Origin of the sequence: Nocardia arizonensis, from assembly GCF_001310275.1 — a bacterium.
Lineage (GTDB): Bacteria > Actinomycetota > Actinomycetes > Mycobacteriales > Mycobacteriaceae > Nocardia > Nocardia arizonensis.
Map to the genome: position 1 here is coordinate 1 of NZ_LGYZ01000090.1, position 46,976 is coordinate 46,976.

Consider the following 46,976-nt stretch of genomic DNA (forward strand, 5'->3'; position numbering starts at 1 on the left):
TCGTTCAAGGTGTTGTTGAAAGAACTCCAGTCGCTGTGCCTCAACGTCGAAGTCCTCGCCGCGGGTTCGGCCATCGAACTCCAACACGGCGACGACGAAATCGATCGAACCGCGGCCAACCTCGGCATAACCCTCTCCCGCGACGAGGCCCCGTCGGTCAACGACCTGCCCGGCTGACCCGTATCGGAAGGAGTAGGGCGAGGGCGACGGCGCCACAATCGAGCTAGCATCGCCACGTCCGACCACATCGATAGCCAGTCCGATCCGAAAGGCCGCAGTTCTGTGACCGCGCGTCGTCCCCTCGTCGTCGGTGTCGACGGTTCGCCCGCGTCGCTTGCCGCCATTCGCTGGGCCGCGGCGATCGCCGCGCGCCGTACGGCGCCGCTACACCTTGTGCACGCCATCGGCGTTCCGGTCCACGCGGTGCCCTTGATCGGCTCCTTGTTGTTCGACATCAGTGCGTTCCGCAAGATCGGAGAGTCCGCGCTAGAGGAGGGGCGACGCATCGTGGGCGGCTTCCCGACGAACGTCGAGGTCGAGACGTTTCTCGATATGCCGTCACCGGTCGCGGCGTTGTCCGCCCGGTCGTCGGCAGCCCAGTTGCTCGTCATCGGTGCTCGAGGTCTTGACCCGTTGGAGCGTGTGCTGTTCGGATCGGTCGGCGTCGGCCTGATGAAGCACGCCGATTGCCCGGTGGCCGTCATTCCGGCTGCCGTCGAAACGACGCCGCCTTCGGCTCATGTTCCGGTACTGGTGGGCGTGGACGGGTCGCGCTGTAGCGCTCGGGCGGTGGGTGTCGCCTTCGACGAGGCGGCGAGCCGGAACGTGGGACTTGTGGCGGCGACGGCGTGGTCTGACCGCAACGGCGCACCTCGCGCGACGCCGGAGCGGGCCGAGACGATGCTCGAGGAAAGCCTGGCGGACTTCGCCGGCAAGTATCCGCACGTCCGCGTGGATCGAATCGTCATCGAAGGCCGCCCGGCGCAGCGGCTGCTCGAGGCGTCCCGGCACGCGCAGCTTGTCGTGCTCGGCAGCCGTGGGCGTGGCGGAGTCACGGGCGCGACGCTCGGTTCCGTCAGTCACGCGGTGCTGCAAGGCAGCCGCGTCCCGGTTCTCATCGCCCCGTGTCGACAATGACGGGGTCGAGGACAGGCTGACCGAGGAAGGGTCGTTGGCCTCTCGTGCTCGGCGCCGGAGCCTGTGAAGCTCGCCGAAATGGAGAACGTCTTGTCGTCGCAACCGCGAGCGATGTCGATGTCGAGCCCGCTCGGCATATCCACCGCGGCCGCGCTGCCGGCCGGAGCGGTGCTCGACGCACTCGAGACAGGTTCCGCCGGATTGACCGGTGCGCAGGCCACGCGCAGGTCGCGGCGATACGGCCCGAACGCCGTGCGATCCCATCGCGCGCGCCTGTCCGGGGTGCTGGTGCGGCAGCTGCGGTCTCCGTTGTTGCTGCTACTGGTGGTGACGGCGGTCGCGTCGTTCTTCCTGGGGCAGCGCAGCGATGCCGTGGTGATAGGGGTGATCGTCGCGGTGTCGGTGGGGTTGGGGGCGTTCAACGAGTTTCGCGCCGAACGCGCCGCCGAGGCGTTGCACGAACGAATCCACCGCCGGGCGGTAGTGGTGCGCGACGGCGCGGCGCGGCCGGTCGATCTGGTCGACCTGGTGCCCGGCGACATCGTCGAGTTGCGGGCCGGTGAGCTGGTGCCCGCTGACGTGCGGCTGCTGTCGGTGACCGGGCTCCAGTGCGATGAATCCGTGCTGACCGGTGAATCGGTCCCGGTGGTGAAATCGACCGAGCCGGTGCCCGCTGGTAGCCCGGCGGCCGAAATCACGTGCTGCGCGTTGATGGGGACGGTGGTCAGCGCGGGACGGGCTCGCGGTGTCGTCGTGGCCATCGGCGGGGCGACCGAATTCGGCCGGATCGCCCTCGGGCTGGGACAACGGCACCCCGACACCGAGTTTCAGATCGGGTTGCGCCGGTTCTCGCTGCTGCTGGTGCGCGTGGCCGCGGTGTTGACCGCCGGGATCTTCGTCGTGAACCTCGCGCTGGATCGCCCGATCCTGGATGCGCTGATGTTCTGCCTCGCTATCGCAGTGGGGATCTCGCCGCAACTGCTGCCCGCGGTCGTGTCGACCAGCCTGGCCGCGGGCTCGCGGCTACTCGCACAGCAGAAGGTGCTGGTCAAGCGGCTGGTATGCATCGAGGACCTGGGGGATATCGAGGTGCTGTTCACCGACAAGACCGGTACGTTGACCGAGGGCCGCATCGAATTCATGCGGTCCGTCGGCGCGGACGGATCCGCCGGCGACACCACGGCTTTGCTGGGACTGGTGTGCACGGACGCGGTCGTGCAGGGTGATCGGGTCGTCGGCGCGGACGCGCTCGACACCGCGCTGTGGGAGTCGCCCGCGGCACCCACGGACAGCGCAGGCCGGTACGAACGGCTCGCCGTACTGCCGTTCGACCATCGCCGTCGTCTGGTGTCGGTGCTTGCCACCGGCCCCGACGGCGCGCCGATCATCATTACCAAGGGTGCGCCCGAGGCCGTACTGGCGCGCTGCACCGAGGTTCCGGCGCGAGCCCGGACGGTGGTCGAGGAGGAATTCGCCGCGGGCCATCGTGTGATCGCGGTCGCCACCCGCCCGGCCGCCAAGCAGCATTCGCTGGGGCCAGGCGACGAGCAGCACCTGCGTCTGCTCGGTTTCCTGGTGTTTCTCGACCCGCCCAAGGCCACCGCGCGCGCGGCGCTGGACCGCCTGGCCGGTCTCGGTGTGACGGTCAAGGTCATCACCGGTGACAATCCGGTCGTGGCCGCCACGGTGTGCGCCGAACTCGGATTGCCGCCGGGCGCCGCGATGACCGGAACCGACATCGACCGTCTCGATGACGAGCAGCTCACCGAAAAGCTCGCCACCACAACGGTGTTCGCGCGAGTGAGCCCGGAGCAGAAGGCGCGCATCGTCCGCGCGCAGCGACGGCTCGGTGTCGATGTCGCCTACCTCGGCGACGGCGTCAATGACGCGCTCGCCCTACACGCCGCCGATGTCGGCATCTCGGTCGACACCGCCACCGATGTCGCCAAGAACGCCGCCGACGTCATACTGCTGGCGAAGGATCTGCGGGTGCTGGCCGAGGGCGTCGGACAAGGACGGCGAATCTTCGCCAACACCATGAAATACGTGTTGATGGGCACCTCGAGCAATTTCGGCAACATGATCAGCGCCGCGGGCGCTTCCGCGTTCCTGCCGTTCCTGCCGATGCTCCCGTCGCAGATCCTACTCAACAACCTGCTCTACGACTCGAGCCAGCTCGCCATCCCCACCGACACCGTCGACCCCGAACAACTCGCCCGCCCGTCGCGCTGGGACATCGGGATGATCCAGCGGTACATGCTCGTCTTCGGACCGATCAGTTCGCTGTTCGACTTCGCCACCTTCGGGGTGATGCTCTGGGTTTTCGATGCCGGGGAAGCCCTGTTCCACACCGGGTGGTTCATCGAATCCCTCTCCACCCAGATCCTGGTGCTGTTCGTGATCCGCACCCGTCGCATCCCGTTCCTGCGCAGCCGCCCCAGCGTGCCGCTCTTGAGCGCGGCGCTGGCCGCCATCGCGACCGGGGCACTGCTGCCGGTGACACCCCTCGCGCCCAGCCTCGGACTGACTCCCCTGCCAGGCACCTTCTTCCTCGCCCTCACCGCCATGATCGCCACATACCTCGTACTGGTCGAAGCCGGCAAATACGTGTTCTTCCGCACTCCGCCCACCGTCACCGCGTACCGCCCCCGAACGACCGGGCACCGAACACAACGCCGTGCCGCCCGGTTCACCACCATCCGCGCCCTCGCCCAGCACCGAAGCCCCGGACCCGGAAATGCGTTACGAACCCCGACCAGGACCGCACGATCGTCAGCGTGAGATCCCATTCGACCTCGAGAGGCTGTGCGGCCACGTGCTGGGTAATCGCTTGACCGCCGGCGACACCGACGCCGCGTTCCGAGCGTTCGCCGCCATGCAGATCGTCCAAGACTTCGCAGCGCGACCGGCCGCCGCGACATTCTGCGCGTTCGGCACGGCGCTACGACCTGAACGTCGAGTATTCGGGCAGTCGCCATCGCGCGAACTTGTCGGCGAGGTACCCGTGCGGTCAGGCGTCCGATCACCCTCGGCAAGATGCCCGTGACGGCGTGCAACCGGTCCACCGGGTAGATCCACTGGCCGCTGGGGTGACGTCCTGGTGCGGTCGAGTCGATCGTTGAGACAGATCGTTGAGACGAATGGTGCCGATGCCACCGGAAAGACGCGGCACACTATCGGGGTGTTGCGACTGCAGATGCTGGCTCCGAGCGAGATGACCGATGACGTGATCCGAATCCTCGAACAGGACGATGCCGTCAGTGGCCTGGCGGTGATGCGCGGCGCCGCGCTGCGGCCCAAGGGGGACATGCTGGTGGCGGAGGTGGCGCGCGAGGCGGCCAACGACGTGATCCAGCGTTTGCGTGCGATCGGGCTGCACCGGGTGGGCACCATCGAGATCGAGCCGGTGCGTACCTGGCTGTCGCGCAGCGGATTCGATTGCGAGGTGCGTACCCCTGGCAGCAGCGCAGACGCGGTGGTATGGGCTGATGTGGCCCAGCGCTCGTATGAGGAAACCGAGCTGAACTGGACCTATCTCAGTTTCATGACCTTAGCCACCGTGATCGCCGCGATCGCGATCGTGTTGGATAGTCAGATCCTGGTAATCGGGGCGATGGTCCTCGGGCCGGAGTTCGGAGCCATCGCCGCACTCGGAGTCGCTCTGGTACGTCGCCGGTTCGCCCTGTTCGGGCTCGCTGTCCGCACGCTGCTGCTGGGTTTCGCCACCGCGATCGCCGTCACCTTCACCCTGGCGTTGCTCGGGCGCGGGCTGGGTTGGATCACCGTGGAAGACGTCACCGGCCCCCGCCCCGGGACAGCCTTCATCTACACCCCCGACAAGTGGTCGTTCATCGTCGCCGTCGTCGCTGCCGCCGCCGGAGTGCTGGCGCTGACCTCCGCCAAGGCCGGAGGGCTGGCCGGCGTTTTCATCTCTGTCACCACCGTGCCTGCCGCGGGCAATATCGCACTCGGCGCTGTTTTCGGCGTCGGGTCGGCGGTCTGGGGCAGCGCCCTGCAACTAGTGGTGAACCTGTCAGGAATGGCACTCGCGGGTTGGGCGACTGTCGCGGTGCAGCAGGCGGTGTGGTCGCGAGTATCGGTGCGGCGTGCCAAAGCGATGAGCACGCCGCGTCGGATGCTGTAGACAGCCATGTGGTCGGTCCCGTAGAGATCGCGCAGGATCTTCGTCCTTGACGGAATACGCAAGAATCGCCCGCACCAACAGCGAGCGGCGCCATCGTTCCAGTGACAGTCGGCCCCGAACCGTCGGTACTTAGATGAGTAGAGGTTCTGCGCCGAGGGATAGGTCCGTGGACGATGCCTCGAACAAGGAGGCCACTACATAGCAAAACTTATTAGTGGTTCCCCAAGGCTTGCACTCGACCACTACTCAGCGTTACAGTCTAGCGGTACTCGGCGCTACTTAATAGTGGTCAAGATCGAAGGAGGCCGCCACGGACAACTTGACGGAGATGCTGAAAGGCACGCTCGAAGGCTGTGTCCTCGAGATCATCGGCACCGAGGAGACATACGGGTACGCCATCACGCGTCGACTGAACGAACTCGGTTTCTCCGACGTCGTCGAAGGAACGGTTTACGCCATCCTGGTGCGATTGGAGAAGAACAGGCTGGTCGACGTTTCGAGACGACCGTCCGAAGTCGGCCCGCCTCGCAAGTTCTTCGCACTCAACGACGCCGGGCGTGAAGAGCTCGCGACGTTCTGGTCGAAATGGGAGTACATCTCCTCGCGCATCAATCAACTCAAGGGAACTGAACGATGAAATTCTGGGAGACGATCACGGGAAGCGATCTGACCAAGGAATACAAGGCTTTCGAAGCTCGAGCCGAGACTCTTCCGGCCGAGTATCGAGCGGCGTGGGCGCAGATCAATACCCACCTCTCGTTCTACTCCGACATCACAGGGCGCAATTTGATGCCGATCCTCGATGGCGTCCTGGGCTTTCTCGAGGTAGCAGCAGCGGAGGGACAGAGTGTTCACGAAGCGTTGGGTGACGATATCGAAGGATTCTGCGCGGCGATCGCCGGCGAAGAAGGGGCAAAGAGCTTTCGCGACAAATGGCGCGAACAGTTGAACAAGAACGTGGCACGAAAACTGGGCCGGCTAGGAGCATGACGTGGGCATTCGCGACATCATCGAAGGCAAGCGGGAATGGCGGGCGCACATGGCGCGGGTCAGGGCGCTTCCTCCCGACTACAAGATCGTCTACGAGGAGAGCCAGAAGTACTTTTTCAAGATCGGGCCGGTCGAACTGGTCGATGGGAGCCTGCTCTCGAGCATGCTCGATTTCTTCGAGGAAGGGATCGCGGCCGGCAAAGGAGTTCTGGAACTCATCGGCGACGATGTCGCAGCTTTCTGCGATGAGCTGGTGAAGGACTCGCGAACCCACGCCGATATCTATCGGGAATCCATCAGCACAGACCTCGGCAAGAAAAGGAAATGACCGCCGGGGACGACTGGACATCGACCGGTTATCACGCGAGTTGAATACGGAGGTGGCAGACAACGGTATCGCTCCTGCGGCGTAATTGCCGTTCGAGTTCGTCGCTGCGGTGGCTCGGCAGGACCCGAGCCCAGCCCGCCGGCGGGTCGATCTCCGCGATCACCACAATCTTCCTGCGGTCGGCGAAAGAATTGTCGAGGTAGCGTGCGACGGGCCCGCCGACGGTCGCGTCGCGCGCTTCCAACAGCACCAATCGAACGTCGGGATGCCACACCTCCCACGCTTTGGTGAAAGCTGTCACCGACTCACCAGGTAGGCACACGTGGACGGCGACGATGTCGGTCCCGATGGACATCGCCGCGGAGAGTGCCTCGCTACTCAGCTCGGAGACTTCCGACACCGGTACGACGACCACGGCGTCGCGGGGTCGCGGTGGTGGTGGCACCGCATCCGCGCGGCGGCGGTCATCGATGCGAGTGTAGGTAGAGCGGATGCGCTGCATGCCCAGCACCAGGGCAGGCAGCACCAGTACGATCAGCCAGGCGCCTGCGGTGAACTTCATGGCGGCGGTGACAACAGCGGCAGCCGCGGTGAGTAGGGTGCCGAACCCATTGAGTGCCAATCGTTTACGCCACCCATGATCGCGATTGAGCCACCAGTGCCGGACCATCCCGGCCTGAGCGATGGTGAAGCCGACGAACACGCCGATCGCAAACAGGGGCACCAGCGCGTTCATGTTCCCGTTCGCGCCGATCAGCAGCACGCCCGCGCTCAACCCCAGTGCCGAGACGCCGTATCGGTAGACCAATCGCGGGGAGTGCACGGCGAAGCGGTGTGGGAGGCAGTTGTCGTCGGCCAGGAGCCTGGTCAGGGGCGGCAGACCGCCGTATGAGGTGTTCGCGGCCAGCGCCAGCAGGATGACTGTAGCGAATTGCACAGCGTAGTAGCCGATTCCGTGACCCAGTACGGCCGCGGTGAGCTGGGACAGCACAGTGGTGCCCTCGATCGGGCGGATCTGGAATTTCTCGATCAGCACCGCGAGGCCGATGAGCATCGTGCCCAGTAGCCCGCCCAGTGCCACTTCCGCGCGCCGGGCCCGCTGAACACGTGGCGCGGCGAAACTCGGCACCGCGTTCGCGATCGCTTCCACGCCCGTCAGCGCCGCGCAGCCACTGGAGAACGCCTTGAGCAGCAGCAGTACCCCGACCGTCTGCATGTTTCCGACCATCTCAGAACCGGAGTCGAGTACGGCAGGCTCGGAGCGAAGCAGCCCGCCGAGGATCACAGCGAAGATGCCGGCCACGAACACGATGGTCGGTGCCATGAACGCTCGTGCGCTGTGCACGATCCCGAACAGATTCAACACCGTGATGCCGACGAGTACGGCCAGGCAGATCCATAGCGTCGACCCGTGCAGAACTGGAAACGCCGAGGTGAGTGCCGCGACCCCGGCGGCGATCGATACCGCGACGTTGAGCACGTAGTCCACGATCAGCGACGCCGCGGCGACCAGGCTTGCGCGTCGGCCGAGGTGACGTTTCGCCACCGCGTACGCGCCACCACCGTTCGGGAACGCCGTGATGACTTGCCGATAAGATGCGACGAGCACCGCCAGCAGCGCGGCGATGGCCAGCGTCACCGGCAGAGCCATGCCAAGTCCCGCGGCTCCGGCGGTGGCCAACACCAGCACGATCGCCTCGGGTCCATAGGAGACCGAAGCCATCGCATCCAGCGAAAGACCGGCCAGTCCGGTGGACACGGTCAGGCCGACGGACGGCGAAACGTTTTTCGATTTTCCGCGCGGCGGGGGAACCGTGCGCGTTACGACGGTACTCACAGCAACGAGTCTCGAACGGCAGACGTGGGAATGGAATGACTGTTTATGCAACCTTGACGGCAGCAGTGACAATACCCACTCGCAGAGCCTACATCAGCAGCCCGAGATACGGTTTCAGCGCGCGAGCATGCTTTTATGACCTGCTTACGCTCTTCTGGTCGATTTTATCATTTCCCTTAGTCATTGATCGATATCACCACACTGCGGCTACGACCGAGAAGACTATCCACAAATGGCCGGTATCGGCGTGTTAGCGACTGCCTCATGGCAGGTCAATGGAGCGCGAAGTAGCGCAGCCAGAGATATGGTGCGGCGACCGCGATAGTGACAGCGGTGACGACGATGCCTTTGCGGGTGAATTCCCAGAAGCTGATCGGATTGCCGGCGCTGCGGGCGATGCCGAGCATCACGACGTTGGCGCTGGCGCCGACGGCAGTGAGGTTCCCGCCGAAGTCCGCGCCCAGAACCAACGCCCACCACAACGCACCGGCTCGAGGATCGTCCATGCTCGCGACGAGGTCGGCGACCAGGGGGCTCATGGTCGCGACATAGGGGATGTTGTCGATGAGGCCGGATAGCAACGCCGAGACAACGAGGATGAGCATCGTCGCCAGCAGCACGTTACCGCCGGTGACGTCGGTGGCCAGTTCGGCGAGTCGCTCGATCACCCCGGTTTTCACCAGAGCGCCGATAATCACGAACAAGCCCGCGAAGAACAGCAAGGTCTCCCATTCCACCGCGGACAGGTAATCGCGCTGCGGGACGCCGGAGATCAGGACCAACACACCGGCGCCGAGCATGGCCACCACCGATGGCGCGATGTGGAACAGCGAGTGTCCGACGAACCCGGCCAGTACGGCGGCGAGCACGATCGTGCATTTGACCAGCAACCTGGGATCGCTGATGGCTTCGCGTTCGTTGAGGGTCATGGCGTCGGCCGCGCGGGCGGGGTCCACGTCGAAACTACCGCGGAAAAGGCGCGGAAGCAGCAGCGTGAATACCGCGAGCGCGATGAGCACGATCGGTGCCATGTGGATCAGGAAGGTGTTGAACGACAGCCCGGCCCGGCTGCCGACGATGATGTTCGGCGGGTCGCCGATGAGGGTGGCGGCGCCGCCGATGTTGGATGCGAGAACCTCGGCGATGAGAAAGGGAACCGGGTTGATCGCGAGCCGGTCGCACACCAGCAGCGTCACCGGCGCGATGAGCAACACGGTGGTGACATTGTCGAGCATGGCCGACGCGAGGGCCGTCATGAGGACCATCAGAACCATTACTCGTACCGGGGATCCTCTGGCGCGTTTGGTCGCCCAGATCGCGGTGTATTCGAACACACCGGTCTGGCGCAGAACACCGACGATGATCATCATCCCCAGCAGCAAGAAGATGACATCCCAGTCGATGCCGACCTCATGGGAGTAGAAAGCGTCTTCGGATCCGATGACTCCGAAGGCGAGCAGGATCGCGGCGCCGCCGAGGGCGGCCTTGGTCTTGTGGATGCGTTCGGTGGCGATGAGGGCGTAGGCGACGAGGAAGACCGAGACCGCGACGACCGTCACGATGTCCACCACACACGAGCGGTCGACGTGGCGCTCATGATCCCGTCGCGGGTCAGCCGTCTTGCAGGGCGGCGGCCAATAGCCGGGATGCGGTGATCACTCCGACGAGTTCGTCGCCCTTCAGCACGGCGATGAGCGGGCAGCGGAACCGGGCCATGACCGCGGCGACCTCGACGATCGTGTCGTCGGACCGGGCCGCGGGCACCTTGCTGAGCCGTTCGGGGATGACGTCGCGGACCTTCTTGCCACGCAGCTTGTCCGCGATCCGATCGCACATCGATTCCGTGAGCACGCCGGCCAAGGACGGATCGTCCTGCACGTATTTCGGGACGATGAAGCGCACCACCTGGGAGGCGGGCAAGACGGCTTGCGGGGCCCCTTGGCCGTCGGTCACCACGATCCCGGGCAACCGATGCTCGGCCAGCAGCCGAGCAGCGTCCAGCGCGTCGGTGTCCAGACTGACCACCGGGTATTCCTCGGCCATTTGAGCAGCACGCACACCTGCAGGATACGACCCGGGACGGTGTGATCGCCCGCGCGAAGTTCGTCAAGCTCGAGTACTTGCCCGTCACCACAAACTCCCAGGTTGGTGGGTGTGACCCGAGTCCCGGACCACATGCCGACCAGACTTCCCGGCGCTCCAGAGTAAAGATGCCGTAAGTAACGCCCGCGGGGCAACTCTGGACCGGTCCGGCCCATAGCGCCTGAGTTGCTTCGTCCTGCTCCGTAGCACAGAGCAGGGTCGATCACAGTTGATCGCCGCAGCGTTTGATCTATGTTCGTACCAGGTTCGCAGGCGTCTATCAGGCGTGCAGCCACACGACAGTGTGTTCTACCGGCCAGCGGAAGGTTGCCCGGGGGCAGTGCCGTCGTGGAGTCGACGCGTCGGCTGAGCCCAGGCCGGATTCGCACCGCCGCGGATCACAGCGGTTTTACCCCGCCAAGGGGTCAGCTGTCCGGGTCCAGTGCCGATTGCTCGTAGAGTGCCGTCCAGACAGTCAGGCTGGACAGGGCATCGACGGTTCGGCGGCCACGCTCGGTCAGGATCAACCGCCCGGCCTGCGACAAAGCATCGTCCCAACTGCCTGGCAACTCGGCGACGACGAGTCCGCGTGCGGCTACTACACGGACCGCGTGCGGCAGCGTCCACCGGCCACCGATAGCGCTGCGCAACTCCGCGAGGGTGTGCGTACGGTGGGACAAAACGTCGAGGATCTCCACCACGTGGCGGTGCTCGACCAGCTCGCGTAGGGTCTCGAGATCATCGTATCGGCTCATGCCAACCACCCCTGGGGTCTGCCACTCAACCATGGCCGGACGCTATACGGCCCCCAGCCGAGCGCGGGCTATTCCTGACGACAATCCACGCCGCCTACCGATGGTTTTGACGAAATCAATGCATCGCCTGGGCCTGAATACTGCCTCCACGCCCGGCACTGCCACAGTTGCCGGGACACAGGCGCGGTAGTCGCACGGCCGGCTGGTGAAGAGCGGTCGCTTTCGGTACGTGTAGCTAGCCGCGCCGATTCCCGCAGAACATATGCGAACTCGAGACCACGACGACGATCCGGACCGCAGCAGGCGCAAATGATTCGTCAATCCGCTGTGCGAAATCTTGCCCACGCCACCGCAAGGGTTTCTCATCGGACTATGACCGAAATCCCGGACGTCGCGCCGCTTCCGCGCACGCCGTCTGGCCCCGCTCGGGTTCGCGGCGAGTACGAATTGCCGTCGTCGCTGGAGCTTTTCGGTTTCGGAATCGAGGACGAGCCGCCCAGTCCGGCTTGAGACCCTCCGCCTTTCCGCCCTGTTCGGCGTTGCCACTGGGACCTTCGTGTGCACAAAAGCCATTGCTGTCGTGCGTATCCCGATGCCCCGCCCACTCCCCCTGATCGGGGATCACTGCTGCGGATCGATCCGCTTGCCGTCAGTCGACGGCGGCCCCACGCTCACTCGATAGGAGAGCTATGTCCGAATTTCTGTCCGCGTCCCGGGTAACCATGGTGACCGGCGCCGATACCCGTCTCGGCCATGCGACCGCGCGACGGCTCGGCGCCGACGGTGCCGCCGTGATCCTGCACGCACAGGACAAAGACGGTGCCGAGGAAGCATTCGAAGCGCTGGTTTACGCGGGCATTCCGCCCCAGAGGCTGCACTTCGTGCACGCGGACTTCACGAAGCTCTCCGAGGTGGACGAACTCGCGGTCACGCTGGCCGCGACAGTGCCGTGCCTGCACGCGCTGATCAATGCCGCCTCGATTCCGGCCAGCCAGCGCCGCTCACAAACCGAGGACGGCTACGAGACGACCCTGCAGGTCAACTATCTCGCACCGCAGCGCTTGATCATGGCGCTGGTGCCCGCGGTCGCGGCGGCGCGAGGCAGAGTGGTGACCGTGTCGTCTCCACTGCATCGGGGAGGCACCGTGGACTACTCCGATCTGGATCGCAAACGCGGCATCTACACGCCACTGGCGGTCTACGCGCAATCCAAACTGGCGCTGACCATGTTCACCCGGACACTCGCCGAGACCGGTCCCGAATGCCTGACCGCGGTGAGCGTCCACCCCGGCGACTTCGAAATCGACATTCCCCAGCTCCGCGGTCACGCGGGCACACCAGTGGACAACGCCGCCGATCTGCTGGCGATATACAGCGCCCCCGGCGCCCCTGTCGTCAACGGTGGGTACCACGAAGGCACCCAACCAGCGCAAACAGCTGCGCTGGTGAGCAATTCACGTGCCCGAGCCCGGCTGGCCGCCTGGACCAACCAGCAGAACCCCACCGCTTGACCATCGAAAAGCAGCCGACTCGAGTGGAATTAGCGATGACCGTGTCATCCCCAAAACCGTCACTACATTCGTCTGGATTCCAACGACTACTCGGTGCACCCGGCGGTGATCGGGCGCCGGATCGAGATCGTCGCCGATCTGGATCGGGTCCGGACCAGAGTTGACAGCCGCGTCGAGGGAACCAACTGCGCGGCCTTGGTACTAACGCCCCGCACAACACCACCGCAGCGGCCCCGACCAAAGCTGAGCGGTCACCAGCGCGCGGTCACCGCAACACCACACCCGACAGACGAAGGCACGACGATCACCAACCATCTGTCAAGGCACGATTCGGTTACCGAAGGGAGTAGGAGGACCAAGCTACAGAAGCATTTCGCGCCGAGATGGCAGTTTACATGCGCATGACATGCGCATGTAAACTGCCCACATGGCCGTTGCGATCCAGATCAAGGACGTCCCCGAGGAAGTGCGAGATGCTATCGCCGCACGCGCTGCGGCCCGGGGCCAGTCCACCCAGGTATACCTGCGCGCTCTGCTGGAACGAGAGTTGCGTGCCGAACGAAACAAGCATCTACTCGAGAGCCTGGTCGGGCACCGCGGACTCGACATGGACGCGCAGGATGTCGTCGAGGAGATACGTGGCGGACGCAAGGACGACGAGTGATCGTCGTCGACGCGAACGTCATGGTCATGGCTTTGTCCAGCCCCACGGCGCAGGGCGACACCGCAAGAGCAGCGATGCTCGCCGACGACAACTGGATCGCTCCCGCGCACATGCCTTTGGAGGTACTGCGCACCCTCCGCAAAGCCGTACTGGTTGACCACTTGACCGCCGACGCCAGCGATTCCGCGTTCCGAGCGCTCGCGGCGATGCAGGTCGTCTACGTGGGAACCGATGCTGCGCTGCTGCATGCGGTCTGGGCGATGCGCCACAACGTCTCCATGTACGACGCAGCCTACTTGTCGGTCGCTGCCCTGTACGATGCTCCGCTCATCACTTTCGATGCCCGGCTCGCCAAAGCGGCCGAACAGGCCAATCCGGGCATCCGCGTCACCCTGCTCTGACTGCGGGTGTGTACCGATGGAACAAGTCCCTCGTGTGTCTTGCGATCCAGCCAATATCACCGAATCATCGGCGATCCCAACAGTTCGAAGGTGGACTTCCAGTTCGAGCACAGGCATCCAGATGTCCGGGCCGAGCGAGAACGCAAACCCGCCGCACCGACCCCACGAATGCGTCACCGTCACGAAGGTGGAAGCGTGCCAGCCCGGCGAGCCACCGCACATAGACCCAACTCTCCATGGCGAGTCGGTCGGTCAACGGCCCGTCCGGGCGAAGTCATATGAAGTCAGCGATTCGATTCGAGCGGTATAACCGGGTCGCGCTGCTGCCCGTGTAATTGACCAATTCCAGAAGAAAACAGGACCACGAAAACGCTTCGAACCGGCTCGATCGCTGCCACGCTGACTGTCCATGGCGCGAGCAGAACCGATCAACCAGATTCAGTTCGACCTGCTGGAGTGGGTGAGCGACGGCTGCCCGGACGGCGTGATGACCGGGCACACATACAAGACCACAGCGAAGGCGCTGGAATGGCGCCGCCTGCTCACCATTTCGACAAAGGACGGCACATGGCAGACATCTCTCACCGACGCCGGACGCTACTACCGACAGCACGGCTCCTACCCCGCCGGTCACTGGGACATGTCCACGGCCCGGCGTTTGGCCGCTGGGCTCAGAATTTTCCCAGCATGGTCGCCACCACCGTGCCACGCGACGGTGACTACGACAACCTCGACATCCCGCGCTCCATTTGTTCTTCGACGTACTGACCGCGCTGGTCTGCGGCGGCGTCAGCACGGTCGCCGAAGCCGCGTTCCAGGACAAGCTCTGGCGCCCGAACCTGCTACACCTGGCCGAGTTCACCGAAATCCGCGGAGAGCAGGGAAGCCAGGCTGTGTGGCTGATCTCAGAGGGATCTGGCCTGACATCCCCGCAACTACGGGGCAGAGAACCTTCACAACTTTTCTTTCAACGAAACTACAAAGAAGTACCGCTGTGGTTATTATCGATCCTCAAAATGTCCGCTTCTTCTCAGATGTCTACGGACGGAAAACCGCCTCATACTGGAGTTATAGCGAGAATGAATGGGTGGGCCTAGGAGGACTTGAACCTCCGACCTCTTCGTTATCAGCGAAGCGCTCTAACCGCCTGAGCTATAGGCCCGTATTCTGCGGGAAACATGTCAACCAATCCAAGATTCCGACTCGAACCCGCCGAGGGGAAAGATTACCCGACCTCCATGGGATCGACCAAAACGGCTGGTAGAGGCGCTGTATGACCGGAATCCCCGTGCTTCGGCGTCGGCAATCCGGCCGGATGCCCTTCCGCAAGAACCGGTCAGTCGCGCAACCATCGTAGGGTGCGGGCCGGACGTACAACGACGAAGGCCGGCGCCCACAGCGGGACGCCGGCCTTCGTGCGGGGATCGTGACCTAGTCGGGGTCGGCCAGGGTGACCTGGATACCGCCGACGAGGTCGCAGCACTGGTTGTAGATGAAGGTGCCCACGGTGCCGAGGGCGGTGAACAGTACGACGTTGATGAGGCCGACGACGCCCGCGTAGCCGAAGACCGTGCCCGCGTCTATGAGGCCCGCCGAACCGCTGTCCTGGGACACCATGTCGGTGAAGGTGTTGTTCAGGCGCTCCCACACGCCCATGCCTTCGAGGACGATGTAGAGCAGGCCGACGGCCAGCATCCATACGAAGAACAGGGCCACGCTGATCACCAGCGAGATCTTCAGCGTCGACCAGGGGTCGATGCGGCGGATCTGCACGGTGGCGCGCAGTGGCTCACCCGCGACGGCCGCGGCGACCGCGACCGGCACCGCGGGCGAGATCGGCGGCGGTGCGCTGTGACCGGTGTTGTCCATCGGCGGGAGCGGATGCCGGATCTCGGACAGATCGGGCATGTCCTTGATGAGTTCGGGGCGCGCGATGCTGCGGGTGGGCCCGTCGATTCCGACGGACTTCACCATCGCGGCCTCCTTGCGGGCGGCCTTGGCGGCGAGGTCGGCGGTCGTGCGGGCATTGGTGACGCCGCCGTTGAGACCGGCGTTGCCCGTCGGACGTCCGGTGACCGGCGCCTGACCTGGCCGGTACAGGTTCGACTGCGGCTCCCGCTGCGGCAGCTGCGCCCAGCCGCCGTCCTGGTATGGCGAACCGCCCTGCTGCTGGGGCATGTCACCGCCCTCGGGCGGCTTGGGCGGCTCACCCTGGTTGTTGCCCATGCGCACGGTGGCCTGGTCGAAACCTTCCGGCGCGCCCGCGGATTGCTGCTCCGGCGGCCTCGGGGCGCCCTGGTTGCCGGAGTTCTCGTGCGGCTGGCCACTCTGGGGCGCCGCCCCCTGCGGCGCCTGGCCGGGTTGTCCCGAACCCGGCTGCCCATTCTCGGCCGAGGAGACCGGCCGTGGGATCGGCCGCGGCGGAATCGGGGACGGTGCGATCCGCTCGGTCACACCGTTCGTGTGCTGCCGCTCGTCATTCGGCTGATTCGGAGTGGTCAATGGGAATCCTCAGATCCATTCTTTGCCGCCGCTGGTGGTTAAAGGTCCGGGGAACCGGAGTCGTCGCCGCCGACGAGTTCGGGCTCGTCGGCGTTGCGCGCGATCGCAAGCAAGGTATCGCCCTCGCCCAGGTTCATCAACCGGACCCCCTTGGTCTGGCGACCGGCCTTGCGGACCTGATTGGCAGCGGTACGGATGACGCCGCCCCCGGAAGTTATAGCGTAGAGCTCGTCATCGTTGTCGACGATGAGCGCGCCTACCAGACTGCCACGCTTGGGATCGTATTGAATCGTCAATACACCTTTACCACCGCGGCCTTGGGCGGTGTACTCCGCGATATCGGTGCGTTTCGCGTAGCCGCCCGCCGTCGCGACCAGCAGATACGTGCCCTCACGCACCACGTTCAGCGACAGCAGTTCGTCATCGGTGTTGAAGCGCATGCCCTGGACACCGGAGGTGGCCCGACCCATCGGACGCAGCACCTCGTCGTTGGCCGCGAACCGGATCGACTGACCGTGCGCCGAGACCAGCAGCAGATCATCGTCGGAGGAACACAGTGCGGCGCCGACCAATTCGTCATCGTCGCGCAGATTCACCGCCACGATGCCGCCGGACCGATTGGAATCGAAATCGGTCAGTCTGGACTTCTTGACGAGTCCGGTGCGCGTGGCCAGCACCAGATAGGGCGCGTCCTCGTACGACTGGATACGGATGACCTGCGCGATCTTCTCCTCCGGCTGGAAGGCGAGCAGATTCGCGACGTGCTGACCGCGTGCCGTGCGAGCCGCCTCCGGCAGTTCGTACGCCTTCACCCGGTAGACGCGGCCGAGATTGGTGAAGAACAGCAGCCAGTCGTGGGTTGAGGTGATGAAGAAGTGCTTCACCAGGTCGTCTTGCTTGAGACCGGCGCCTTGCACGCCCTTGCCGCCGCGCTTCTGGCTGCGATAGAGATCGGTCTTGGTGCGTTTGGCGTAGCCCGTCGCGGTGATGGTGACGACGACATCCTCGCGAGCGATCAGATCCTCGTCGGCGACGTCGCCGTCCGCGGCGATGATCTTGGTCCTGCGGTCGTCGCCGTACTTCTCGACGATCTCGGCCAACTCGTCGCGGACGATCGCGCGCTGCCGCTCCGGCTTGTCCAGGATGTCCTTGTAGTCGGCGATCTCGAGTTCGATCTTGGCCAGATCATCGATGATCTTCTGCCGTTCCAACGCCGAAAGGCGACGCAACTGCATGTCGAGGATGGCGGTCGCCTGGACCTCGTCGATGTCGAGCAGTTCCATCAGGCCGGTCCGCGCGGTGTCGGTGGTGGCGGAGCGCCGGATCAACGCGATGACCTCGTCGAGCGCGTCCAGTGCCTTGACCAGGCCGCGCAGGATATGCGCCCGTTCCTCGGCCTTCTGCAGCCGATAGCGGGTACGGCGAACGATGACGTCGATTTGATGCGTCACGTAGTAGCGGATCATCTGGTCCAGCCGCAACGTGCGCGGCACCCCATCGACGATCGACAGCATGTTCGCGCCGAAACTGGTTTGCAGCTGGCTGTGTTTGTAGAGGTTGTTCAGCACGACCTTCGCGACCGCGTCACGCTTGATCGTGACGACGATCCGCATGCCGACACGGTCGGAACTCTCGTCGTGGATGTCCGAGATGCCCGCGATCTTGCCGTCTTTCACCTGCTCCGCGATGGAGTTGATGAAGTTGTCGGTATTGACCTGATACGGCAGTTCGGTGATGACGATCGTGGTGCGCCCCTTGGCGTCTTCCTCGATCTCGACGACGCCGCGCATGCGGACAGAACCGCGCCCGGTCATGTAGGCATCGCGTATGCCTTGGGTTCCGACGATCAGACCCGCCGTAGGGAAGTCGGGGCCCTTGATCCGCTCCATGCACGCGGCGAGGGTTGTCTCCTCGTCGGCGTCGTGATTCTCGAGCGACCAGTAGATCGCGTCGGCCACTTCGCCGAGGTTGTGCGGCGGGATGTTCGTGGCCATTCCGACCGCGATCCCGCTCGAACCGTTCATCAGGAGGTTCGGTACCCGCGACGGCAGCACGGCGGGTTCCCGTGCCTTGCCGTCGTAGTTGGGCACCATGTCGACGGTGTCCTCGTTGATGTCGCGCAGCATCTCCAAGGCGAGCGGCGTGAGCCGCGCCTCGGTGTAGCGCATCGCGGCGGGCCCGTCGTTCCCGCGCGAACCGAAATTGCCCTGTCCGTCCACCAGCGGATACCGCAGCGACCACGGCTGCGCCATCCGCACCAAGGCGTCGTAGATCGCGGCGTCGTTGTGGGGATGGTAGTTGCCCATCGTATCCGCGACGGGCTTGGCGGACTTCACATGTGCCCGGTCCGGGCGGTATCCGTTGTCGAGCATCGCGTACAGGATTCGACGATGAACGGGCTTCAGCCCATCGCGGACGTCCGGCAGCGCACGGCCAACGATGACGCTCATCGAGTAATCGATGTAGCTTCTCCGCATCTCCATCTCGAGAGAAACTGATTCAACGTGGTCGGGCGGAGAAGTCAAGTCAACCTCATTCACAGTCCGGAGCGAACATGCGCGGGCGCCGATCCAGGCCGAGTTACTCCCGCAGCCCGCTAGTGTACCTACTCACCAGGTACAACAAGCGCAGGCCCACTCCGCGCGCGCCGATCCGACCACCCGGCTACGAATCGGCGCGCGATGGACGGCGCTCCTAGCGCACCTTCTCGTACCTGCGAACGTGATCGTAGGTACCGAGGTACCGGAACCCGCCCGCGCCGACTCTCACCGACGCGGTGCCGCGCGGGCGGACGTTGACGGCCCCGAGCACCTCCTCGGTCTCACCGAGTTGTTTGTGGATCAACTCGTAGTCCGCGACGGTGATCGGCGTGCGCCGTTCGAGATTCTCGATGGTCTTGGAGCGGTCTATGCCCGGCGAGTCGATGTCGACCACGCGGCCGGAGGTGAACTCGGCCACGCACCCGGAGCCGTAGCTGAACAGACCCACCCGATCGCCGTCTCGCAGCGTTCCTTGTTCCAGCACGTTCGCGAGAGCGAAATACACCGACGCGGTGTAGCTGTTGCCGATTCGCCGGTTGTAATCGAGGGTGTCGTTCAGACGCCGGAACGTGTCGTCGCCGTCGCCCGCCTCGGCGACGAGCGCCGTATACGCCTTCCGCGCCATTTTCGTGAACGGCTGGTGGAAGCAGATCCGCTCGATCTCACCGAGCGGGAAGCCACCGCGCTGGGTGTAGTCCCGCCAGCACTGCCGCACCGCGTCCAGGTACGCGTCGACGGAGAGCTTGCCGTCGACGACGGCGGTCGATCGATAGTTCGGACGCCAGAAGTCATCGACATCACTGGTGTGCAGCCCCGAGACCGGATCCAGTTCCAGAACACGAGGATTCGACGTGACGAGCATCGCGACGGCGCCCGCGCCCTGCGTCGGCTCCCCACCGGAGAGCAGTTCGTACCGTGCGTTGTCCGAGGCGACCACGAGCACGCTCTCGGTGGGATTGGCCCGACACAACGCGGCCGCCAGGATCAGCGCGCCGGTGGCCCCGTAGCATGCCTGCTTCACCTCGAGCGCCCGCACCCTCGGATCGAGCCCGAGAAGCCGGTGCAGGAAGACCGCACCCGCCTTGGACTGGTCGACTCCAGATTCCGTGGCGAAGATGAGCGTGCGGAGCGGATAGCGCAGCCCGGCCTCCAGTACCGACCGGCATGCCTCGGCCGCCATGGTGATCACGTCCTCGTGCGGAGCGAGCACACTCATCTCGTCCTGTCCGAGCCCGCTCGAGAACTTCGCCCGAGGTATGTCACGCGCGTCGGCGAGATCGTCCAACGACAGAACACACGACCCGGTCGCGTTTCTGATGCTGTCGATTCCTACCGGGATATATCCTCCGTCACCCATGCTGCCTTCCCCTTTCGATCTTCACGTGAGATTCCATCAATTCCCCGATATTCGTTTGAGCCGCCAACAAGGACAGCTCTCCGCACAGCACCGTGGCGGCGCATATCGCGGCCAATTTGCGTGACGCGGCCTCGTCGCCGGTGGCGTCGATGCCCATGCCACGCATATTTTCCGCGACAGTCGGCAGATTCTTCCCGGTGCCGACACTTCCGATGATCAAATTGGGCAGTTGACAGGAGAAATACAGGTCGCCGTTTCGGTCTTCGCAGTACGTGACCCCTTGCGAACCCTCGACGATATTCGCGACATCCTGTCCTGTTGCCAGGTAGAACGCGGCGATCATGTTGGCATAGTGCGCGTTGGCGGTACGAACGCCGCCCGCCAGTATCGAGCCGACGAGATTTTTCCGCACATTCAAGGAGACAAATTCCGCCGCAGTGGTCCGCAGCTGCGATCGCACGATATCCCGGGGGATCAATATGTCGGCGACGCAGGAGCGTCCACGGCCGAGTATTCCATTGATCGACGAATTCTTCTTATCCGTGCACATATTACCCGAAATCGAGCCGTAGTCCGCGTAGGGAAACTCGTCCAGGAGGAAACGGAGAAGCCTCTCCGCCGCGAGGGTGGCCATATTGTGGCCCGCCGCGGAGCCGGTCGTGAAGGAGAACCGGACGAAGACGAGATTGCCGGCGACCTCGGTGTACGCCTCCTCCAGGCGCAAATATCGACTTGTCGAACTCGCCACGATCCGCAATTTGTCCAGCTCGGCGTGGATCCACTCGGAGATCCGGTGACCTTCGGCCGCGGTATCGGTGGCCAGGGCGACAGATCGGGTCATGCTCTCACGCACCACCGTTACCGCGACACCCTCATCGACCAGGCGCGTCACTCGAGCACCCCGACCGACCGACGGCCACAGCGGCGACTCGTAGGTCGCCAGCGGCACCTTGGTCTCGGCACAGTAGTCACTTCCCGAGATCCGTATGGGCCCGACCCAGCTCGTGGGGAGGGGGGTGATCAGATCGGTCATCGTGTCTCCAGTCCGTCGATTTTCCGGCCAACCTCAGTCGTGATCCGGTGTGTGCCCTGCTGGGGGATCGGAATGCCCCTGGCCAGCAGCCGCTCACGCAGTCCGCCGGTCACGCAGATCTCGGTCTCGCGCAGGTCGTCGACCGTCGAGCAGTTGAGTAGCGCGAACAACGCCGTGATTTCGTACTTCCATTCGGCGATGACTTCCGACAGCCGGTCCGCGCCTTCATGCAGCAGCAGCGACAGAAATGCGCCCGAGACGCCGACCGCGCGGGCTCCGAGCCGCAGGCACCGGACGACATCCAGACTGCTGCGGACACCGCCGGAGCCGAGCAGCACGACGCCCGCCGTCTCGCAGAGATCCCGAATCTCGATGAGCGCTTCGGGCGTGGACTGCCCCCAGTCATCGAGGAAGCCGCGTCCCGCCATCCCGCCGCGCCGATAGCGCTCGATCCTGGCGAAGTTGGTGCCGCCCCTGCCGGAGACATCGATCGCCGACACACCGAGATCGATCAGCACCCGCGCCGAGTTCCAGGAGATTCCGAAGCCGACTTCCTTCACGATCACCGGGATCTCGAGCCGACGGCAGATGCTCTCGATATTGGGCCGCCATTCGCCGAAGCTCCGGTCACCCTCGTCCATCCCGAGTTCCTGAGCGGCGTTGACGTGCACCTGAAGTGCGTCGGCCGCCAGCAGGTCGACCGCGTACAGCGCCTGGTCCGCCGTGCAGTTGGCGTTGATATTGGCGAACACGATTCCGCGTGGGTTGACCTTGCGGAGGATTTCGAAGCTTCCGGCGGCGTCCGCGTCTCGGAAGATCGTGGCCATCGAACCGCTCGCGATCGGCAGGTCCGCGTCGCGGGCAACCGCCGCGAGGTCCGCGTTCACCTTCCGGGAGCGTTCCGTTCCGCCGGTCATCGCGTTGACGTACAGCGGATGCGCCAGCGGTCTGGCGAACATCACCTGGCCGAGGCGAACGTCATCGACACCGATCGACGGCAGCGCGCCATGAACGAACGAGACGTCATCGAAGGTCGTGGGTTCATCCTCGGGCGGCCGCGTGGCCATCGCCGCGTCCAAGTGTTCGTCCTTGCGCCGGCTGCGTGCACTGACGACCGGGACTTCGGCAGTCATGACATCACCGTCCTCTCGTGTCCGACCGCGACGGGCAGATACCGAATGCCGCGGTCGGCCCAAGCCGAGCGCAGCCGCGCCCGCTGATCGCCGCCGCGGGGGAACGCGATGATGCAGTCGCCGCCACCTGCCCCGGAGATCTTGGCGGGAATGCCCGAGCTGTCGCATGCCGCCAGGCCACGGGCGATGTCGGCGGTCACGATCCGGCCGTGGGCCTGCCGGTCGAGTTCCGCGTAGGCCAGGCGAGCGAGTTCGGTGGCTCGCCCGATGCTGGTGATCGCACCTGTCCGCAGCCCGTCCGCCATACGGACGACGGACTCGCGAACAAGGTCCGCTGTCGACGGCGGCATGTCGAGGCCGGAGGGAGCCAGCACGGCCGAGTCCGCGGGCATCCCGGTCCAGCCGACCGCGACGTCGATGTCGCGGCTGGCGGGGAGCGGATCGATGCGAAGGCCTGGCCACTCGGCGGACACGATGTCGTGCAACGCCGATCCTGACATGAGCCGATCGCGCAGCCACCGTCGGTCGAACGAGGTGTAGCGAATCCAGCCGCCGTAACAGGAGGCCACAATATCGGCACCCGAGCCGGATCGTGCGACCAACAGGTTGGCTATCAGCGCGATCTTGCATACCGCTGCCTGGTCCGCGGCCACACCGGCGGCCGTCAACAGGTAACGCACCACCGCGACCGTGACCGCGGCCGAACTGCCGAGCCCGTACTTCCGTTCGGTCTCCACATCGTAGAGTTCGCTGTCTATCTCGGCGAATACGCCCTCGTCGAAGCCGTGCCCGCCCTCGGCGGCATACGCGGCCACAACCGATACGCTCGCCTCGAGTCGGTCGGCGGGTGCGCTCAGACTCGACCACCGCGCTCTCTCGACGAGGGCGCGCGTATCCGCGACGGCGAACGACGAATTCCCCCCGCAGGCATCGATTCGCAACCGCCCGGGCGATTCGTCGGGCGGCTTCGCGGCGACCCGGACCCCCCAATCGGTGCCCGCGACGATCGACTCCTCGCCGGGTGAGACCACGAGGTACTCGCCCGCGATCATCAGCTTGCCCGCGGCCCGGCTCGTCTCAGTAGACATCGCCGTCCTCCTGCACCGCGATGGCGGGACCGGCGAAGCAGGTCTGAACGTCGATTCCGGCGACAGCGCCCTTGAGTGCTCTCGCGACATCCTCCACGTCGCCCGCGCAGGTCAGCACCTTGACATTCGGTCCGGCGTCCATGGTGGCGTAGGCGGCGAGACCGGCGGCCCGCGCCTTGCGGACCGCGGATATCACCGCGAAGGTGTCGTCGGTCAGATACCGGATCGGCGGCTGCGCCGACAACATCACGGCGTGCATACGAAACGCGTTCGCCTCGGCCACCGCGCCCAAGGCGTGGATATCGCCCGCCTCCAGCGCGTCGAGCGAGGTCGCGAAGTCCCGAACCGAGGACGCCACCCAGGCGTCGTAGAACGGCGACGTCTCCGTGGTGAGCCGCATTCCTTCGCTGCTGCCGATCTCCTTCGCCTTCGCCGATACCGTGACGACAACCATCGCGACATCGTCGGTCAACGGACTCGACACCGGTTCACCCGCGGAATTCGACGCGGTGCCGACCCGCCACGTCGAGAAGCCACCGTAGATCGATCGGCACGCGGAGCCCGACCCGCGTCGCGCCAGCAATGACAACGAGCGTGGGTCAGTGGCGAGGCCGTATGCCATGCTCGACGCGCCCGCCAGTGCGGCGAAACCGCTTGCGGAGGAGGCCAATCCCGCTCCGATCGGCCCGCCGTTGACGGTGTCGACCTCGCATCGCTCGGATCGGCCGCCGCGCGCTCTGACGATGTCGAGGAAATCGCGAACGCGACTGGCGAACGCGTCCGGCGCGCGCTCGCCATTGACCCGAACGACATCGGCGTCGGATCCATCCGACAGAATCCGCACCCTGGTCACCGCGGGGTGAATGCCGACGGTGAGCGACAGGCTGTCAGTCGTGGCCAGTCCGTTCGCGGGATCGCGTTTCCCCCAATACTTCACCAGCGCGATATTGGGATAGGCGGTGGCCTGACTCCAGGTCGACGGCGATGTCACGCGGCGACCTCCGATGCCGTTACGGTCCACACGTGCTCGGCTCCACATCCTCGGAGCGCTTGCTCCACCGCGGAGGTCCGATCCGTGCGGGCGAGCGCGATGACACACCCACCCAGACCGGCGCCGGACAATTTCGCCCCGGCCGCGCCGCTCGCGGCCGCCGATTCGACCATCCGATCCAACGCGGGCGTGCTGATGTCGAACCGCGCCAGCCGCTGGTGACATTCGAGCATCGCCGAGCCGACCGCGGCCATGCTCGGACTCGATGACTCGAGATCGGCCACGGCATCGTCCGCGGCCGCCCGGATCCTCCGCATCTCGCGACGATGGGATTCGCTGTGACGCATCAGATCCGCGACCTTCGCGATGGCCGCCCGGGTCGAGCCGAAGGTACCGGAGTCTCCGATCACGAAAACCCAGTCCTCGGGATGGCCGATGCGCCGCCGAACCTTTCCGGTGCCGCCGTACATGCCGTCGCCGCGCGCGACGCATTCCACATCGAACCCGCTAGAGGTGCCGTGCGCGATTCGCTCGCCCACTTGCGCCAGCCGTATGCGCTCGGCCGTACCACGCGCGACGCCGCAATGGTCCAGCACGGCGTCGACGACTGCCACGAACACCGACGCGCTGCTGCCCAGTCCCCGTCCCATCGGGACGGTGGAACGCACTTCGATGTGCGATCCCGCGGACATTTCGCCGCGACCGATGGCGTCCAGGGTGCTTCGCGCCACCACCGCGATCGGCTCGTCGGATGCGTCGACCCCGATTCGCACGGTCTCGTCGGACGGCGGACCGAGTTCGGACTCGGTACCGACGGTCGCCAGAGTGCCCACCGCGCCGATATGGACTCCAGCTATCGCGGCCCCGTACAGCACGGCATGTTCACCGATGACGATCGCCTTCGCGCCGACGGGCCGACGCGTAGCCGATCGCGGGGCGGCACCGTGCCGGTCGGTGGCGCCCCACGTGCTGATGCTCATCGCCGGATGCCCTATCGATCGGTTCGTCGCCGGTAGGCGATCGCGCCCGAGGGACACGACTCCACCGCATCCCTGATCAGCTCGATCGAATCCGCGTCGTCGGCGGCTTCGATCGTCGCGAAATCCGCGACCACGTACCCCGCGTCGTCGACGCTGAAGAAGTCCGCCGCCCTGATCAGACACAGGCCCGAACCGATACAGCGCTCGCGGGTGACCTCGATTTGTTGTGCGTTGGTTTCCATCGGTCCTACCGCCTGGTGAACACGAACTCGAGGTTTCTGGGGGACAGCGTGATGTTCCCGTTCATCGCGGGCGCCGACCCACGGGCCAGGGATACGTTCCATTCGGACAACAGCATGGCGATGCAGTACATCGATTCGATGGTCGCCACGGTCTCCCCGAGGCACCGGTACGCGCCGAAACCGAAGGGCATGTATGCCTTCGGCGTCACCTCGGATGTGTTCTCCTCCGACCAGCGCTGCGGATCGAACTCGTCGGCGTGGCTGAACCAGTCCTCGTTTCGCTGCTGGCCGTAGTGCGAGTAGAGGATCGTCGCTCCCGCGGGGATACGGAATCCTCCGAGGACGAGATCGCGCTTCGCCTGCCGGGACAACAGGTACGACGACGGATAGAGTCGCAACGACTCCATCAGACACCGTTTGATGGTGGGCAGATCGTTGCGCCCGATCTGAAGGTCGTATATGCCGCCGTCGGCGCCACCGAATTCGGCTATCTCCGAACGGCACACCTCCGCCCATCGGGGATGGCGTGCGAGCTCGTAGACACACCAGGTGATCGTGTTCGCGGTCGTCTCGGTGGAGGCGAAGAGGATCGTCACCGCCTGATCGCGAATTTCTTGCCGCGACATCGCCTCACCGGTCTCCGGATCGCGCGCGGTCACCAGTGTGTCCAGCAGATCATGCGCTCGGCCGGTGGGTCCGTGGGCCATCCGCTTGTCGATGACGTCGAAGACATAGTCGTCGAATGCGCCGAGAAGCCGCTTGAAATCTCGGTTCGACTTCGTCGGGAGGTATTTGTACATTCCCGTCACGTCGAGAGCGTGAATCGCGGCATTCCGCACGAACACTGGGATACCCTGGCGGATCAGCTCGAGTTTGTCCGCCGGCACGTCCTCGCCGAAAAGCGAAGAGGCGCTGATATCGCAACCAACCGCGAGCAGCGGCTCCATGATGTCGTGCGGGGTCCCCTCGGGCAAGGTCGAAACGAAGTCGGCCATGATCCGCCGCATGATCGGCATCTGAATCTCCAACCGCCGCTGGGTGAACGACGGGAGGAGCACGCGACGCTGTTTACGGTGCAAATCGCCGGACGTGGTGACGACGCCATTTCCGACGATATTCCGCATCTTCTCGAAGTGCACACCGCGCACGAAATCCGAGGCGTCGGATACCAGCACCTCCGCCAGGAGTGCGTAGTCATTGACGAAGTACGCCGTATGCGGGCCGAGGAGTACTTTGCACACTGGTCCCTGTGTGCTCGCCCGGTCGATGAGGTCGAACCGGGATCGCGCGATCATCGGGATATGTCCGACCAGCGGCAGCGCGCCGGGCATGGTCGGCGCCTCGCGGCCGACCACGGCATCGTCGCTGGTATCCGTGCGGGGCTTATCGGTTAATGTGGTCATGACACTTCTGTCCTCTCGTCCACGGTCATCAATTCACGGCTACGTTTCGGGGTCATCGGTCACACGTCGTATCGCGATGTCTGCTCGGGCCACCGCGCCGCCGCCGCGAGAAGCGGTTTGTGCACGTCGAATTGCGCGAGGATTTCCGCGCCCCGCGTTCGGGGCGACACATCGTTCTCGATGGCGTTTTCGATGCTCGTGAAATCAGCGATCGCCTGTTCGCTGAGTTGCGCGACCCGTGTGAGTGCGTCGGATTCACTCAGCGCTTCCGTGTGCATCAGCAGTCCGACGGCATTCGAGGCGTCGACATGCTGCTTCTCCCGGTGCCACGAGTAATAGTCGTTGGCCAAAGCACCGAAGCGGCATACTATCTCGTCGATGCATCCGATAATCGGATCGTCGTCCTCGATGACCATCTGCGGCGATCCGTTGAAACACCTGTCGAGCAGCACCTGCACGTTCATTGTCGAGTAGAGCCGCCGCACCGCGAGATAGGAATGCAGTGAGAATCCCAGGTCCTTGGGATTCAACTTGCGCTCCCAATGCATGCCGAGAAAAGAATTCTTGATTTCCCGGACGATACGGGCCGTCGCGGGGGCGCCCGCGACGCGATGGATGGCCTGGATCGTCGCGCCGAGCAACCCGGCGAACGGATCGTCATCCTCGCGCTGCAACGCTCGAGCGTCGTGTGCTCCGCGTTCGATGAGATGCAGCGCTCGCTCGACCTGACCCGGTGTGTACGCCGCCGTTCCGACGTTGTCCCACCGATCGTCGTTCACGATCAGCGTCGCTATCCACAGAGCGCCCGCGAGCAATGTGTCCTCGTCGACGGCGGGATAGACCATCGCCGCCGCACCGACGATATTGACCGCGGACCCCAGCACGTGCGCGCCGTCATGCCCGTTCAGCCCCAAGCGGCCGATTATGTCCTGGTACAGCTCGGCGGTGCGCGCGCTGTTGGGATTCGGATCGAAGTGGTAGGGACACGCTCGAGCGGGGGTCAAGGCGTCATTGTCGACAACGGTCATGCGGATCTCGCCTCCATTCGCGCGTATCTGTCGGCGACGGCGATGCCCGCGAGGATGGCGGCGCGGATCACACGCCGCGGCGCGTACAGGTCCTTTCCCATCCAGAGCGCGGGGAAGTCGCTCGACGGTTCGGCGACCAAGTGCTCGGTCGACCGCTGGATCGCGGAACGGACCTTCGTCACGTAGACGCTGTCGGACGAGAGGCTCCGCAGAAAGACGTCGAGTGCGAGCACCGCGTACGCCGTCTCCTCCGCGGTACCCTCCTGCCCCATCCCCCAACTGCCGTCGGGTTTTTGGGTGGACAACATCCATTCGATCGCGGTGAGCAGTGCGATATCCGATTCGGGATCCGAGCCGAACGTCATGGCGGCGACGATGGCGCGAACACATTCTCCCGTCGCGTAATACGGCGAGATGCACCACTTGTCGAACCAGTAGCCGTCGGTGTGTTGTTTTTCGACCAGCCATCGACGGGCGCTTCTTCCGATATCGCCGATCCGATCGTCGGACATGGTGGCCGACATCAGCGAAAGGCATTCGAGGGCATGCGCGTTGGTGGTCTCCGAGTAGGTGCGCTCATAGCTGTAGGTACGGAAGTGGGTTCCGGTCCAAAATCGCAGCAGCGGTTCGAGGGGTAGCGCGCGGTGGGTTCCGTGTGTCGCGATGATCGCGAAGGACGTGTCGTCCGCGTCCGTCGGCAGACCGTCACCGCCACCGATACCGGTCTCTCGGTCGTACTCCCTGTCGATCTCGTCCAGCAACGATTCCGGGACCTCGGCGGCGAAACCGGCACGCGCGGCGAAGATCAACACCCACAGCATCTCGAAGTAACGCATCGAGGCGCCCATCGGAACACCGCTGTCGATGGCCTTGTCCACCTCTCCCAGGTAATTCGTCACGTGGAGATCGTCGGATTCCGCTTCTTTCTGCCAGAGAGCCGTCGCCGCGGGCGAGCAACCCACGACACCGCCGTCCGGCGTGATGCGCCGCGCCGCAGCGGGACCTATCGGCTCGAGCGCTTCGATGATGTGCCAGACCTTCTTCGGGAGTTCCGCTCCCTCGCTGACGTAGGACCGCAATACGGCGAACTTCTCCTGTTCGCCCACCTGCCTTCGGTCACTGGCCGCAAGGAAGGCGTCGACGGCATCAGCGACCTCCCGGTCGGACGGTGACTCGCGTTGTCGCCGAATGGATTCGACGAGACTCGGCACCAGGATCTCGGAGGCGACGGTATCGGGCAGGTCGAGTTCGGCGGACTCCGATGTGAAGGCGTCGGTCAGCCAGCGCAACCCGGCCAGCAGTGCGCGCCGCCGGACCTCGGCATCCTCCACCGCGGTCCGCTCGTGATACGCGAGCAGTGCGGTGGCGGCGCCCAATGTCGGGACAAGGGCGTAACCCGCTGTCCCCCACGATCCGTCGGCCTGCCGGCTACCGAGGATGAAACGTATGCCGGGCTCGGACACACTCGGCCGATGGATTATGTATTGTGCGGTTTCGTACGGTGACGGACTGAAATCGACCTGTCGGCTGTTCGTGAGTTCGCCGAACAGAGTTCGGAGTCCGTACTTGACGCGATCGTGCAGCAACATTCCCAGTTCCTATTGTCGATCTCGGTGGCAGGCGGCGGGATCTGGTTGTTCGGCCTGCGAGCGGTGATAGAGGGCGACCGCCTACGCCGCGGCGAGTGTGGACGCGTGCGTCTCCGCACTGGCGAAAATGCGATTGCAGTACGCGTGCATCCGGTTCTTCACCTCGGTCGGCACGTCCAGTGTGTCGACCGCTCGCGACGCGAGCCTGGTCTCGTGCTTGATCCGATCGACCACGTGCTGAACCGCGCCGGTCTTCAGCATCAGACCGCGAACGGCGTCGACTTCGTCCGGGGACAGCTTTTCGTCGCCGGGACGGGTGATGATGTCGGTGATGCCACGATCCTCGTCGGAGGCGTTGGCCAGCATGTATCGCAGCAGCTCGGTGGGTTTGCAGACCTCGATGTCCGAACTGGAGGACTTGCCGGACTCCTCCCCGCACAGAAAGGAGCCGAGCAGGTCGTCGTTGAGTTGGAACGCCGCACCGAGATGGGTGCCGACCTCGCGGCACCGATCGAAGGCGACCGATTCATGTCCGAACAGTGCCGCACCGATCTGCATCGGGCGAACGAACGTGTACCTCGCGGTCTTCAATTCGACTATGCGACTTGTGATATCAGGGGTCAGCAGCGGCGAGCGCTCATATCGAACGTCCAATGCCTGGCCCGTCACTATCTCCATCTTCATCATGTCGAACACTCGTCGCGCCGCGGCTTTCACGTCCGCACCGAAGCCCGCGGTGGACTCGGTGAACAGCCAATCGGCCCAGGCCAGCACCAAGTCTCCGGCCAAGATCGCGAGGCTCTCGGCTCGACTCTCCGGATCGAGCGACGTCGACTCGAGTGAGAGCCGCCCACGGATCGCGACATGCAGGCTCGGACGTCCCCGGCGTGTTTCGGACTTGTCCATGATGTCGTCGTGTATGAGCGCGAATGAATGGAACAGCTCCAAAGACGCTGCGACACCAAGTAACTCGTCGGAGATTTCGACGTCTGGGTCGTGCGTCGCACCGTAGAGGCAGTACACCGGCCTGATCCGCTTTCCCGGGGCGGTAATCTGATCGATGATCAGACGGTCCAGCTCACAGGGCAATTCAGTGTCCATCATGTGCCACGCCTGTCGCGAGAAACGTCCTACGCTCTCATCGATCTCGGCGATCAAACGCGATTCCGGTACATCTGCGATACGCATTCGTATTCCCCTGGCCGCTCGCCGCGCAGGACGCGGACTCAGCCCCGCGCCGACGGTGCCGTCAGGTGGATCGGCAATTCCTTCAGTCGCCGACTGATGAGGAAGGTCGGCTGCCAATCGGGCTCGTCATAGGCGGGCCGCACATCCGGGAATCTGGCGAGGAGAATACGGAAGAACTCGTCGCCCTCCATACGGGCCAATGCCGCACCGAGGCAGTGGAACAGGCCGGTGGCGAATGCGATGTGCGGATTCGGCGATCGCGTGACGTCGAACGTCTCGGGATCGCTGAACACCTGGGTGTCCCGGTTCGCCGCGTTCAGCGCGAGCAGGAACTGCTGCCCCGCGGAGAACTCGTGCCCGGCCACGGCTACGGGCTCCTCGCTGACGCGGGAGATCACCGACGCCGGTCCCGCCATGCGCAGCATCTCCTCCACGGCGCCGGGCGTGAGTTCCGGATCGGACTTCAGCAATTCCATCTGATCAGGGTTCTCGAACAGCTGAACGAGGCCGTTCGTGATCAAACCCCCGGTCGTCTCGTGCCCGGAGAACAGCAGCATGACGCAGTTGGAGAGGATCTCGGACTCGTCGACGACGCCTTCGCTCTCGGCCTTGGCGAACATGCTGATCAGGTCGTCGCGTGGTGCGGCCCGGCGCTCTCTCAGCAACTCGAGCATATAGTCCTGCATCTCGAGCAGGCTGGTCTGACAGCTGCTCAAACGATCGAAACTGACGATCTCCGCGATTGCGGAGATGTCGGCCGACCATGCGAGCAACTGTTCCTTGTTGTCCGTCGGAACGCCGAGCATCTCGGAGATGACGGCCGCGGGCAGCGGATAGGCGATGGTCGACACCAGGTCGACGACCGGCAATCGCTCAGCGGCGTCCAGCATCTCGTTGGTGATCTCGCGCACCCGCGGCCGGAAGGACTCGACCACGCCCGGGGTGAAGAAGTGCCGCAGCAACCGGATGAAACGCTGATGATCGTCGGGTTTGGTGTGACCCATCCACTTGTCCACCGCGGTGCGCAGGGGAAGCAGTTCCTGCTGCTGATCCGGCGGGAGCAGGCGCATACCTTGTGTGAGGTTCGCCGGTCCCATCCTCCGGTCCTTCAGGACACCGACTATGTCGCCGTGCCTGGTCAGCAGTGCCGCGTTCAGCTCGGGAACCCAGGCAATCGGGGATTGTTCCCGCAGCCGGCGAAGTTGATCCATGGCATCCACATATTTCATGGGAGACATGAGATTGTATTGCGGGAAAGCGGTTTCGGTGCCGGTCATTGGAGTCGCTTCTCCTTCTTCCGTTCCGAATGGCTCGTAATATCGCCGCGGAGAGCGGTTTCAGGGGAGTACGGGTAAACCCGTAAATCGGCTTTGTGCGGCAATGCACACTGACACGAGACGCTTCACAGAACGAAGCGAGTCTCCCCCTGCGGGAATTCTCCCCGCGAAAAAATTTGAGCCACTCGGAGATTCCGCGTCAGCGCGGACCGGATATTGCTGTCTCATTGATGGAAGCGCACAGACCGGTCGTTGTCAACAAGGGTCCGAAGCGGGTCCGTCCGCGCAACCACACCGCAAGGCCACCACACGATCCCGCGAATGAGCAGGTCAGACGTGCTCGGTTCGCACATTCTCGGACGCGCGGATCTCGCGCTGATCGAGTTCAGTAAACTTGGGGACCGACTGGTCTCTCGAAATATTCACACATAACGACCGGTCCGAATTCTCCCAGCACCGCCAGAGTTTGCGGTCATATCGCGGACCGTTTGCCGGGCAAGGGAATACACATGACGGATAGTCGATGTTCAAGCGCTGAGCTACCTCCGCACGCGATACACCGATCTACCGCGAAATCAGAATCTTGAAATTCGACACGCCCACAACGTTTTTCGTGTAGTGTCCAACTCCTACACCACACCCCGCCGGCCTATGCGGCCGAAAACGGTTCCGTAGCTCGATCTTTCGACACGCAGCACGGACCCCCGCGTCGAATCCGTACAGGGTAGGCCGCCGACCCCCACTGTGCTCCAACATATTCGCCGCCACCATCGGCGCCGCCGAACCCGGCGGCACCGATGGTGGTCACTCGATACGACAACCTGCTGAAGACAACGAATCAGACGTCGAGCAGACGGACGTCTCGCGCATGACTGACGATGAACTCGCGACGCGGCGGCACATCGTCTCCCATGAGAATCGTGAAGATCTCATCGGCGACCGCGGCATCATCGAGTGATACCTGCTTCAGTGTCCGCACCTCGGGATCCATCGTGGTCTCCCACAGCTCCTTGGGATTCATCTCACCGAGACCCTTGTAGCGCTGGATGCCATTGTCGAAGTCGATCTTCATGCCACGTCCCTGGCCCTCGGCCACCAAGCGGTCGCGATGCGCGTCGGTATAGGCGTATTCCGGTTGAGCGTTCTTGCCCTGCCACTTGAGCTTGTACAGCGGCGGCTGCGCCAGATACACGTGGCCGTGTTCGACCAGGGGACGCATGAACCGGAACAGCAGGGTCAGCAGCAGAGTGGAAATGTGCTGGCCGTCCACGTCGGCGTCGGCCATCAGCACGATCTTGTGATAACGCAGTTTGACAATGTCGAACTCGTCGTGGATACCGGTGCCGAAGGCCGTGATGATCGACTGGACCTCGTTGTTCTTCAGTACGCGGTCGATACGGGCCTTCTCGACATTGATGATCTTGCCGCGCAACGGCAGGATCGCCTGGTACATCGAGTCGCGACCGGATTTGGCCGAGCCGCCGGCGGAGTCACCCTCGACGATGTAGATCTCGGATCTGCTCGGATCCTTGGACCGGCAGTCGGCCAGCTTGCCCGGCAGTCCGCCCAGGTCGGTGGCCGACTTGCGGCGTACCAGTTCACGCGCCTTACGCGCGGCGACGCGGGCCTGCGCCGACGACACGGCCTTGTTCACGATCGTCTTGGCGTCGGCCGGGTTGGCCTCGAACCAATGCGTGAGGTGCTCGTTACACGTCCGCTGGACGAAGGACTTCACCTCGGTGTTGCCGAGTTTCGTCTTGGTCTGACCCTCGAACTGCGGCTCGCCGACCTTGACGCTCACGATGGCGGCCAGGCCCTCGCGGATGTCGTCGCCGGTGAGGTTGCCGTCCTTGTCCTTGATGAGTTTCTTGTCCTTGGCGTACTTGTTCACCACCGTGGTCAGCGCCGCGCGGAACCCCTCTTCATGGGTGCCGCCCTCGTGGGTGTTGATGGTGTTGGCGAAGGTGTGCACCGACTCGGTGTATCCGGCGTTCCACTGCATGGCCACTTCGAGCTCGTGACCGGGGCCCTTGCCGGTGAAGCCGACGACCGAGTTGTGGATCGGCTGCTTGGTGCGGTTGATGTGGCGGACGAACTCTTCCAGGCCGCCCGGATAGTGGTAGGTCCGGGTCTTGACCTTGTGCGCGGCGGGCGCGGCCTCGGACGCGGCGTCTTTGGGCACCTCGGCGGTCTCGCTGACCAGCTCGTCGGACACGTCGGAGTCCGAGACACGCTCGTCGGTGAGTTCGATGGTGAGTCCCTTGTTGAGGAACGCCATCTCCTGGAGGCGGCGCGACACCGTCTCGAAGTTGTAGGTGGTGGTCTCGAAGACATCGGGATCGGCCCAGAACCGGATGGTGGTGCCGGTCTTGTCGGTGGGCTCACCCTGGATCAGCTTGCCGGGTTTGGCGTCCTTGTACTGCTGGGTCCAGTGGTAACCGTCGTGGTCGATCTCCGCCTCGAGCCGCGTCGACAGCGCGTTCACCACGGAGATACCGACACCGTGCAGACCGCCCGACACCGCGTAGGAGTCGGAGTCGAACTTGCCGCCCGCGTGCAGCTGGGTCATGACGACCTCGATGGTCGGCACACCCTGGGCGTGCATCCCCACCGGGATACCGCGGCCGTCGTCGACGACCTCGACGCCGCCGTCGGCGCGCAGCGTGACCTCGACCTTGGTGGCGTAACCCGCCATCGCCTCGTCGACGGAGTTGTCGACGACCTCCCAGATCAGATGGTGCAGGCCGCGCTCACCGGTGGAACCGATGTACATGCCGGGGCGCTTGCGCACCGCTTCGAGCCCTTCGAGGACCGTGATGGAGGAAGCACCGTAGTCCTGCTTACCGGAGGTCGCTTTGGTCGAGCCCGATTCATTGGAGTCCTTGGCAGCCACTGGTCGGTAGCTCTCCTTACTTGCTGATCCCGGCGCGACGAAGGGACGAGCACAGGTGGAGCCCGGTATCGGTAAGCCGACAGTTACAGGTCCACGCGCGTGCTGTGCCGAACGCGCCGAAGGGTTCGCCGCTAGTTACTCCACCATCCTACTGGTAAGCCCGAATCACGATGCACCTACGACACCCCTGACGGCTCCGTGGCTGAGAGAAATCGACTCGCGACGGGTCCGGTCAGCCGAATCCAGGTTTGATTCAGCTGACCGAGCGATGAGGCCGTAGCGCCGCCGGGTCCGGTGATCACCGCCGTGCCTGCGGCGCTCAGGCCGGCTGACCGACCCTCGCGACGAAGTCCCCCGTGAGTCGGGCCAGGTCCCGCGGATGCGACATGGGCGACCAGTGACCGGCGGCGATATCGACGCGGCTCAGATCGCTGACCCAGCGGTCGGCCTCGGCGTACACCACCGGCCGGACCGCGCGATCACCGGCGGCGACGATCACCTGCACGGGGATCTCGACGTGGCGCGGACGCGGACGGCGCAGGTGCGCACGGATATTCGCGCGATACAGCGACAGGCCGTTGACCATATCGGCGCGCAGGGTCGGCGCGGTATGCACCAGCGCGGGATCGAGTCCGTCGAAGCGCGCGAGGAAACGCGGCCAGTGTTCGGACAGTCGGCGCAGCACCGGATTCGGCAGACCCGGAATCTGGAAGGCGACGGTATAGGCGGAGGCGATGCCCTGGGTCACCGTGCCGCGCAGGCGATCGAGAGAGAACGGCCCTCGCAGGTACGCGCCGAGGAAATCCAGATTCGGACCCGAGACCGAGGTGAAGGAGGCGACGGGTCCGCCGGGCGCGACCGTCGCGGCGAGTTCCCAACCGATCACCGAACCCCAGTCGTGTCCGAGCACGTGCACGGGCCGGTCGGGCGACACTGCCCGCACGACGGCAAGGACGTCGGCCGCGAGTTCCTCGATGCGGTAGGCGGCGACGTCGACGGGAACCGTGCTGAGTCCCGCGCCGCGATTGTCGAAGGCGATGAGTCGGTGGTTCGCGGCCAGATCCTCGGCGACGGAATTCCACAGCACGTGGGTATCGGGCCAACCGTGAAGGAGGACGACGGGCGCGCCCGCGGGGTCACCCGCCTCGAAGACCGCGAGGTCGATATCGCCGCGGCGAACCGTGGCGGTCGGGTCCGCGGGGAATGGACCTGTTGTCGTCATCGAATGCACCTTCCGCACGGATCGTTCGGCCGAACCGCGCCGTGGGCATTCCGTACGCGACAGCGGGTCGAGGGCGTTCCACGTGAAACCCACGCGAGCCCGAAATAAACGTAACACCCAGTACCGGGTATTAACCAGGGCTCAGCCGTAGGTATCGCGCGGACCGCGACCCTTGATGTGCCGCTCCCCCTTGCGCCAACTCGGCGCGACGGGACCGGAGATCTTCAGGGAGGTCACCACGCCCTGACCGACCGCGGCGTTGATCTTCGCCAGGATCTGGCCCTGCAACATGCGCAACTGGGTTGCCCAAGCGGTGGATTCGGCGGCGATGCTCAATACGCCGTTGGCGAGGGTGACCGGTGACGCGTGCGAGGCGATGTCCTCGCCCACGACCGCGGGCCACCGACCGAACACCATCCCCTCCGCGACCTTGTTCGACCAACCGCGGCTCTTGGCGATGGACCCGGCGAGGGCGAACAGCAGCTGTGGATCGCGGTCGTCGGGACGCGCGCCCGACCATCCGCTGCGCCGTCGCGCGCCGGTGCGCAGCCGCCGCGGCGACGCCCGGCCCTGGCCGACCGACTTACCGCTGGCCTTGGCCGCGGCACGCGCCTCTTCCAGGGCTCGACGAGCCAGGTCGATGCCGCGCAATTCCGGTTCCGCCCCCGGCCCCTGCGCCCCCGCGCTCCGCTCCGACCCATCGGTCATCGGCTCGCTCCGTTCACCCACACCGGGGAGTTGTCCCCAGTTCCACCTACTTTGTCCCCAGTTGTCGCGTGGTCGGTTCCGACCGGATTCCCGTGGTCGGAGGCCCGGCGGCGATGTCGCTCGAACATGCGTTCGGGCCGGTCGCACGCGGATTCTCGCGGTGCCCGTGACGGTCCGGCGACCCGGGTCGACCTCGCATGATCCGTTGCGCGATCCGAGTTATCCACAGCATGTGTGGATAACCGGCGCGGGCGAATCATCGGGCAGACTTTACGGGAGTACGGCGACAGTGTTCGTTCCACGGCCCGCGCGTCGCGGTTTCCGGCGCGTAAATGTCCGATGCCGCGAATCGCGCCGGGATGCCGCTCGGTCCGGCGGCGGGCACAACATGCTGTGGGTCGGTTCCTGGTCATCCCCAGATGTGGATAAACAAGGCCGATTCTGTGTATAGATTCGCCGGTCAATCTGCACCGACGGGTCGGACTATCTCGATCCCGGCGAGCCGGGAGATCCGATGCGCGGCGTCACCGGTCATCTCCACCGAGATCGGTGTGGCATCGAGTTCGGCGGGGACGTCCTCCGGCACCGCCGCGGTGATCAACACTTGTTCGGCGCCCGCAGCCACCTCCGCCAGCGCCGCGCGTCGGCGCCGATCCAGTTCCGCGAAGACGTCGTCGAGCAGCAGCACCGGTTCCGCGCCGGTGTTGCGCAGCAGTTCGAACGCGCCGAGTCGCAGGGCAAGGGCGAACGACCACGACTCGCCGTGACTGGCGAACCCCTTCGCGGGCGCCTCGCCGAGCACGAGTTCGAGATCGTCGCGATGCGGACCGACCAGGCACACCCCGCGTTCGAGCTCCCGCGTGCGGGTCGCGGCGAGCGCCGAGAGCACGGCGGCCGCCAGCGCCTCGGGATCGTCGACCCTCGGCTCACGGGCGGGATCGAGATATTCCCGCGGCAAATAGGAACTGCGGTAACCGATTGCGGCGGGCCGTGATTCGGGTGCGATCGACCGATACGACTGTGCGAGATAGGGATACAGATCGTGGACCAGCCGCAGCCGCTGGGCCAGCAGCATCGAGGCGTGCTCGGCCAAATGCCCGTCCCACACATCCAGCGTGCTCAGTTCTCGCGACGATCTGGCCTGTCGCCCAGCGGTTTTCAATAGGGCGGAGCGCTGTTTGAGTACCCGGTCGTAGTCGGCGCGCACTGCGGCGAGTCTGGGCAGCCGGGCTGTGCACAACTCGTCGAGGAAGCGACGGCGCTCGCCGGGATCGCCGCGGACCAGCGCGAGATCCTCGGGTGCGAACAGCACCGTGTGCAGAATTCCCAGGATGTCACGCGGCCTGCGCACCGGTGAGCGATTGATCTGCCCGCGATTGGCGCTGCCCTGATTCAATTCCAGGTCGATACGCAGCTCACGACCGTTATTGACCACCGTCGCGCCGATCCGCGCCCGGTCCGCGCCCATGCGGATCAGCGGCGCGTCGGCGGCCACCCGATGGGAGCCGAGGGTGGCCAGATAGCCGATCGCCTCGAGCAGGTTGGTCTTGCCGTTGCCGTTCGCCCCCAGGAAGACCGTTCGACCTGTGGACAACTCGATCTCGGCGTGCTCCCAGGAACGGAAGTCGCGCAGCGACAACTCGCGGACGAACATGCGCCTACCCCGTCATACGAAGAATGTCGCGTGTGACTGTAGGCCCCCACGGAACCCGCTGCGGCACAGGGATTCTCAGCCCGGCAGCCGGACCGGCATCAACAGGTAGATGTACGGACTCGCGAGCGCGGCGAAGGCGCCGGAATCGAGCACCTCCGGTTCCGCCTCGCCCGCGGGCAGCAGGACGGCCGGACGGCTCGGAGTGGTGAATCCGAACGTGACCCGGTCGGCGTGCAGGGCCGAGAGCCCGTCGAGCAGATAGCCGGGGTTGAAGGCGATGGTCAGCGGTTCGCCGCGGAAGTCGGCCTCGAGCCATTCCTCGGCCCGCCCCGCGTCGTCCCCGCCCGCCGACAGCAGCAGGCCCTCACCGGAGAACTCCAGGCGAACCTGCGCACCGCGTTCGGCCACCAGCGCGACGCGCTTGATGGCATCGGTCAGCGCCGACACCGTGAGGGTCGCGATGGAGGTGTGCTCCTTGGGGAGCAATTGGCGGAACTTGGGGAATTCCGCGTCGAGCAGGCGCGTGGTGGTGCGACGACCGGCGTTGACGATGCCGAGCAGACCATCGGCGCCCGCGCCCGTACCGAGCGACAACTGCACCGGTGCGTCGGAGGGGCCGAGTGTCTTGGCCGCTTCGGAAAGCGTGCGCGCGGGGATGAGCACCGAGGTCACGATGTCGTTGTCGGCGGGCTTCCACTCGATGTGACGCACCGCGAGGCGGAAGCGGTCGGTGGCGGCGAGAACGACCTGTGAGCCCTCGATCTCCACCCGGATACCGGTGAGCATGGGCAGGGTGTCGTCGCGGCCCGCGGCCACTGCCACCTGGGCGACCGCCTCGGAGAAGACATCGACACCGAGCTCGCCGGATTGCCGCGGCACCTCGGGCAGCTGTGGATAGTCCTCGACGGGCATGGTCGGCAGAGAGAACTTCGCGCTGCCGCAGGTGATCAGCACGCGGGTGCCGTCCACCGAGACATCCACAGGCTTGTTGGACAGCGCCTTGGTGATGTCGGCGAGCAGGCGACCGGAGACCAGTACCTCGCCGGGCCCGGCTACCTCCGCCGCTACGCGCACCTGCGCGGAGACCTCGTAATCGAAACCGGAGACCGTCAGCCCTTCCTCGCTCGCGACCAGCAGTACGCCGCCGAGAACGGGAACCGGCGGACGCGAGGGCAGACTGCGCGCGACCCACGCGACGGAATCGGCGAAATCTTCTCGGGCGACCCGAAACTTCATGCTTGCAAGCTCCATCGCCCGAATGTCCTCTCCCAGTTCCGTGATCCGTGTCGGCTCGTCAGCGTGGTTCTCGTAGGGAAGTGCTGGATCGCCTGCTTCCGAAAGTCTTGCATAGGCGACCGACACCAAACCGTACCCGCGTAGGTCGCCAGGTCATAGTCCGACCCGCTGTCCGGGCGCCGCGGCCGGATGCGCGCGTGACGCGGGACCGCTCGCCTCCTTGCCTTGGTGGCGACCGACTCGGCCGCCGAGGGTCCCGACGGACTTTTCCACACACCCTGTTTTGAAAAGAGATCTCTAATGAGAAGAACTGAAGTAGTAGTAGGCGCTGTGGAATCTGTGGACTGCACCGGTTTTCCCAGGTCACACGGTGTGGTGCCATGTGGATGACCTGCGGGTGACTCGAGGATGAACCGGAGGCGTCTGTGGAGGTTCGGAATCTGTCCACCGTTCATCCTCGAGTACTCCTCGAGTTGTTCCACCGGATTCACCGGGTTGTTCACACCTGTGCACCGATCCGTGGATAGCCCGTGGATTCCTCGAGGACTCCACAAGGAGTCCTCGAGGAATCCACAAGAACAACTTCGTGAGTGCGCTGGTCAGCACCTGTGTGTGAATCCTGTTGTGGATGGTGTGGATATCGGCCTGTGAGTCCTGTGTACGAACACATCCGACCTTCTTGTGGACGAATCGGTGGACAACCCTGTGGATTCCTCGAGGAGTCCACAGGGATTCCTCGAGGAATCCACAGGGATTCCTCGAGGAATCCACAGCCCACAAAAAGGCACCGCCCCTGGTCAGAGGCGGTGCCGGAATGTGGATAGAGATCAGCGCGAGCGCTGTTTGATTCGGGCTGTGAGTTCTTGCACCTGGTCGTACACCCGCCGCCGTTCGGTCATCTCCTTGCGGACCTTCTTCTCGGCGTACATGACCGTGGTGTGATCGCGGCCGAATGCCTGGCCGATCTTGGGCAGCGACAGATCGGTGAGTTCGCGGCACAGGTACATGGCGATCTGTCGCGCCTGGGCGAGCGGACGGGCCTTGCCGGGACCGGTCAGCTCCTCGAGGGTGGTGTTGAAGTACTCCGCGGTCACGGCCATGATCGTGGCCGCGTTGATCTCCAAGGCGGCGGTCTCGGGCATGAGATCGCGCAGCACCACCTCGGCCAGCGAGAGGTCGAGCGGCTGGCCGTTGAGCGAGGCGAAGGCGGTCACCCGGATCAGCGCGCCCTCGAGTTCGCGGATATTGCGTTCGACGCGGCTGGCGATCAACTCCATCACGTCGTGCGGCACGTCGAGACGGTCCATGCGCGCCTTCTTGCGCAGGATCGCGATGCGGGTCTCCAGCTCCGGCGGCTGCACATCGGTGATCAGGCCCCATTCGAACCTGGTACGCAACCGTTCCTCCAGCGTCGCCAGCTGTTTGGGCGGCCGGTCGGAGGACACTACGATCTGCTTGTTCGCGTTGTGCAGCGTGTTGAAGGTGTGGAAGAACTCTTCCTGGATGCCTTCCTTGCCCTCGATGAACTGGATGTCGTCGACCAACAGGATGTCGGTCTCGCGGTATCGGCGTTTGAAAGCGACCTTGCGATCATCGCGCAGGCTGTTGATGAAGTCGTTGGTGAACTCCTCGGTGGACACGTACTTCACCCGCATCCCCGGGAACAGCCGTTGCGCGTAGTGCCCGGCCGCGTGCAGGAGATGGGTCTTCCCCAGACCGGAAGCGCCCCAGACGAACAGCGGATTGTAGGCGCGCGCGGGTGCCTCGGCGATCGCGACCGCGGCCGCGTGCGCGAAGCGGTTGGAGGCGCCGATGACGAAGGTCTCGAAGGTGTATTTGGAATTCAGACTCGCCGAGGACGGCGCGGGCGTCGTGGATTCCTGGCCCTTCTGGGTGAAGTAGGTGGGCCAGGAGTTGCGGACATTCACCACCGGCTCGTCGTCGCGGTGACCCGCCGGGTCGGGTTCGCGCACCGACTCGTGCGCGGTCGCCAGGTCGTCGTCGTGCATCGGACCGCGCCCCGGTCCGCGCATCGGCCCCGGCCCGGGTTCCGGCGTGAACAGCGATTCCTGGCCGGGTGGCCCCGGTTCGCGGCGGGGAGCGGGACCGCCCTCGCGCCGTGGCGGTGGCATATCGGGAAGGTCGGCGTAATCGGACCGATCCGATATCGGGAAGCCGTTGGTCGGGTAGTGGTCCACCGGATATTCGGATTCGGGGACGTAGTCCTGAGACGGCGAGTACTCCGGCGCGGGCGTGTAGTCGCGCGGACCCGGGTACTCGGCGGCGAAGTCGCCGTTGGCGTAGCGCGGTGTCGGATAGTCGCCGCGTCCCGGGTATTCGGGTAAGAGCGGGCGGGGCGAATCGCGGGTGCGTTCGGGCCTGCTGGTCATCCGCGCGTGCCGGGGAGCCGCGGCGGCGCGTTCGGGAGTCGGGGTCGCGGGCGCGGCGATGCGCACACCGAGACCTTCCACCTGTGGACCGAGCCGACGGCCGAGCGAGCGCAGGATCGGTTCGCGCAGATCGCGTTCGATGGCCTCCTGGGCCAGCGACGAAGGGACCGAGAGCAGAGCGAAGCCCTGGGCCACGGTGATCGGCTTGACCAGTTTCAGCCACGCCTGCTGCGCTCGGGTCACCGCGGGAATGGCCCCGTCGGCCGAACCTGTGGTGAGCTCAGCGATCACCTCCGGCCACACGGTGGCCAACACGTTCTGCTCGTCGTCCATGCAGTTTCCTCCCCGGAAGTAGGTCGATAGACGGCCGGGGCACGCGTCGTCTACCGTCGGTGGTCGATACAGTGATCGCGCGTACATCCGTGAGCCGGTTCGGTCGCTGCTCGGATTCCCCCGTCCGGGCGGCGGCGTGGCGGGCCGTCGGCCCTACGAATATGCCATTCCAGGGGTCTTTCCACACAATTATCCACAGATGTGGACAACTCTGGGGAAATGTGAAACATGCGTGAATTCGCCCGGTGCACTGCCCCGACCAGGGGTTCTTCAGCAATCATCTGGCAACGGGTGTGGGTCGGCGTGGCGACACGCGCATAGGGGTGTGGACGAACTCACGATCGAATGTGGATCGGACGGCCCTCATGGACACCGGGGGCCGAGTTTGACCGTGTCAGAGCAGATCAGTACCCTCGTACAGTCACCCCTTGGTGCGGTGGTGGTCTTGTGCTGACCGCGCGTAGGTCTCCCGACCAACTGTGCGCCAGGACCGACTATCAATGACAAAAGCTTCGGGCGCCCTGGGCGTCCACCTACTCGAGGAGTGTTGACCGTGGCCAAGGGCAAGCGGACGTTCCAGCCGAACAACCGTCGTCGGGCGCGGGTTCACGGCTTCCGCCTTCGTATGCGCACCCGTGCGGGTCGTGCCATCGTGTCGGCGCGTCGCCGCAAGGGCCGCACCGAACTCACTGCCTGATGCTCGCTTCCGGACGCTCGGGTGTTGCCTGAGCCGAATCGGTTGCATCATCGTGCCGACTTCTCCCGGACGGTGCGCCGCGGCCAGCGAATCGGGAGGCGAGACCTGGTCGTGCACGCGCTGCGGCATGATGACGGCCAGGTCGGCGGCACGGGTGGACGAAACTATGATCCGGCCGACGTCGGATCGTTGGTTCGTGTCGGCGGACCGAAATTCGGATTGATCGTCAGCAAGGCGGTGGGCTCCGCGGTGATACGACACCGGGTGGCCCGCCGCCTGCGTCATATGTGCGCCAGGGTGCTGCCGGACGTGCCCGCCGACACCGATATCGTCATCCGCGCGCTGCCCGGCGCCGCCGAGGCCGACTCGACCGAACTGCTGCTCCAGATCCGCGGCGCGCTGCGCAAGCTCGGAATGGTCGCACACCCGTCGGACATCGCCCGGAACGCGGCGTCCGTGGCCCCGGGATCGGGTGGTCGGCGGTGAGTGCGCGCGGCGCTGTCACGGCCGTCGGGCGGTTCCCGGCGCGGTCGCTGATCTTCCTGATCGAGTTGTATCGCGCCTACGTCTCCCCCACGCGCATGCCGGTCTGCCGTTTCACCCCGTCGTGTAGCGAGTACGCCGTCACCGCGCTGCGGACCCGCGGCCTGATCGTCGGCCTCGTTTTGACGGTCGTGCGATTGGCGAAATGTGCGCCCTGGCACCCTGGTGGGTGGGACCCCGTCCCCGAGCGCCGCGTGCGCCCCGGGGCCGAGGCAGTCGCCGACCCCGCTACGTCGGCGCCACAAGCTTGTAAAGGATCGCCGCACGCGGTGATCGGCGACACGAACGACGGGAGTGCATAGAGCCGTGCTCGACTTCATCTATTACCCGGTGAGCTGGATCTTGTGGTTCTGGCACCGGGTCTTCGCGGCCATCCCCGGCCTCGGCCCCGACCACGGGCTCGCCTGGGCGCTGGCGGTGGTGTTCCTGGTGTTCTCGTTGCGTGTGCTGCTGTACAAGCCGTTCGTGCGGCAGGTGCGCACCACCAAGCAGATGCAGGAATTGCAGCCCCAGATCAAGGAACTGCAAAAGAAGTACAAGAACGATCGCCAGAAGATGGCGACGGAGATGCAGAAGCTCCAGAAGGAGCACGGCTTCAACCCACTCATGGGCTGCTTGCCGGTCCTTGCCCAGGTGCCGGTCTTCCTCGGTCTGTTCCATGTGCTGCGCTCGTTCAACCGCACCGGTCACGGCTTCGGCCAGCTCGGCATGACGCCCGAGCAGAACGCCGCGACCCCCAACTATGTCTTCAGCGCGGCCGATGTCCAGTCCTTCCTGAGCGCCCGTATCTTCGGCGCGCCGATCTCGGCCTTCATCACCACGCCGACCGCCGAACTCCAGGCATTCGCCGCGCACGGTGGTATCCCGTCCAAGCTCAGCATCGCCCTCGTCGCCATCCCGCTGATGGTGATCGCCGGTCTGGCCACCCACTTCAATGCCCGCGCCTCGGTCGCGCGGCAGACGCCGGAGGCGGCCGCCAATCCGCAGGCCGCGCTGATGAACAAGCTGGCGCTGTGGGTGTTCCCGCTCGGTGTACTCGTCGGCGGCCCCTTCCTGCCGATCGCCATCCTGCTCTACTGGGTCTCCAACAACATATGGACCTACGGTCAGCAGCACCTCGTCTTCGGGCGCATGGCCAAGGAAGAAGAAGAGAAGAAGAAGGCCAAGCTCGAACAGCGGGCTCAGAACGCGCCGAAACCGGGTGCGAAACCGGTCAGTACGAAGAAGAAACCTCCCGCCGCCGAGCCTCTCGATGAAGTCGAACTGGCCAAGGACGAGGTCGAGCAGGACGCCCAGCCGTCGACGAATGGCACCGCCAAGAACGTCAATCGTGGATCGGGCCAGCGCAGGCCGGGAAATCAGAAGCGGTCCGGCAACCGTGGCCGCGCCAACCAGAAGCGGCGGCGCTGACCGCGTACATCGCCGGCCGGGGCCGGCAGATTCCTGAGCAACATCCTGATCGCGTTCACCCGGCGGCGATCGTCAGGCGTGCGTGATGAGCAGATAAAGGAAATCAAATGACTGTTGAGACCGACGGAGGGGACGCCACTGTGGCGACGACGATCGCGAACGCCGGACCGGATCCAGACGACGTCGCGACCGATACCGAGGAAGCCCTGATCGAAGAGGGCGAGATCGCGGGCGATTACCTCGAGCAGCTACTCGATGTGCTGGATTTCGACGGTGATATCGATCTCGACGTGGAAGGCGACCGGGCCGTCGTCAGCATCGATGGTGGCCGTGATCTGTCCAAGCTGGTCGGCCGCAACGGTGAAGTGCTCGATGCCTTGCAGGAGTTGACCCGGCTCGCCGTACAGCAGACCACCGGTGTCCGCAGTCGGCTCATGCTCGATGTGGCGGGCTGGCGTGCCAAACGCCGGGAGGAACTGAGCGCCCTCGGCGCCGCCGCGGCCCAGCGCGTGCTGGCCTCGGGTGCGGCCGAACCGCTGGCTCCCATGACGCCGTTCGAGCGCAAGATCGTCCACGACGCGGTCGCTGCCGTCGACGGTGTCAGTAGTGAGAGTGAAGGTGTGGAGCCGAACCGTCACGTGGTGGTTGTTCCCGCCTGATATCGAAGGGCTCCCCCGCGAGTGATTGGATGGGCCTCTGGTCTTCGGGCCAGGGGCCTTCTCCATACTCGGTCCACTCCCCGGAGCCGCCGGAAATCGACTCGAGTTCGGAAAGGGATGTTTCACGTGGAACGAGACCTCGGCGGAAGTACCGCATTGCCTGCCGAGCTGGAGCCGCCCGCCGCAGCCGCCGCCATCTTCGGCGACCGATTGGATATCGCGCGCCGGTACTGTGCCGCGCTCGCCGGGGCCGGCGTGGAGCGCGGACTCATCGGCCCCCGGGAGGTGCCACGGCTCTGGGATCGCCACATTCTCAACTGCGCCGTCATTGGCGAGCTCATTCCTGAAGGCGTGAGCGTCGTCGACGTCGGCAGTGGAGCGGGCCTACCCGGCATCCCCCTCGCCATCGCCCGCCCCGACCTCCGCATCTCCCTGGTCGAACCGCTCCTGCGCCGCACCATCTTCTTGAGCGAATTCATCGAATCCGCCGGACTCGAGATCATCGTGGTACGCGGTCGCGCCGAACAGTCCGGCGTCCTGAAGGAGGCGGGCGGCGCCGACGTCGTCACCTCCCGAGCCGTCGCCCCCCTCGCCAAACTCGCACAGTGGTCCCTCCCCCTCCTCCGCGATCACGGACGAATGCTCGCCCTCAAAGGGGTCAGCGCCGTAGAGGAACTCGAGCGCGATGGCGAGGCCCTGGCCCGCGCCGGTGCCGGCAATGCCGAAGTCCTCCGCTGCGGCGCCACCCTCTTGGAGACCCCCACGGTCGTCATCAGCGCCGAACGACTCCCTCGCGCCGAACGCCACCCCCGCCGCCGCGACGGAACCGCGGTTGTCCGACGGGCGAAGTCATCGAAGGTGAGCCGGACCCAGCCGCGCGATGCCCGCGGCTGACGCTCGGGTGAAGCGCACCACCGTCGTTTCCGAACGGGGCGGTGGTTTCCATCGTGCTCACGCCGAATTGATCTCGCGCTACCCGAGGCCGAATTCACGCTCAGCTATCGCGGGCAGCCGCTGACGGTCGAGGTGAG

General features: G+C 65.0%; 39 protein-coding genes, 1 tRNA gene and 1 pseudogene. 16 read left to right on the forward strand and 25 right to left on the reverse strand.

Translation table 11 applies throughout. From position 1 onward, the window contains the following. Positions 1 to 282 precede the first annotated feature (282 nt). From APZ21_RS21875 to APZ21_RS21900, 6 genes are all read left to right on the forward strand, one after another. Positions 283 to 1,137, forward strand: coding sequence for a universal stress protein (locus APZ21_RS21875; protein ID WP_054815174.1), 855 nt, complete (start codon positions 283 to 285; stop codon positions 1,135 to 1,137). Between the two features lie 90 nt (positions 1,138 to 1,227). After that, positions 1,228 to 3,918, forward strand: coding sequence for a magnesium-translocating P-type ATPase (gene mgtA / locus APZ21_RS21880; RefSeq protein WP_371852326.1), 2,691 nt, complete (start codon positions 1,228 to 1,230; stop codon positions 3,916 to 3,918). 337 nt (positions 3,919 to 4,255) lie between these two features. Continuing rightward, a complete protein-coding gene (locus APZ21_RS21885; protein ID WP_239476756.1) occupies positions 4,256 to 5,281 on the forward strand; it encodes a DUF389 domain-containing protein in 1,026 nt (341 codons plus the stop codon). Between the two features lie 328 nt (positions 5,282 to 5,609). Beyond that, the gene (locus APZ21_RS21890; RefSeq protein WP_054815176.1) at positions 5,610 to 5,918 is read left to right on the forward strand and encodes a PadR family transcriptional regulator; all 309 of its coding nucleotides are present in this window, start codon (positions 5,610 to 5,612) and stop codon (positions 5,916 to 5,918) included. Next, a complete protein-coding gene (locus APZ21_RS21895; RefSeq protein WP_054815177.1) occupies positions 5,915 to 6,271 on the forward strand; it encodes a DUF1048 domain-containing protein in 357 nt (118 codons plus the stop codon). The genes APZ21_RS21890 and APZ21_RS21895 overlap by 4 nt, the downstream gene beginning before the upstream one ends. A 1-nt stretch (position 6,272) precedes the next feature. Then, positions 6,273 to 6,599 carry a DUF1048 domain-containing protein gene (locus tag APZ21_RS21900; RefSeq protein ID WP_054815178.1) on the forward strand — a complete coding sequence of 109 codons (327 nt, stop codon included), beginning with the start codon at positions 6,273 to 6,275 and terminating at the stop codon, positions 6,597 to 6,599. A 31-nt stretch (positions 6,600 to 6,630) separates the two neighbouring features. Here APZ21_RS21900 and APZ21_RS21905 read toward each other — a convergent pair whose 3' ends face one another. The 4 genes from APZ21_RS21905 to APZ21_RS21920 form a co-directional block, all read right to left on the reverse strand. Then, positions 6,631 to 8,322 (reverse strand): APC family permease, encoded by a 1,692-nt coding sequence (locus APZ21_RS21905; RefSeq protein WP_082393358.1) that lies wholly within the window; start codon positions 8,320 to 8,322, stop codon positions 6,631 to 6,633. A 386-nt stretch (positions 8,323 to 8,708) separates the two neighbouring features. Continuing rightward, positions 8,709 to 9,995 carry an ArsB/NhaD family transporter gene (locus APZ21_RS21910; protein ID WP_054815207.1) on the reverse strand — a complete coding sequence of 429 codons (1,287 nt, stop codon included), beginning with the start codon at positions 9,993 to 9,995 and terminating at the stop codon, positions 8,709 to 8,711. A gap of 52 nt (positions 9,996 to 10,047) precedes the next feature. Continuing rightward, positions 10,048 to 10,494 (reverse strand): CBS domain-containing protein, encoded by a 447-nt coding sequence (locus APZ21_RS21915; RefSeq protein WP_054815179.1) that lies wholly within the window; start codon positions 10,492 to 10,494, stop codon positions 10,048 to 10,050. Between the two features lie 449 nt (positions 10,495 to 10,943). Beyond that, positions 10,944 to 11,306: a hypothetical protein gene (locus APZ21_RS21920; protein WP_054815180.1), complete on the reverse strand. Its 363-nt coding sequence runs from the start codon at positions 11,304 to 11,306 to the stop codon at positions 10,944 to 10,946. Positions 11,307 to 11,962: 656 nt separating this feature from the next. On the opposite strand from APZ21_RS21920, the gene APZ21_RS21925 reads away from it, so the two are divergent. The 4 genes and pseudogenes from APZ21_RS21925 (at position 11,963) to APZ21_RS21935 (ending at position 13,849) form a co-directional block, all read left to right on the forward strand. Further along, a complete protein-coding gene (locus APZ21_RS21925) occupies positions 11,963 to 12,784 on the forward strand; it encodes an SDR family NAD(P)-dependent oxidoreductase (protein ID WP_054815181.1) in 822 nt (273 codons plus the stop codon). A 60-nt stretch (positions 12,785 to 12,844) separates the two neighbouring features. After that, positions 12,845 to 12,958: pseudogene (locus APZ21_RS35760) on the forward strand (Mu transposase domain-containing protein); the annotation flags it as partial. A gap of 253 nt (positions 12,959 to 13,211) precedes the next feature. Continuing rightward, complete coding sequence (locus APZ21_RS21930) at positions 13,212 to 13,448, forward strand: FitA-like ribbon-helix-helix domain-containing protein (RefSeq protein WP_054815182.1); 237 nt, start codon at positions 13,212 to 13,214, stop codon at positions 13,446 to 13,448. After that, positions 13,445 to 13,849, forward strand: coding sequence for a type II toxin-antitoxin system VapC family toxin (locus APZ21_RS21935; protein ID WP_054815183.1), 405 nt, complete (start codon positions 13,445 to 13,447; stop codon positions 13,847 to 13,849). The genes APZ21_RS21930 and APZ21_RS21935 overlap by 4 nt, the downstream gene beginning before the upstream one ends. A 1,088-nt stretch (positions 13,850 to 14,937) precedes the next feature. On the opposite strand, the gene APZ21_RS21940 is transcribed toward APZ21_RS21935, so the two are convergent. The 21 genes from APZ21_RS21940 to dnaA form a co-directional block, all read right to left on the reverse strand. Next, positions 14,938 to 15,011: transfer RNA gene (locus tag APZ21_RS21940), tRNA-Ile, on the reverse strand. A gap of 269 nt (positions 15,012 to 15,280) precedes the next feature. Beyond that, a complete protein-coding gene (locus APZ21_RS21945; RefSeq protein WP_054815184.1) occupies positions 15,281 to 16,351 on the reverse strand; it encodes a DUF3566 domain-containing protein in 1,071 nt (356 codons plus the stop codon). A 38-nt stretch (positions 16,352 to 16,389) separates the two neighbouring features. Continuing rightward, on the reverse strand, positions 16,390 to 18,891 hold the full coding sequence (gene gyrA, locus APZ21_RS21950) for a DNA gyrase subunit A (RefSeq protein WP_054815185.1): 2,502 nt from the start codon (positions 18,889 to 18,891) through the stop codon (positions 16,390 to 16,392). 154 nt (positions 18,892 to 19,045) lie between these two features. Next, positions 19,046 to 20,248 (reverse strand): hydroxymethylglutaryl-CoA synthase, encoded by a 1,203-nt coding sequence (locus APZ21_RS21955; protein ID WP_054815186.1) that lies wholly within the window; start codon positions 20,246 to 20,248, stop codon positions 19,046 to 19,048. Further along, positions 20,241 to 21,281 carry a hydroxymethylglutaryl-CoA reductase gene (locus APZ21_RS21960; protein ID WP_054815187.1) on the reverse strand — a complete coding sequence of 347 codons (1,041 nt, stop codon included), beginning with the start codon at positions 21,279 to 21,281 and terminating at the stop codon, positions 20,241 to 20,243. The genes APZ21_RS21955 and APZ21_RS21960 overlap by 8 nt, the downstream gene beginning before the upstream one ends. Then, positions 21,278 to 22,414, reverse strand: coding sequence for a type 2 isopentenyl-diphosphate Delta-isomerase (gene fni, locus APZ21_RS21965; RefSeq protein WP_054815188.1), 1,137 nt, complete (start codon positions 22,412 to 22,414; stop codon positions 21,278 to 21,280). Before fni ends, APZ21_RS21960 begins: the two co-directional genes overlap by 4 nt. Then, positions 22,411 to 23,502, reverse strand: coding sequence for a phosphomevalonate kinase (locus APZ21_RS21970; RefSeq protein WP_162240371.1), 1,092 nt, complete (start codon positions 23,500 to 23,502; stop codon positions 22,411 to 22,413). The genes fni and APZ21_RS21970 overlap by 4 nt, the downstream gene beginning before the upstream one ends. Beyond that, positions 23,492 to 24,493: a diphosphomevalonate decarboxylase gene (mvaD, locus tag APZ21_RS21975; protein WP_162240372.1), complete on the reverse strand. Its 1,002-nt coding sequence runs from the start codon at positions 24,491 to 24,493 to the stop codon at positions 23,492 to 23,494. Before mvaD ends, APZ21_RS21970 begins: the two co-directional genes overlap by 11 nt. Then, positions 24,490 to 25,473: a mevalonate kinase gene (gene mvk, locus APZ21_RS21980; RefSeq protein ID WP_054815191.1), complete on the reverse strand. Its 984-nt coding sequence runs from the start codon at positions 25,471 to 25,473 to the stop codon at positions 24,490 to 24,492. Before mvk ends, mvaD begins: the two co-directional genes overlap by 4 nt. Positions 25,474 to 25,484: 11 nt before the next feature. Continuing rightward, complete coding sequence (locus APZ21_RS21985) at positions 25,485 to 25,715, reverse strand: ferredoxin (protein WP_054815192.1); 231 nt, start codon at positions 25,713 to 25,715, stop codon at positions 25,485 to 25,487. Between the two features lie 5 nt (positions 25,716 to 25,720). Then, positions 25,721 to 27,118, reverse strand: coding sequence for a cytochrome P450 (locus tag APZ21_RS21990; protein WP_082393354.1), 1,398 nt, complete (start codon positions 27,116 to 27,118; stop codon positions 25,721 to 25,723). Between the two features lie 59 nt (positions 27,119 to 27,177). Then, a complete protein-coding gene (locus tag APZ21_RS21995; RefSeq protein ID WP_054815194.1) occupies positions 27,178 to 28,146 on the reverse strand; it encodes a terpene synthase family protein in 969 nt (322 codons plus the stop codon). Beyond that, positions 28,143 to 29,609: a prenyltransferase/squalene oxidase repeat-containing protein gene (locus tag APZ21_RS22000; RefSeq protein ID WP_162240373.1), complete on the reverse strand. Its 1,467-nt coding sequence runs from the start codon at positions 29,607 to 29,609 to the stop codon at positions 28,143 to 28,145. Before APZ21_RS22000 ends, APZ21_RS21995 begins: the two co-directional genes overlap by 4 nt. A gap of 207 nt (positions 29,610 to 29,816) precedes the next feature. Beyond that, positions 29,817 to 30,893 carry a polyprenyl synthetase family protein gene (locus APZ21_RS22005; RefSeq protein WP_162240374.1) on the reverse strand — a complete coding sequence of 359 codons (1,077 nt, stop codon included), beginning with the start codon at positions 30,891 to 30,893 and terminating at the stop codon, positions 29,817 to 29,819. A gap of 68 nt (positions 30,894 to 30,961) precedes the next feature. After that, the gene (locus APZ21_RS22010; protein ID WP_204249137.1) at positions 30,962 to 32,161 is read right to left on the reverse strand and encodes a cytochrome P450; all 1,200 of its coding nucleotides are present in this window, start codon (positions 32,159 to 32,161) and stop codon (positions 30,962 to 30,964) included. Positions 32,162 to 33,038: 877 nt separating this feature from the next. After that, positions 33,039 to 35,093 (reverse strand): DNA topoisomerase (ATP-hydrolyzing) subunit B, encoded by a 2,055-nt coding sequence (gyrB, locus tag APZ21_RS22015; RefSeq protein WP_054815198.1) that lies wholly within the window; start codon positions 35,091 to 35,093, stop codon positions 33,039 to 33,041. A gap of 319 nt (positions 35,094 to 35,412) precedes the next feature. Next, positions 35,413 to 36,315 (reverse strand): alpha/beta fold hydrolase, encoded by a 903-nt coding sequence (locus APZ21_RS22020; RefSeq protein WP_054815208.1) that lies wholly within the window; start codon positions 36,313 to 36,315, stop codon positions 35,413 to 35,415. Between the two features lie 141 nt (positions 36,316 to 36,456). Further along, positions 36,457 to 37,023 carry a DUF721 family protein gene (locus APZ21_RS22025; protein ID WP_054815199.1) on the reverse strand — a complete coding sequence of 189 codons (567 nt, stop codon included), beginning with the start codon at positions 37,021 to 37,023 and terminating at the stop codon, positions 36,457 to 36,459. Positions 37,024 to 37,483: 460 nt separating this feature from the next. Beyond that, complete coding sequence (gene recF / locus APZ21_RS22030) at positions 37,484 to 38,677, reverse strand: DNA replication/repair protein RecF (RefSeq protein WP_054815200.1); 1,194 nt, start codon at positions 38,675 to 38,677, stop codon at positions 37,484 to 37,486. 75 nt (positions 38,678 to 38,752) lie between these two features. Continuing rightward, positions 38,753 to 39,928 (reverse strand): DNA polymerase III subunit beta, encoded by a 1,176-nt coding sequence (dnaN, locus tag APZ21_RS22035; protein WP_054815201.1) that lies wholly within the window; start codon positions 39,926 to 39,928, stop codon positions 38,753 to 38,755. 812 nt (positions 39,929 to 40,740) lie between these two features. Further along, positions 40,741 to 42,636, reverse strand: coding sequence for a chromosomal replication initiator protein DnaA (gene dnaA, locus APZ21_RS22040; RefSeq protein WP_054815202.1), 1,896 nt, complete (start codon positions 42,634 to 42,636; stop codon positions 40,741 to 40,743). Positions 42,637 to 43,189: 553 nt separating this feature from the next. Between dnaA and rpmH the strand changes: the two genes are divergently transcribed. From rpmH to rsmG, 6 genes are all read left to right on the forward strand, one after another. Further along, a complete protein-coding gene (gene rpmH, locus APZ21_RS33230; protein ID WP_082393360.1) occupies positions 43,190 to 43,333 on the forward strand; it encodes a 50S ribosomal protein L34 in 144 nt (47 codons plus the stop codon). A 21-nt stretch (positions 43,334 to 43,354) separates the two neighbouring features. Next, positions 43,355 to 43,819 carry a ribonuclease P protein component gene (gene rnpA / locus APZ21_RS33235; protein WP_082393355.1) on the forward strand — a complete coding sequence of 155 codons (465 nt, stop codon included), beginning with the start codon at positions 43,355 to 43,357 and terminating at the stop codon, positions 43,817 to 43,819. Then, the gene (yidD, locus tag APZ21_RS22050; protein WP_054815203.1) at positions 43,816 to 44,178 is read left to right on the forward strand and encodes a membrane protein insertion efficiency factor YidD; all 363 of its coding nucleotides are present in this window, start codon (positions 43,816 to 43,818) and stop codon (positions 44,176 to 44,178) included. Before rnpA ends, yidD begins: the two co-directional genes overlap by 4 nt. A gap of 4 nt (positions 44,179 to 44,182) precedes the next feature. Then, a complete protein-coding gene (gene yidC, locus APZ21_RS22055; protein ID WP_054815204.1) occupies positions 44,183 to 45,286 on the forward strand; it encodes a membrane protein insertase YidC in 1,104 nt (367 codons plus the stop codon). Positions 45,287 to 45,393: 107 nt separating this feature from the next. Next, positions 45,394 to 45,945 carry a Jag family protein gene (locus APZ21_RS22060; RefSeq protein WP_054815205.1) on the forward strand — a complete coding sequence of 184 codons (552 nt, stop codon included), beginning with the start codon at positions 45,394 to 45,396 and terminating at the stop codon, positions 45,943 to 45,945. Positions 45,946 to 46,062: 117 nt separating this feature from the next. Continuing rightward, positions 46,063 to 46,839 (forward strand): 16S rRNA (guanine(527)-N(7))-methyltransferase RsmG, encoded by a 777-nt coding sequence (gene rsmG / locus APZ21_RS22065; protein ID WP_082393356.1) that lies wholly within the window; start codon positions 46,063 to 46,065, stop codon positions 46,837 to 46,839. Positions 46,840 to 46,976 lie beyond the last annotated feature (137 nt).

Excerpts from the sequence above, each read along its gene's own strand:
- APZ21_RS21905 (WP_082393358.1), bottom strand. The coding sequence starts at position 8,322 with ATGGCTTCGGTCTCCTATGGACCCGAGGCGATCGTGCTGGTGTTGGCC.
- rsmG (WP_082393356.1), top strand. The coding sequence starts at position 46,063 with ATGTTTCACGTGGAACGAGACCTCGGCGGAAGTACCGCATTGCCTGCC.
- APZ21_RS21995 (WP_054815194.1), bottom strand. The coding sequence starts at position 28,146 with ATGACCGTTGTCGACAATGACGCCTTGACCCCCGCTCGAGCGTGTCCC.
- APZ21_RS22060 (WP_054815205.1), top strand. The coding sequence starts at position 45,394 with ATGACTGTTGAGACCGACGGAGGGGACGCCACTGTGGCGACGACGATC.
- dnaA (WP_054815202.1), bottom strand. The coding sequence starts at position 42,636 with ATGGACGACGAGCAGAACGTGTTGGCCACCGTGTGGCCGGAGGTGATC.
- recF (WP_054815200.1), bottom strand. The coding sequence starts at position 38,677 with ATGTTCGTCCGCGAGTTGTCGCTGCGCGACTTCCGTTCCTGGGAGCAC.
- APZ21_RS21925 (WP_054815181.1), top strand. The coding sequence starts at position 11,963 with ATGTCCGAATTTCTGTCCGCGTCCCGGGTAACCATGGTGACCGGCGCC.
- fni (WP_054815188.1), bottom strand. The coding sequence starts at position 22,414 with ATGACTGCCGAAGTCCCGGTCGTCAGTGCACGCAGCCGGCGCAAGGAC.
- APZ21_RS21895 (WP_054815177.1), top strand. The coding sequence starts at position 5,915 with ATGAAATTCTGGGAGACGATCACGGGAAGCGATCTGACCAAGGAATAC.
- dnaN (WP_054815201.1), bottom strand. The coding sequence starts at position 39,928 with ATGGAGCTTGCAAGCATGAAGTTTCGGGTCGCCCGAGAAGATTTCGCC.
- APZ21_RS21970 (WP_162240371.1), bottom strand. The coding sequence starts at position 23,502 with ATGTCTACTGAGACGAGCCGGGCCGCGGGCAAGCTGATGATCGCGGGC.
- mvk (WP_054815191.1), bottom strand. The coding sequence starts at position 25,473 with ATGAGCATCAGCACGTGGGGCGCCACCGACCGGCACGGTGCCGCCCCG.
- APZ21_RS21920 (WP_054815180.1), bottom strand. The coding sequence starts at position 11,306 with ATGGTTGAGTGGCAGACCCCAGGGGTGGTTGGCATGAGCCGATACGAT.
- APZ21_RS22025 (WP_054815199.1), bottom strand. The coding sequence starts at position 37,023 with ATGACCGATGGGTCGGAGCGGAGCGCGGGGGCGCAGGGGCCGGGGGCG.
- APZ21_RS21930 (WP_054815182.1), top strand. The coding sequence starts at position 13,212 with ATGGCCGTTGCGATCCAGATCAAGGACGTCCCCGAGGAAGTGCGAGAT.
- APZ21_RS21985 (WP_054815192.1), bottom strand. The coding sequence starts at position 25,715 with ATGGAAACCAACGCACAACAAATCGAGGTCACCCGCGAGCGCTGTATC.
- APZ21_RS21990 (WP_082393354.1), bottom strand. The coding sequence starts at position 27,118 with ATGACCACATTAACCGATAAGCCCCGCACGGATACCAGCGACGATGCC.
- APZ21_RS21955 (WP_054815186.1), bottom strand. The coding sequence starts at position 20,248 with ATGGGTGACGGAGGATATATCCCGGTAGGAATCGACAGCATCAGAAAC.
- APZ21_RS22020 (WP_054815208.1), bottom strand. The coding sequence starts at position 36,315 with ATGACGACAACAGGTCCATTCCCCGCGGACCCGACCGCCACGGTTCGC.
- APZ21_RS21890 (WP_054815176.1), top strand. The coding sequence starts at position 5,610 with ATGCTGAAAGGCACGCTCGAAGGCTGTGTCCTCGAGATCATCGGCACC.
- APZ21_RS22010 (WP_204249137.1), bottom strand. The coding sequence starts at position 32,161 with ATGTCTCCCATGAAATATGTGGATGCCATGGATCAACTTCGCCGGCTG.
- APZ21_RS21960 (WP_054815187.1), bottom strand. The coding sequence starts at position 21,281 with ATGACCGATCTGATCACCCCCCTCCCCACGAGCTGGGTCGGGCCCATA.